We start from the raw sequence: 57671 nt of genomic DNA on the forward strand, positions 1-57671 counted from the left end.
AATCCGGCCATATTGCGTATCTAGATTTCGTTGATAGTAGCCGTTTCTCATATTTGATGTTCCGGCCTGTTCTATTTCGAGGAAATTCTTGATTTCTTCCCGCATGATCAGTTCTAATTTTTCCTTTACAAACTGACGAATGACACTTTCCAGTTGATTTGCCCAGTCGACATTCGGTATACTTTTAGACATAGGTAGGGTTCTCCTTTCTCTGGAATGTGTTGTGGTCCAAATCAGAGAATACCCTACCTTTTTTCTTTTGGTCTAGCAAAATGCTTTACACAAACTTTTATACATCATCGCCGATGATATAGTAAAATAAAAATAATAGAGGTTTTTCGCTGAGGATATTTTACCGGAAAGGAAAGGTTTTGCCATGGGGAAAAGAAAGTCCTTGTTTCAGCGGTTTCAAAAAGAGTGCGAAACAAGCGATGACCATTTTGATCCGGATTTGAAGAGCCATTATTATAAAGCGTCCTTCGACAAGGTTTACGATGCGGTCCTGGAAATGTTTGAAAAGGATGAAAATTTTAAGGTGGTTACCGCTTCCAAGGAGCGGGGAGAAATCGCGGTCAACATGACCCTGCGGCCGAAACCGTTTATTGTCGCGACCGTGGTCCAGGTCAGGCCCTTTGAAACGGCGGTCGATTTCATGGTTTCTTCCGAAAAATTTTCCTTGACGGGAATTTATCCCGCTTTAAAGAGGGTCGTCCTGCAGCTGTTTCGCCGGCTCGATCAAAAGCTTCCGTATATCGGTCCGAAAAAGGGGTAAGGCAATCGTTCACTTTGGGGGTTTTTGCAATGAAATGTCCTGCCTGTCATTATAACGGAACAAGGGTTATCGATTCCCGGCCCGTCGATGAAGGAAGGTCGATCCGCAGGAGAAGGGAATGCGAAGAATGCGGATACCGGTTTACCACCTTTGAAAAGGTGGAAGAAATCCCGCTCATCGTCGTGAAAAAGGACGGCTCGCGGCAGGAATTCAGCCGGGAAAAGCTTCTTCGCGGCATCCTGAAGGCCTGCGAAAAACGGCCGGTCCCGATCAAGCAGCTGGAAGACATGACCCTTGACATCGAACGGGAACTGAGGAATTTGGGTTTGCCGGAAGTCACCAGCGAGACCATCGGGGAAATGGTGATGGACAAACTGGTCGATATCGACGAAGTGGCTTACGTCCGATTTGCCTCCGTTTACCGCCAATTTAAAGACATCAATGTTTTCATGGAAGAACTGAAGGAAATGCTGAAAAAGGAACGGAAATGACCGAACGTTGGTGATGGACATGCACTGGAAAGAAGTTGTGCCGGCCGACCGGTATCTGGTGGAGGCGGACGGCTTGTTCAATGAAGGGGACGCGAAGGTGATGGCCCTCCTGTATCAGCCCCTGATCGGGCCCTTTTCCGTCAGCCTGTACATGACGATGAAGCATCAAATCGCCGATCAGAAGCTCCATTCCGAGCCTTGCACCCATTATTTTTTGATGAATGTGCTGGACGCCGATCTGGCGGAGATTTACCGGGCACGGCTGAAGCTGGAGGCCATCGGTTTGCTCGAAACCTATGTGAAGGAAACCGACGGGCCCCGCATGTTTATTTATTCCTTGAAGCCGCCCCTCTCGCCGGAGCAGTTTTTTTCCGACGGCGTGCTGAACGTCTATTTGTACCGGAAAGTCGGGAAAGAATATTTTGCCCGGTTAAAATCCTTCTTCAGCGACAAAGCCCTGTCCAAGGAAAGCTACAAGAATATCACGAAAGCCTTCCAGGAAGTCTTTCAATCTTCCTTTGCCCATCCTCCCTACCCCCCGAAAGAGGAGAAGGGGGAAAAACTTTTTGCCAATCCTTCCGCCGGTCCTCTCCGCATCCGTCCCGAGGAATTTGATTATGAGCTGCTGATGGAAGGATTGACCAACGCCTTGATCCCCGCCGACGCCTTCACGGAGGAAGTGAAGGAAGCCATCCTGAAATTGGCTTTCCTCTACGGGGTGGATCCGCTGGAAATGAAAAACCTCGTGTTGGTTGCCCTCGATGAGGAGAACCGGATCGACATCGAAGAATTGCGAAAACAGGCGCGGGATTGGTATTTCCTCAAATACGGCGGCGAGCTTCCGGATCTCGTGGAGCGCACGCAACCCGCCGTATGGCGCTCCGGGATCGAAGAACCGAAAACCCAGGAGGAACGGTTGATCCGCTATTTGGAAACGGTCAGCCCCCGGGAACTGCTGGAAGATTTGACGGAAGGGGCGACGGTGGCGGAGCCGGATTTAAAACTGATTGAAGACCTGATGATCCGCTACAAGCTTCCGCCGGGCGTGGTGAATGTCCTCATCCAATTTTGCCTGCTGAAAACGGATATGAAGCTGTCCAGGACCTATGTGGAAAAAATCGCGGCCCACTGGTCCCGCAAGAAGATTAAGACCGTCCGGGAGGCGCTGGACATCGCCAAAAAAGAGCACAAGCAATATTTGGACTGGCAGCAGAAGAAAAAAACGAAAAACGGGGAACAATGGAAACCGGTGAGGAAAGAACCGCTGCCGGAATGGTTTGAAAACTGGGAAATCCTGCAGGATGAAAAGGACACGATCGCCAATTTCGAAGAGGAGAAGCGGAAATTGGAGGAAGAATTAAGAAATCTGTAGGCCGTTTTGGGAGGTGCCCTTTTGAAAAGGATCGACGAAACGCTGCGAAACATTGCCGGAAACTTGCCGCCCCTGGAAAAAAGTTTGCGGGAGTTAAAGGAAGAGATCCTGCAGCATCCCGATATCCGTTCCTTTCTGGAGGAAAACAAGGCGCATATTAGCGACGGGATGGTCGAACGGAGCCTGGGAAAATTGTATGAATATACCCAGCAAGTCAAGGGCTGCAAAGGCTGCCCTTCCCTCGAAGGCTGCAAGAACCTCATCCCCGGATACGAGCCGGAACTGGTGTTTACCGCCAACGCCATCGACCTCCGCTACCTGCCGTGCCGGACGAAAAAGATGGAGGAGGAACGGCGGAGGATGGAAGGCATCATCGAATGCATCCACATGCCCGATGAAGTGTTGAAGGCGGCGATGAGCGACATGATCATCGACACGGAAAACCGGTTCAAGGCCGTAAAAAAGGCGAAGGATTTCATCAACCGCTACGACGGCAAAACATTCATCAAAGGCCTGTATTTGTACGGGGCCTTCGGCACGGGGAAAACTTACATTTTGGCGGCGATCGCCAACGGATTGAAGCAGAAAAAAATCCCTTCCGTCCTCGTCTATGTGCCGGAATTGATCCGGGAGATGAAACAGTCCTTGTCGGAACATACGACCGGCGAAAAGGTGGATAAGCTCAAGCGCGCGCCCGTCCTGATGTTCGACGATATCGGGGCGGAAACGATGTCCAGCTGGGTAAGGGACGAAATCTTGGGACCGATTCTCCAGCACCGCATGCAGGAAAAACTGCCGACGTTTTTTTCCTCCAATTTTGATCTGCGGGAATTGAAACTTCATTTCACCTACTCCCAAAAGGGCGAGGAAGAGCAGGTGAAGGCCGCCCGCATCATCGAACGGATCCAATTTTTGGCGGAGCCGGTCATGATCGACGGCGCGAACAAAAGATTGCATTCCGAATGACTCCCGTTTTCGTTCGGCCCTTCCGCAGCGGGCGGAACGAGCGGGAGTTTGTTTTCGGGGAAGCCAAAGCGCTTCTAAAAATGCCAAATCCTCCATATACATGAATCAGAAGTTCCTCACAGGGGGGATTTGGCATTGATCACATTATGCCTGCAAGACGCGGAAGAAGTCCGTTATTTGCTCGAACAGTTGAAAAATCACGGGCATTTTTACCAACAGGTGATATCGGAGCGGCTGAACGTCTCCGTTGCCGTAAAAGAAGGCCGGGAGCGGGAGGGCATCGAGTTTTTGAAGGGGCAGGTCAAAAAAATCATTCTGGAAAAAAACCGCATCGCCTATTGGACAAGGGTGCTGGCGAGGGATTTTTTCTTCCTTGACCCGTTGGAACGAAGGCAGATCATCGAAATGGCGGAAATGATCCTGAAGGGAAAACGGAAGGACGTCCCGGTGAAGGTGGCGCTTTCGGAAGAAGAGAAATTGATCGAGGAGACGCTGGACGAATGGCTCGCGAACCGGCAGCCCCTCTCCTTAAAGGCATTGGCCGCGTTCCGGCTCAAAGACTATTTTAAAAAGCTGGACCTGCTCATCGAAACGGCCATCGATGAATACAAGCTGGAGCAGGAGTATCAATCCTTTATTCAATGCCTGCGGGAATATTTGAACGGGCGCACTCCGAAAATGGAAAAAATCTATCTGTCCCATGACGAAGGGTTCCGATTGTTTGACGGGGAAGGAAGGGAATTGAAAAGAAGCGATCTGCAAAAGCTTCTGGACCGGAAGCTGCTGGTGAATTTTCCGGTCTACGTCGATTCCATGATCCTCGCCCCCTTGTTGTCCATCGCCCCGGAACGAATCCTTCTGTTCACTGCGGATCCGGAACAGGGCATCGTGCAAACCATCAAATCCATTTTCGAGGAAAAATTGACGGTCTACCCTTTATCGGCGTTTTTTTTGCTTAAAGGAAAGGATTCCACGTAAAAAGTTGATTTTTCCGAAAAAACCTTCTATAATACGTACATAACGAGGACGATCCGGGAAAATCGCATACGGAACAGGTGATGAGAAGGACACGGGCATTTGATCACGGTTCCCAGAGAGGAAAGCCTTGGCTGGAAGCTTTCCAACACGGATGAAATGCTCACCGCCTTCGAACTTCAGTTATGAACGGAACGATTCCCAGTAATAACTGACGGAAAAACCGTTATCGGAATCGAGTCATTTTGCCTGATGCGGGCAAAATGAGAATCAGGGTGGAACCACGGGTAATGGCCCGTCCCTTTTGGGACGGGTTTTTTTGTTGATCTTCCGGCCTTCCTGCCAGCGGAGGCGGAAATCTTTGCGCACAAGGAGGAGGATGAAATATGGCAGAAAGGATTCAATTAACCTTTCCGGACGGTTCGGTGAAGGAGTTCGCGAAGGGCGTAACAACGGAAGAGATTGCCGAATCGATCAGCCCAGGTTTGAAGAAAAGGGCCATCGCCGGCAAACTGAATGACCGCCTGGTCGATTTGCGATGGCCGCTGAACGAAAGCGGAACGATCCGGATTTTGACGGAAAAGGACGAGGAAAGCTTGGAAATCCTGCGCCACAGTACGGCCCACGTGATGGCGCAGGCGATCAAGCGGCTGTATAAAAACGTAAAGCTCGGCGTCGGTCCCGTCATTGAAGGCGGCTTTTACTACGACATCGATCTGGACCGCTCATTGAGCCCCGAGGATCTTCCCGCCATCGAAGAAGAGATGAAAAAGATCATTCAAGAAGACTTGGAAATCGTGCGGAAAGAGGTCAGCCGGGAAGAGGCGGTTCGCTTGTACCGGGAGATCGGGGACGAATATAAGCTGGAATTAATCGATGACATACCGGAAGGGGAAACGATCTCCATTTACGAACAAGGGGAATTTTTCGATTTATGCCGCGGGGTTCACCTGCCGTCGACGGGGAAGATCAAGGCCTTTAAGCTGTTGAACATCTCCGGCGCCTATTGGCGGGGGGACAGCAGCAACAAGATGTTGCAGCGGATTTACGGGACGGCCTTTTTCAGCAAAAAGGATTTGGAAGAGCATTTGCGGATGCTGGAAGAGGCGAAGGAGCGGGATCACCGCAGGCTGGGAAAGGAACTGCAATTGTTTGCCCATTCCCAATTGATCGGCCAAGGGTTGCCCCTCTGGCTGCCGAAGGGGGCGACAATCCGGCGGACCATCGAAAGATACATCGTCGACAAGGAACTCAGCCTCGGCTACCGGCATGTGTACACCCCCGTATTGGGAAGCGTCGAATTGTACAAGACGAGCGGGCACTGGGATCATTACCAGGAGAATATGTTCCCGGTCATGAAGATGGACAATGAAGAACTGGTCCTGCGCCCGATGAACTGCCCCCATCATATGATGATTTACAAGAACGGCATCCACAGCTACCGGGAGCTGCCGATCCGGATCGCGGAACTCGGCCTGATGCACCGCTATGAAATGAGCGGCGCCCTCTCCGGGCTGCAGCGGGTCCGGGGCATGACCCTGAATGACGCCCATATTTTCGTCCGCCCGGATCAGATCAAGGACGAATTTAAACGGGTCGTCCGGTTGATCCTCGACGTCTATGAAGACTTTCAAATTAAAGAATATTCCTTCCGCCTCTCTTACCGGGATCCAGCGGACAAGGAAAAATATTATGACGACGATGAGATGTGGGAAAAGGCCCAGGGCATGCTGAAGGAAGCGATGGACGACCTGGGGCTGGAATATTTCGAAGCGGAAGGGGAAGCGGCTTTCTACGGCCCGAAATTGGACGTTCAAGTCAAAACGGCGCTGGGCAAGGAAGAGACCTTGTCCACCGTGCAATTGGATTTCCTGCTTCCGGAAAAGTTCGATTTGACCTATATCGGGGAGGACGGTAAGCCCCACCGCCCGGTCGTCATTCACCGCGGGGTCGTTTCCACGATGGAACGGTTTGTCGCCTACCTGATTGAGGAATACAAGGGAGCTTTCCCGGTCTGGCTCGCTCCCGTCCAAGTCCAGATCATCCCCGTCTCGCCGGATGCCCACCTGGATTATGCGAAATCCGTCCAGGAAAAACTGCGGGAAAAGGGGGTTCGGGTGGAAATCGACTGGCGCGACGAAAAAATCGGCTACAAAATCCGGGAGGCGCAAATCCAAAAAATCCCGTACATGCTTGTAGTCGGGGACAAGGAAGTGCAAGAAGGAACGGTCAACGTGCGGAAATACGGAGAACAAAAATCGGAATCCGTTCCCCTGGCCGACTTCGTCGAGCATATTGCAAAAGAGGCGAAGAAATAGTTTCCGAAAAGGGCGGCTGTCGGGTACAGGAAAAAGCAGTGGCAAAATGAAAGCCACTGCTTTTTCATGAATGTTTTCGGCTTTTGCATGCGGGCGGCGCCAAACGCGGTTCTTGCGGGAAAAAGGGCCATCCGAGTCCATCAAGGTACGGACAGGACCCGGCGCCATGGGACCCAATGATGCCGGGAATGGAGCGAAAAAGAAAAAAGCCGGGTCCCTTGAAAAGGATCCCGGCTTTGCCGGCGGATTTTACGAAACAAGGGAGAGAAAGGCCCCTCCGGCGGCGGAAAATCCGACCACGATCCAAGGCGGGCGCTTCCAGACCGCCAGCAGGCCAAAGGCGGCCAGGGCGAGGCAAAAATCGGCCGGGCTGTTTATCGCCTTCGTCCATACGGGATCATAGAGTGCCGCCAGCAAAATTCCCACGACAGCCGCATGGATGCCGTTGAGCGCCGCCTGAAAGCGGGGATGCTGGCGCAGCCGATTCCAGAAGGGCAGGATTCCGATGATCAACAAAAAAGAAGGAAGAAAGATCGCGATCGTCGCCGTAACGGCTCCCTGCCAGCCGAAACTGGCCATCCCGATGAACGACGCGAAGGTAAACAAGGGCCCGGGCACCGCCTGGGCCGCTCCGTATCCGGCCAAAAACTGATCGGCGGTGAGCCAACCCGTCGGAACCACTTCCGCCTGCAATAAGGGAAGCACCACATGTCCTCCGCCGAATACCAAGGCGCCCGCCCGATAGAAGCTGTCAAAGAGTGCGATCCAATGGGAGCCGGTGTAATGTCGGACCGCAGGAAGCAGCCCGAACAAAAGGAAAAATAAAATGAGCAAGACAGCGGCTGCCCGTTTATGGAACGATGGGGAAACCGGAGCTGGTTTCGCATCCGGCGCCTTTCGGAACAGAAACCATCCTGCGATTCCGGCCCCCAGGATGATCCCCGCCTGGCTCAAGACCCCCGGAATCGTCAGCGCCAGGATGGCTGCCGTGATGGCAATCGTGGCGCGGGAGCGGCCGGTCGCAAAATTTTTGGCCATGCCCCACACCGCATGGGCCACCACGGCGACCGCCGCGACCAGCAAGCCATGGATCCAGCCCGTCCCGCGGAAGGAGAATTCTTTGAACAAGGAAGCGAACGCGGCGAGTGCAACGGCGGAGGGAAGAGTAAAGCCGGCCCAGGCGGCAATCGCGCCCCAAAAACCGGCCCGGATAAACCCGATCGCCATGCCGACCTGGCTGCTTGCCGGTCCGGGCAAAAATTGGCAAAGCGCCACCAGATCCGCATAGGTTTTTTCATCGATCCATTTTCGCCTGTTCACATATTCTTCGCGAAAATACCCTAAATGGGCAATAGGACCCCCAAAGGAGGTCAGTCCCAGCCGGGCGGCCGTTTTCCAAACTTCCCAAACGGAACCCTTTCGTTTCCGTTCCTTCCCGTTTTTTTGATTCAACCCGATCCCCCCTGTATGGGCTGAAACCCGGATTGGAGCGATTTTGTCATCTCTTTTTCAATATGATTTTCCGATACATGCCTTTCATCATGATATCGGTGTCTTCCACGATGTCGCATTCCTGTTTGACCGTTTGGTAAACCTTTTCGAATGAAACCCCGATGTCCGTGCCGAACCATTTGATGACGGGACGGATTATTTTTTTTCCGAAGGACAGCCCGCGATCCTTCGGCGCAAATTTATCGAAGATCAAAATACGTCCGTCTTTCTTCGTCACACGGACGATTTCTGCCAGCGCTCTTTCGGGAGAAGGGACAACGGTTATGATCAGGCTGGCCACGACCGCATCAAATGAACGGTTGGGGAAAGAGAGAGATTGGGCATCCATTCGAATGAATTTTATATTTTCACGCCGATATTTCCTTTTTGCCCTTGCCAGCATTTCTTTCGAATCGTCAATGGCTACGGCGTTTATTTTTTCCGTCGGACAAAAGGCCAAATCGGCGCCCGTTCCGACGCCGACAAACAGGACATCCTCGCCCTCCCGAAAGGGAAAATCTCGAAATACCCGTTTCCGGGCCGAATAAAAAACGCCTTGATTAAAAAATAAATCATAAAAAGGCGCCCAGCATTTATAAATCAACCGATTCCATTTCTGATTCATCTTCCACGCCCCTTGCGCGTGAGCTTTTCATCCATAGTTCGCAAAGGAAAAAAGAAAGGGTACTCCGCCAGGATTGAGGAGCACCCCGGATGAGCCGGCGCGGCCGGCTCCCGCCCCCTCGGCTTACAGATTGGGGGTAGGGGTCGGTTCGGCGTAGCCCTCTTTATAGGTTTCGTCAATTTTCTTCCGGATCTCTTTGATGGATTTTCCGGACTGATAGTCTTGAATGGATGTGGCCGCAATTTCCAGGCAGACGCCGCATTTCGTGCCATGTTCGTCCCAAACGACCGCGCCGTCTTTTTTATTTTCCGCAACGAAGCAGTCATAACTGTTTTGATGTCCGGCCGATTCGCCGCAGCCGCAATAACAGGGAATATGTTCCAGCAATTCCCGGTTTCTCGCCGCATTGAGGTAGATTTCTTTTATTTCTTCCGGTTTGTCGGCCAAAAAATTCGGCAGGACCTCGGCGCTTTCCGTTTCTTCCCGGATATCGCCGGAGGCCGTTTGTTCATGGTTTCCCGGTTCCTGCTGGGCGTTCGAGCAGCCGGCGATGAAAATCGCGCTTAATAATGCGATCGGGAAAAGTTTTTTTCCGCGTATCATATCATGTCCTCCTGAACGTTTATGAAAAAGATTCGCCTTTATTATACCTTTTGGATGGACGGAAGGCATCGTGCGGGGAAATTCCGGTCGCCCGACCGCCATTTCCCGGCCGGCGCCTGAAAGCCGGCACGGAAGGGGGAACCGCTTGCGCCATGCAGGCCGGGGATGATGCGGACCCCGGAAAATGGAGGCAAGCCTCCCATCCGTTTGGTCCGGTCCGGCAACACCGTCCCCGCCGGGGAAAATCCGGCAGGGAGAGTGGTCACACCACGTCATAACCTTGCTCTTCGATCGCTTCTTTGAGCTTTTCAACACTTACCTTAGTTTCATCATAGTCAACATCCACGGTGCCTTCTTGCAAATGCACTTCGACATTCCTTACCCCTTCCAAGTTTTTCAGGGCGTTTGTCACCGCCATTTTGCAGTGTCCGCAAGTCATTCCTTGGACTTGTAAAGTAATTGCCATTTTCCATTCCTCCTTGGATGAATTTGGTTTATAGTTTCACGCGTTTCAAACGAAGCGCGTTGGTCACAACCGATACGGAACTGAAAGCCATGGCCGCGCCGGCAATCCAGGGTTCCAGCAATCCGGCGGCGGCAACGGGGATGCCGATGCTGTTGTAAAACAGGGCCCAAAACAGGTTTTGCCGGATATTTTTCATCGTCTTGCGGCTCAGCTCGATCGCCTTCGGGATATGGGATAAATCCCCGCCGACCAAGGTGACGTCGGCCGTTTCGATGGCGACATCGGCGCCGGTGCCGATGGCCATGCCGATATCCGCCTGCGCCAGCGCCGGCGCGTCATTGATTCCGTCCCCGACCATCGCCACGCGTTTCCCTTGTTTCTGGAGCTCCGCAACGATTTTCGCCTTGTCTTCCGGAAGCACCTCCGCAAAGACATGATCGATGTGCACCTGCCTCGCGATCGCTTCCGCTGTCCGTTTGTTGTCTCCCGTGGCCATGTACACGTCGATGCCCGTTTGTTTTAATGTCCGGATCGCTTCTTTCGAACTTTCTTTTACCGTATCCGCGACGGCGATGATCCCGGCAAGCTCCCCGTCAACGGCGACAAGCATGGCCGTCTTTCCCTGATTTTCAAGGCCGGCCATTTCCTGTTCATGCCTGCCGATCGCTACCGAATGTTCCTGCATCAGCTTCCGCGTTCCGACCAGGACGGTTTTGCCGTCGATGGCCGCTTCGATTCCGTGCCCGGCGATGGCGGTGAAATGTTCCAACGGTTTTGCGGCAACCCCCTGTTTATTGCCGAATTCCACGATCGCACGGGCCAACGGATGCTCCGAGGCGCTCTCGGCGGAAACGGCATAATCGAGCATGTCTTCCCGGAATTTCAGCACATCGGTCACTTCCGGCTGTCCTTTCGTCACCGTTCCTGTTTTATCCAGCAATACGGCGTCGATCTTATGCGTTCCCTCCAGATACTCACCTCCTTTAAAGAGGATTCCCTTTTCCGCGCCTTTGCCGGTACCGACCATGACGGATGTCGGGGTGGCGAGGCCGAGGGCGCAAGGGCAGGCGATGACGAGCACCGCGATGGCCACTTCAAGGGCCTTCGGCAAGTCGCCCGGCGCAGCAAAGAAGTACCAGATGATGAACGCGATGGCGGCGATGCCGACGACAATGGGCACGAAAATGCCCGAGATGACATCGGCCATGCGCTGGATCGGGGCTTTCGATCCTTGCGCCTCCTCGACGATTTTAATGATGTTGGCAAGGGCCGTATCTTTCCCGATTTTTTCCGCCCGGATGGTGAGCATCCCGTTTTGGTTGATGGTCGCCCCGATGACGGCATCCCCTTCCTTCTTATCAACAGGAATGGATTCGCCGGTGATCATCGATTCGTCGACGGAGGAAACCCCGGCGATGACGGTGCCGTCCACCGGGATCTTTTCCCCCGGCTTGACGAGAATGATGTCTCCGATCGCCACTTCCTCAAGGGGAACTTTCATTTCTTCCCCGTTTCGGATGACGGTTGCTTCTTTAGCTTGCAGGCTCATCAGTTTCGAGATCGCTTCCGTTGTCCGGCCTTTCGCCAGGGTTTCAAAGTATTTTCCGAGAAGGACCAGGGTGATCAGGATGGCGCTCGTTTCAAAATACAACCTCGGCATATATTCGGGATTTCCTAGTGTTTTGAAAGCTTCGTACAGGCTGTAAAAGTAAGCCGCCGACGTGCCGAGGGCGACGAGCACATCCATGTTGGCGCTTTTGTTCCGCAATGCCCGGTATGCCCCCGTGTAGAAGGGACCGCCGACGTAGAACTGAACGGGCGTCGCCAAAAGAAGCTGGAACCAGGGGTTCATCAAAAGGCGCGGCATCGGCAAGCCCGTATGGAAAGGCATATGGGCGATCATCGTATACAGCAGGGGCAGCGATAAGAGGCTGGAAATGGCGAGCTGCCGCCGTTTTCGTTTCAGCGGCTCTTCCCGCCGGCCTGCGGGATCTTGTTTTTCGTCCCGGACCCGGCCCTTGTATCCCAGCTTTTTGATTTTTTCTAAAATGTCCTCGGTGGATACAACGCCTTCCTTGTATTCGACCACCGCGCTGTTCGTCGCCAAGTTCACGGCGGCGCCCGTCACGCCTTCCATGCGTTTCAGGCCCTTTTCGATCCGGGCGGCACAAGCCGCGCAGGTCATCCCTTCAATGTCCAGCAGCACCTTTTCCGATGCCACGCCGTACCCCAAATGCTCGATTTTCGCTTGGATATCGGCCACACTTTGCTTTGACGGATCGTATTTCACCGTCGCTTTTTCCATGGCCAGATTGACATTCGCCTCTACCCCGTCCATTTTGTTCAACGCTTTCTCGATCCGATTGGAACAAGCGGCGCAGGTCATGCCCGTTACCTTCAGCGTCACGGTTCTTTGTCCGCCCATCGATGTTCACCCCTTTACTTTGCGAAATGCTTCACGACATCCATCAATTCCCGGATGGATTCTTCCCCGTTTCCCTCGCGGATCGCCTTGGCGACGCAATGGTTGGCATGGCGCTCCAGCAAGTTCAGCCCGACTTTGTTTAACGCGGCCTGAATCGCGGAAATTTGCACCAGGATATCAATGCAGTACCGGTTGTCCTCGACCATCTTCTGCACCCCGCGCACCTGTCCTTCGATGCGCTTCAGGCGCTTGACGATGTTTTCGATCTCTTCCCCGGTCCGCGGAACCATCTTGGCCTTCCGCTTGCCGTCTTCATATTCGGTCATTGGGATCACCTCGTCTCTTTGGAACAGCCTCTCTATATACAGTATACCCGTATATGGTATTGTTTGCAATCTTTATATCCCCGCACGGACTCCTGGCGGTTTTTTATTCTTATTTTGCTTCACGGCAACGTCCTTCTATTCAACGATCCGAGCTTTTCCCGGACGGGGAAATCCGTTCCGAGAAGGGATACCCTCCGGACGTTTGCGGGTATTTTTCGCCGGATTGCCTGGAGGACTGCTTTGGGAGAAAAAGGGGGAAGAAGGGGGAAGGCGGTTCCGCTTGCGAAGTCCCGGGCCACGAACCGCGGAGGACCGGTTTGGCCCCGTGGATTGTCATGCCGCCGCGGACGGCGTCCGCGCAGAGACCAATTCCCGCTCCGCAGCGTTGGTTTTCTTTCCCCAAATGGGGCGAGCGGCACCGTCCGGGAAATGTTGTTACGTGGGGGAAAAACCTTTCCCCGTGTCCGCCTGCGCAAAACAGGGCCATTTTGGAAGAACGGGCGGTCATTTCAGGGACCGCGGCAAAAAACGGTCTTCGGGAAAGGACAAATTTTTCGCGGGCCCGGAAAACAAGGAGCGAGCGGGAAAGGCCATTAGCTCAAAAATACCTCTCTAATACTCTTTAGTTCAATAAGGTTAAACCAATCTAGCTTATGAATATTTTCTTTAACTCTCATACAGATTGGACACCAGCTATCATACGATACTAAGATTTTACTCCCCTTATGCTACTCCTTTTTTTAAAAATTTTCACATCTTATGTTTATAATAAGGGGTGATATCAAAATCATCAAATTCATTAATTTCGCAAGGATTTGAATATTTAAATGCACTTATCGCGCTTTACGTCTCGTTATTTTTAGCATTTTTTATACCTATAATGTTGTTGATTCACGAGAACGCGATTGTTCAATTATATTGGGTAATAACATACACTGTAGGAATACGCCAACAAAAGCAAGCACCACAAAAAACAACCAACAGAAGGAAATATTTCTTGTTAATAAATATCCTACAATGAAGGGACCGATCGCGTTACTGATTCCATAGAGGAGCTGATAACTCGAAATGCTTTTCCCTCTTTTCTCAGCCGGACCAATTTCCCCCACAATTGTTGCAGACGCTGGATAAAAAAGTTGTTCTCCACAACTAAAGAGAAGNATTCCGACGAAAAGAAGTGGAACAAAAAAGTTCAAGTGTGCAGATGCTAAAAATGTACTTCCTAAGAAAATGATATAAGATAAGCCTAAAACAACCGAACCGACGATTATTTTTTNCAAATCGTTCAAGCGATGTGTAAAAAACAACAGCGGAACCTGAAGGACAATAACGGAAAGGCTATTTACTGTAAATAACAAACCAGAAATCCAGCTAAGGTCTGGACTTATTTCCTTTATAAAAGCAGGCATTGCGAAAACTAAAACAACGTACATAAAGGTCATCGGAGCAACTGCGACCAAAAAACGCATTAAGTTTGAGTCGTATGAAAAACGAATAGCCCAAACCTTTTTGGAAATCGGCTCTTTTTTTATAATTGGTTGGCTGCGCAACGGAATTTTTGCAATCAACACGGCTGCAATAAGAAAACTGATTGCATCTATGAATATTAACGTCCCATAAGCCAATGGTGTATTAAATATTGCTACGATACCTGTACCTATGAGCATTCCTAAAGAATTCCCCAAATTCCGTAAACTTCGAGAACTTCCAAACCACATCGTTCTATTCTCGCTGGGGACAAGTTGTGAGATGATCGTTTGGTTCACAACTGGCCATGCCCGCTGTCCCCAGACAACAATGGTCGCTGCGATTGTCAATCCCCAAATATTATGGAATATCAAATATCCAAGAGTTCCGATTCCTCGTAACCAAAAACTTGCAAGAGCAGCAGGCTTTGCACCTAATCGATCCACGATCACACCGCAGACAGGTATGGCCAGTAATCCAGCCAATGCACTAATCGATAGCATTTGACCTACTTGCTCCAACGAAAGACCACTCGTCTTTAGAAAAAAAAGAACTAAAAATGGCATGGTTAACCCCGATCCGAACGAATCTAGAAACAATGCCCCCAGAAAGGGCGCACTCCAAGGTTGCGAATGAACTACTTTCTTTATTTTCGAATATTGAGAAACTAGGAACTTCATGCCATCTACACCTTACCCTAGTAACTTTTGCTCAGCTGTAGAAGAAAGAGCTTTTGGATTGTAGCAAAACTTTGAAGTCTCAAACATGACAACAACAAAATCGGAGGCGACTAAACCGTTAATCGTTTGATCCGATAAGGCAGGCGGTAAATCCGAAATAATAAAATCATAGTTTTCTTTTACTGGCTTCAAACAATTAATTGGTGCTAACGGAGCGTCTTCACGAAATCGTTGAAATAATACGCTGGGCATACGGGCAGTGAAATCATTAGAAGGCAATAAGTGCAGATTTTCTGTAAGTTTAGCTATGTATTCCGTAGCATCTTCATCTAGCATTGCCTCTAATACTGTTCGATCGTAATAGTCATCACCAGGATCTTCTACACCACTTAAAAATTGGGTTGGGTTCCCTTGTGAATCTAATCAACAGCAAGTACTTTATATCCCATTCTTGCTAATTAAAAGGATGTAATGCCGCCACTTGTTGACTTAACCACACCACCTTTTTGAATACCATAACTAATCGAAATAGCCAAAAATCATCACCCTTTGGAATAGTATATAAATATATATATCATTCATAATTCCATTTTCATATTGTTAATGTAAATAATTTGGTTGCATTTGTTGCTATATATAAATCTGAGATGACAAGGCGTGGTTTTGTTGATATAGAGAAGCAGTCATGAATGACATGAGAAGATTTACTCTAATGGGATATTTGTTGAAATGATAGTAAGATAGCACTACAATGTCAAGGCCGATTATTTTTTCCCCAAAATCGCCGGTTTAAAATTCCCCAGAAGGACCTTATTGATCCTTCTGTTTTTCTTGTTGGATCCTCTTTTCCCGTAATCGATAGCTTTCCCCCTTTAGGTTGAAAATGATGGAATGATGCAGTAATCGATCTAACATCGCGGTCGCCAATACCGAGTCTCCCACAACTTCTCCCCATTCCCCAAAGCTTTTGTTGGAGGTGAGGATAATCGGGGCATGTTCATACCGACGGGCGATGACCTGAAATAAGTAATGGGCGCTGTTTGGGTCCAGTTTTAAGTACCCCATTTCATCAATAATGAGAACGGTTGGCTTCACAAACATGCGAAGCTTTTTTTCCAGCTTTCCTTCCTGGTCGGCTTTTCTTAACTGAGTGACCAAATCATGGGCGGTAATAAAATACGTTTTATACCCTCTTGCGATCGCCTCCATTCCAATCGAAATCGCCAGATGTGTCTTTCCAATCCCCGGCGGACCGAGAAAAAGGATATTCTCCTTTCGATCAATAAACGATAAGGTAAGCAGCTCTCGAATCCGACGCTCATCCACGGAAGGCAGTGCGTTAAAATCAAACGTATCGATCGTCTTGCGATATGGCAGTTTGGACAGTTTGATGAGCGTTTGGATCGATCGTTCCTGTTTTTCGATGATTTCCGCCTCTAATAAGCGGAATAAAAACTCCGAATATGGTATATTATGAGTAGCTGCGTATTCTGCCATGGCGGACCATCGCTCCGCCATGACAGGCAAATGAAGACGGTGGCAATACTCGTGTATTTGTTCTTTCATGAGCTTTCCCCTCGCAGGAATGTGTCATAAACGGACAATGGACGAGTATCCACTTCCACCGAAACAGGCGAAATGGTGACGGCCATTTCCGTCTGTTTCTTTTTGATTTTTTCGGCGAATGAAATCACTTTTTTCTGTTGGTTCAAGTAAGAAATCTCCTCCCCTCGATAATACAATCGAATATCCCCATTTAATCGCTCCTTCACCAGAATTTCTTTGCCCGCATACTCCGCCGATAAGAGCCATTGTTCCCCTTTGTATGAGAAACTGCCATCCCAATGCACTTTCCGATAGGAAAGATAGCTCGTATCGTAATCGTTCAACGGGAGAGGTTTCAGCTGTTCCTCTGCCCAACGCTCTTGCGGAGGAATGCCGGTAGTGGCGTTTGGCTTCCGATTCGCCACTTGATCGAGCCAACGATGGAGAAGGAAATTTAATTCCTCGATGCTTTCAAACGCTGTCCCCACATAGAAGTGATCCATGATATACTGAATGGCTCGTTCGACTTTTCCCTTTGTCTGGGCCCGGTAAGGCCGGCACACTTTTGGAATAAATCCGTAGTAACTCGCAAATTCAGAAAATCGTTGATTCCATTTCACCACTCCTTGTTCCCGGCCGTCTGTAACGGTCTTCATATTATCAAATAACACCTTCTTCGGAACTCCGCCGAAGTATTGGAAACTCTGAATCAGGCATTCCATTAAGTGTTCCTGGTCCTGGCTGGTCGTAAATACCGCGTATTTCATCCGCGAATAGCCTAATGTGGCCACAAATAGCGATAACTTGACTTTTCTCCCTTCGATTATCACCTCCCCGACTTCTTTCCAATCGACTTGCATTTGTTCACCAGGAAGCGTTTCATAACGAACGGTGTATTTCTTTTTCGCCGTCTCTCGGAAAGGTTTTATATAGTCCTTTAAAATCGTCTTTCCTCCTGTATAGCCCTGTTGTCGAATTTCGAAAAATAACTTTTCGCTATTGAACACCCCATCCTCTAACATTCGTTTTTGAAGATACTCTTTAAATGGATCTAACTTGCTTTTTCTTTGTTTTCGCTTAGATTTGGAAGGGGGATTGGGGGAGTGAATATATTTTCGAACGGTTTTCCGATCAATCCCCAACTCCCTCGCAATATCGGAAATACTCATTCCCCTTTCATACATCTCTTTGATCATAAAAAATTCCCCTCTCGTAATCTAAAACCTAGCTCCTCTCATTGACACTATGGTTCTATTGTAAGTGGGGAATTTTATTCCGGCTATATTGGGGATTTTATCATCGGCTTTAACATACAATTCTAGTAAACTGGAGAATACCTCCATAGAGTAGTACATTAAAATCAAAAAAAGAGATGTATGAATTTCTCGCCATTGATTTCAACAACAAAGGAGCGTCCGAAAACAGCGGGAAGCCCGGGAAATCGTAAAGATGAGCGCAACATTGCATGAGAGAACCCGGCCATGAGTCTGGGTGCGGCACGGATCGATCGCGGTATACACGTCCAATTCAAGTGCCGTAGGAAGATTGCGGAAGGTCATCCATAATGGCCAACATTACTGATACTTCCGGAATTGATTTACAGGAACTGGCAAAAACATTAGTTGTGGTGTACAAAATGAGGGCGCTTGAATTATTGATCTGATAACCATCCCGAGAAAATTTTGACACATACAATCCGGCCGGCAGACTTGCACTTTTTTCCGTGTTTTGTTATAGTATTCCGTGTTGACCTTATCCGGCAGCCGGAATTTGACATTCCGCGTACTTGTATGATTTAATATTAGTAATTGAATACGTGTATGGAAAAAGAAGAGGCACCCGCTTCTCACCTGGATGACGCGTTTCAGCTGTTAACAGGTTCGCATGACGTTGGATGATTAGGGATCGAGTGTGTGGGTGTTCGTGCCTGCACTTTTTTTATGGGAAAAACATAAGGTGAGGCAAGGAACAAGTTGTGCTCTCTTCGCCAGCGATGTATTCAAATTTTTCCCGGAGGTGTATAAATATTAGCAAAGATCTTTTAGTGAACGAGAGCATTCGCGCTCGTGAAGTCCGTCTAATTGATGTGAACGGAGAGCAATTAGGCATTAAATCGAGGGCGGAAGCGCTCGAGATTGCCGGCAGGAAAAATCTCGACCTGGTTCTTGTCGCTCCGAATGCAAAGCCTCCCGTCGCGCGCATCATGGATTACGGGAAGTACCGTTTTGAACAGCAGAAGAAGGAAAGGGAAGCCCGGAAAAACCAAAAGGTCATCAACGTGAAGGAAATCCGGTTGAGCCCGACGATCGAGGAACATGATTTCAATACGAAGCTGCGCAATGCCCGGAAATTTTTAACGAAGGGCGATAAAGTGAAAGCGACGATCCGCTTCAAAGGCCGCGCCATTACCCATAAAGAAATCGGGCAGCGGGTCCTGGACCGCTTTGCCGAAGCCTGCTCGGATCTGGCCCAGGTGGAAACCTCCGCCCGGATGGACGGCCGGAACATGTTTTTGGTTTTAGCACCGAAAAACGATAAGTAATTCGAGGAGGAATTTTTATGCCGAAAATGAAAACCCACCGCGGCTCTGCCAAACGGTTCAAGAAAACGGGAACGGGGAAATTGGTCCGTTTTCATGCCTATACCAGCCATAATTTTTCCAGCAAGACGAAGAAGCAAAAACGCAAACTCCGCAAAGATACGCTCGTTTCTGCCGGAGACCTGAAACGGATTCGCCATATGATTTAACCGCAAAAGAAAGAGCAGAAAATATTTAGGAGGGAAATGACATGGCACGAGTAAAAGGCGGTACGGTTACGCGCAGACGCCGTAAAAAAGTGCTGAAATTGGCAAAAGGTTATTACGGTTCCAAACATCGTTTATATAGAGTCGCGAATCAGCAAGTGATGAAATCCTTAATGTACGCTTATCGCGACCGTCGCCAGCGGAAACGGGATTTCCGCCGGCTGTGGATCACCCGGATCAATGCGGCCGCGAGACAAAACGGCCTTTCCTACAGCCGCCTGATGCACGGACTCAAGTTGGCGGGCGTCGAGGTCAACCGCAAGATGCTTGCCGATTTGGCGGTGACGGACGCCGAAGCCTTCGCCCAATTGGCCAACACGGCAAAAGAACAATTGAAAAAATAAAAAAGTCATCCTTTAAGGATGGCTTTTTTCACGGAAAATGGAAAACTTTTATGAAGAAGTCCCCGTCGTCTTATGGATGGGCGGCCGAACCGGGCCGCCGGTTCCGGATGAAGATGCCTCCCTGGCGTGCATGGGAGGACGCTTGTTGAAAACGGCCGGGCGGCCTCCCGGCCCCCCGGGGAAACGGTGCGAAATGCCGCCGGCTTTCGACCGGAACGGCGGGGAAGGCTGCCGGCGATCCGCATCCTTCGGGAAGAAAAAACCGGGCAAAAAGCCCGGTTTTTCGTTTATTTTCGTGACAAAAAGATAGACGGCCAGGAGCAGGCTGAACAAAAGGAGCGAGTGGAAGGCGGCGTGGAGGATGTCGGCCGTGATGCCGTTTAATTCCGGTAAAAAACTGTGGGTGCCGCCGGACATCGCCTGATTACGCTGCAACCTTTTTTCATCGGCGCCGAAAAGATACGGCAACCGCCAGGCCTCTGCCGCTCCGGCCAAGATCAGGCCCGAATGGATGACGAACCAGGATCTGAGCCAAAGGGGATATTTTTTCCCGGCAAAAAGACCGGCGAGCAGGAGAAGGAAGCCGACGGATAAGCCGTTGACGACGGTAACGAGGAGCTGCTCTCCCGTCGTGTTTTCCCTGCGGACGGATGCCGGATCGTTGAAGGGGCCGAGGGGGACCCAGTCATGCAGGAGCAGGAACAGCAGCATGGCGTTGAGGCAGGCCATGAACATTTTTTCCGATAAACGAATGTTTCTTTCCATTTTCCGTCCCCCTTTGCGGATGCGATGCAAGACGGTTCGTTACAGTTTGACGGCAACCCGGCGGGTAAGGAGCCGGATCAGCCAGGCCATGATGAAGATCAGCGCCAGGCTGGCGAAGATGAACCCCGGCAAGGGGATGGAAAAGGTGTCAACAGGCAGCCATTGTTTAAGGGATTCCGCCGCTTCCTTCTTCCAGAGAAATGCCCGCAGATGGAAGAAAAAGAGCGCGAGGACGATAAAGCCCAAACCGGCCGGCCCGCCGTAACGATAGAATCCCGCCCCGATCAGCCATCCGCTGAGGTAGAAAAAGGCCAGATTCAGGGCGTGCAAAGCGATGGCCAAGAGCCCGTTTTCCTGCAGATCGGCGAGGGGAATGTCAAAGACGGGAACGATGATCATCCGGATGATGGTTCCCACCCAACTGGAAGGCGAATCGCCCCCGGAATCGATCATATCGGCGCTGTGGTACGAAACCGGGAGGTTCGCCAGCCGGACAAGGAATCTTTCCGCCAGCGCCATAACCCCCGCGATAAGGGGGAGCGCCAGGGCAAGACCGGCGGCCGCCGCGATTCCCCCTTTGAAAAATTCCTTCCGCGTCACCCCGTTCCGGATGAAGGCCGGCATGAAGGCGTAGACGGCCAGGATTCCAAGGACGAACATGAAAATGTTGGCGGACTGGCCGGTGGAAAGGAAAAAGTCTTCGATGCGGCTGCCGTTTTTTGCGGAAAAAATCAACCGGACGATTTGAATCATGGTCACGATTCCCAAATACCAAAGGGCCCATCCCGTTTGGACGGCAAACATGTCGATGGCGATCTTGGCGGATACGGATCTCTGTTTCAAGTTAATCTTCCTCCCCTGTCAGAAAAATGAATAAGTCTTGAAGGGAAACGGGGCCGACATCCAGCCCTTCGCTTCTTGCCCTTGCCATCTCTTCCTTGGTAAAGGCGCCGTACAGCGTGACGGATTTCGTCTTTCCCAGCCGCTGTTCATTCAATATTTTCTTGCCCTCGACGAAGGGATCGACGATCCTTTCGTCGCCGGTCACCGTCACCCCCCGCGAAACCAGCCGGTCGTATGCTTCCTGCACGACCACCTTTCCTTTATCGAGAATGATCACTTCATCAAACAAGTGGTCCATCTCCGAAACGAGATGGGTGGACAAGATGAACATCCGGGGGTGCCGGGTTTGATCTTCCAACAGCTCCCGGTAAAAGATCTCCCTTGTCGGGGCGTCCATTCCCAGGTAGACCTCGTCAAAAATCGTAATCGCCGTCCGGCTTGCCAGGCCTAAGGTCACATTCATGGCCGATTGCATCCCTTTGGACAATTTTTTCACCGGTTTTTCCAACGGAAGCTTGAAGCGCCTGACCAGGTATTCCGCATATTCCCGGTCGTAGGCGGGCCGGTATCTTTCCGCCATCTCGAGGACTTCCTTCACCGTTTCCGATTCTTCCTTATAGTCCCTTTCATAGAGAAAGGCGATGTCGGGCATGATTTTTTCGTTTTCAAAATGGATTTGCCCGTTTACCGTGATCGTCCCTTCCGTCGGCTCCCGGTAGGCGGCGAGCAAAGTAAGGAGTGAGGTTTTCCCGGCGCCGTTTCTTCCGAGAAGGCCGTAAATTTTTTCCCCTTCCAGCCGCAGCGTGATCTGTTTTAACGCCTCAAAGGTGTTGTATCTCAAAGAAACGCCGTTAAATTCCACGCGCATCGTCATTTTTCCCCCGTCCTTTCACCTGCTTGATGAATGCCATAATTTCTTTTTCGGAAATTCCCAGCAATTCCGCTTCCCTTACCAATCCATAAATGTAATTATCCAGGAATTCCTTCTTCCGCCTCCTGATCACTTTTTCCCGCGCGCCTTGGGCGACGAACATCCCGATTCCCCGCTTTTTGAAAAGGATGCCTTCCTCCACCAGCCGGTTCACCCCCTTGGATACGGTCAAATGGTTGATCTTGTAAAATTGGACAAGCTGGTTGGTCGAAGGGGCCTGATCCCCTTCCGCAAGCTGCCCGGTTAAAATCTGGTCTTCAATGATCCTCCGGATTTGCTGGTAGATGGGCTGATTGCTTTCAAACGGATGGTCCAAAGTTTCTCACCGCCTTTTGACAGTTCGGCTCATTTGCATATCTAGTTATATACTTACGTATATAACTATAGATAAAGAATACCCAATTGTCAACGGTTTTTCGAAAATCTCGGAAAAGGAGGGATTTGTGGAAAGGCGGCCGCTTATGAAAGGGAGGGTTTGATTTGCCGCGTGGGCGGGTGTGGGCACAAGGGATGAAGGGAAGGCGCCGCCCCAGGGCCGCAAAAAAGGCGGAATCAAATGGGCACAATGGAAAAGGGGGGAGGGAAAACCTGGATGTGCGGGGGAAGGCCCGTTTTGACCCCGACCGCCAAGGGAACCGGGCGATGGCGCAAATGCTGAAAGGGGGACAGAAAATCGGCGGTTTTCAGCCTCTTTCGGCTCTGTTATAATTTCTATAATGCGGAAACAAGCAAAGAGGGGATCGCAATGGAGCTGCAAAAAATGTTTGAACTGCAAAAAGTTCTCGACCGCCGCATCGAAACAAAGCACCGGCTGGAGCATGAGAACATCTTTGACAAAAAGGTGCTGGCCCTGCTTGTGGAAATCGGGGAATTGGCCAATGAAACGCGCTGCTTCAAATATTGGAGCGAAAAGGGACCGTCCGCCAGGGAGACGATTTTGGAAGAATATGTCGACGGCATGCATTTCATCTTGTCCCTTGGCCTCATGTTCGGATTTGACCGCCTGTCCGGGGAGGCCGTCCCCGGAAGGGGACGGGGGACAGGGGATTTAACGGTGAAGTTTTTGGAAGTCTATAATGCGGTTTACCGTTTCCAAAGGGAAAAAACGGCCGAATCCTACATGGCCTTGCTGGAAACCTTTTATGAATTGGGGGAGCTGCTCGGTTTTACCCGGGAGGAAATCTTCCGGGCCTATGTTTCCAAAAATGAAGTGAACCACCGTCGGCAGGAGGAAGGGTATTGACGGACGGAAATGGCGGCATCGCTTTTGCCCCTTTCCGGGACGGGGAAACCCGTTCCCTCATCCATCGCGTGCCGCACAAGCCGCGGGAAAAACGGAAGGACACCGGAAAACTGTTTCGGTGTCCTTTTTTACGGATTTTTAAAGCGGAAGATTCCCGGGCGTACCGGAAGCTTCGGTTTTCCTTCGCCCGCTTCTTTGCGGCGCGGAACCGGAAAGGCTTTTCAAGCTGTTCATGCCGTCCCTTTCATGATCTTTTCAACGGACGAAGGCACAGGCGGACAGGCCGCAAAGGTCTTTTTCAACCCGTTTCTTCCATTTCTTTTTCTCTGCCGGCAAACTGGCTGAAATAAAGATCGGCGTAAAATCCCTTCCGCGCCAGCAGCTCCTCGTGGGTTCCCTTTTCGATGACCCGGCCGTGGTTCATGACGAGGATCATGTCGGCGTTTCGGATGGTCGACAGACGGTGGGCGATGACAAAACTGGTCCTCCCTTTCATGAGCTCCCTCATCGCGTTTTGGATATGGATTTCCGTCCTCGTGTCCACGTTGCTTGTCGCTTCGTCCAAAATCAGGATGGGCCGGTTGGCCAATATGGCCCGGGCGATGGTCAACAGCTGTTTCTGTCCTTGGGAGATATTCGAGGCCTCCTCGTTCAAAACGGTATCGTAGCCGTCGGGCAAGGTCCGGATAAAGTGGTCCGCCCGAGCCGTTTTGGCCGCCTGGATGATCTCGAAATCGGAGGCGCCTTCCCGGCCGTAGGCGATATTTTCTTTGATCGTTCCGTGAAACAGCCATGTGTCTTGCAAAACGATGCCGAACAGTTGACGGAGATCGCTCCGCCTCAAATCCCGGATGTCGACCCCGTCGATGGTGATCCTTCCCCCGTCGATTTCGTAGAAGCGCAGGAGCAGGTTCATCAATGTGGTTTTGCCGGCGCCGGTTGGTCCGACGATCGCCACCGTCTGTCCGGGCTTGACGTCGATATTCAAATCCTCGATCAACGGTTCATCGCCCTTGTAGCGGAAAGAGACGTGCTCGAAACGGACATGTCCTTTCGGTTCGGGCAGGGTGACCGCTTGTTTCTGGTCGGGGACGTCTTCATTTTCGTCCAATACTTCAAAAATCCGTTCCGCCGAGGCGACGGTTGACTGGATGATATTCACGATATTGGCGGCCTGGGCGATCGGCTGGGAAAATTGCCGGGCGTATTGCATAAAAGCCTGCACGTCCCCGACGGTGATCGCCCTTTTCGTCACGAAGACGCCGCCGACGACGCAGATGAGGACATAGGCCAAGTTGTTGATAAAGTTCATCAGCGGCATGATCACACCCGAGATGAATTGGGCCTTCCAGCCGGCATGATACAGATTTTCATTGATCTGCTTAAACCGTTCGATGGCCGCTTTTTCCCTGCCGTAGGCCTGCACCACCTGGTGGCCGGTAAACACCTCTTCCACATGGCCGTTCAACTCGCCGATGGCGGCCTGCTGCCCTTTGAAATATTTTTGCGATTTCGAGGCGATGAACACCGTCGTCAGGAAGCTGAGCGGAAGGGTCAGCATGATGAACAGGGTCATCAGCGGGCTGATGGTCAGCATCATGACGAATACGCCGACGATCGTCACCAGCGAGGTGATGATTTGCGTCAAACTTTGCTGCAGGGTGTTGCTCACGTTGTCCACGTCGTTGACGATCCTGCTTAAAATCTCCCCGTTGGTGCGGGTATCGTAATATTTTAGCGGCACCCGCGACAATTTTTCGTCCAGCTCTTTCCGGAGCTGGTAAACGGTCTGTTGGGCGACGCCCGCCATCAGATATTGCTGGACATATTGGAATGCGGAGCTGAACAGGTACAGTCCCGCCAAGATCAGCAGGATTTGCCCGATGTAGGCAAAATCGATGGCGGCCCCGGGTATTCCTTGCCATTTGGCCATCAACCCTTCAAAAATTTTCGTGGTCGCCTTGCCCAAAATTTTCGGGCTGGCGATGGCAAAAACGGTGCTGAGGACCGCCGCTCCCAAAACGGCGGCGAGCCGCCACCGGTAAGGCTGCAAATAGCGGAGAAGCCGTTTCAGCGTCCCGCGGAAATTTTTCGGTTTTTCCACCGGCATGCCCAGGCCCATCGGGCCGCCCCGGGCATGGGGATGGTTGGTTCGGAACGGCCTTTTCTCGTTCTTCATGCGATTTCCTCCTCCGAAAGCTGCGACGCCACGATTTCCCGGTAGACTGGACAAGTTTTGAGGAGTTCCTGGTGTTTCCCGATTCCGGCGATTTTGCCCTCATTTAAGACGATGATCCGGTCGGCATCCATGACCGTTGCCACCCTTTGGGCGATGAGGATCACCGCGGCGTCCGCCGTTTCCTTCCGCAAGGCCTGCCGCAGCTTGGCGTCGGTTTTGAAGTCCAGGGCGGAAAAACTGTCGTCGAAAATGTATATATCCGGTTTCCGGACCAATGCCCGGGCAATGGCCAGCCTTTGTTTTTGGCCGCCGGAAAGGTTCGTTCCCCCCTGGGCGATGACCGTCTCGTATTTTTCCTTCATTTCTTCAATAAAATCCGCGGCCTGTGCCGCTTCCGCCGCGTGCCGGATTTCCTCGAAGCTGGCGTCTTCCTTCCCGAAGCGGATGTTTTCCGCCACGGTGCCGCTGAACAGAACGGTTTTTTGCGGAACGTAGCCGATCTTTTTCCGCAGTTCCTCCAAGGGCCAATCGCGGACATCGATGCCGTCCACCAGCACCCTTCCTTCCGTCGCGTCATAAAAGCGGGGGATCAGCTGGACCAGGGTGGATTTACCCGCCCCCGTTCCCCCGATGATGGCCGTCACTTCGCCGGGCCCCGCCTTAAAGGAAATGTTGGAAAGGGCGGGAGCCTCCGCACCGGGATAGGAGAAGGAGACGTTTTGAAATTCCACCCAGCCCTTTGCGTTTGCGGCCCGGCTTCCTTTCCCTCCCTCGATCGCCGGTTCGGTGTCCAGTATTTCATTGATCCGTTCAGCGGACACCTGCGCCCGCGGGATCATGATGAACAAAATGGAAACCATCAGGAGGGAAAACATGATTTGCATCGCATATTGAATGAAGGCCATCAAATCCCCGACTTCCATCCGGTTGTTGTCGATCCGCATGGCGCCGAACCAGACGATGGCGATCGTCGAGAGATTGACGATGAGCATCATGGCCGGTGCGATTAAGGACATGATTTTGATCGCGGCGGTGGTCGTCTCCGTCAAATCCCGGTTGGCGGCGTCGAACCTTTTCTCCTCGTATCCGGTCCGATTGAAGGCGCGGATCACGCGGACGCCCGTCAAATATTCCCGCAACACCCGGTTCAGGGCGTCCAGTTTCTTTTGGATCGCCTTAAACAGCCCGATCGCCTTCCGGGCGATGAAAAAGATCGTCAGGGCGAGCACCGGGAGAATTACGAGGAAAATCAAGGTTAAACGGGCATCCCGCCCCATGGCCATGATAATGCCGCCGACAGCCATAATGGGAGCGGTGATCATGATCCGCAAGGCAAACATGAGCACGTTTTGCACCTGCAGAATATCGTTGGTCGTTCTCGTAATTAAGGACGCCGTCCCCAGCCGGTCGAATTCTTCCTGGGAAAAATTTTCCACGTGGATGAATACTTCGTTCCGCAGATTCCGGCCGAAGCCGACGGCGGTCCGGGCGGAGAAAAAGCTGCTTAAAATGGCGCATATGAGCCCTCCGGCCGCGACCAAAAGCATGATTCCCCCGATTTTCCATATATAAGGGACGTCCCCTTTTACGACCCCGTGGTCAATGATGTCAGACATGAGCGTGGGCAGATATAAATCCGCCATCGACTGGAGAAAGACGAGGACGATGACGGCAATGACCTGCGCCTTAAAGGGTTCCAAGTACTTGATCAGCTGTTTCACTGCCCTTTCCCCTCCGTGTCAAATGGGTCGCCGTTTGCGATTTTTTCCAATAACTCGGTGAGCGTCCGGATCTCCTCTTCGGAAAGCCGGTTCAGATAGCTTTTCAGAATCCCGCGCCTCCTTTGCCGGAAATCGTGGATAATCTCCCTTCCGAGCGGCGTCAATTCCACGCGGACGGAACGGCGGTCGTCGGGATCGGTGATCCGTTTTACATAATTCAGCTTTTCCAGCCGGTCGATCAGGACGGTGATCGCGCTCGGCTGGACGTTCATTTCTTCCGCCAGCCGAGCCAGCTTGGGGCTTCCTTCCCGGGAGATCAATAACAAGAGGATAAACTGGGTTCTGGTGACCGGATAACTAGTCATGGTCTGCATGTCCTGGTCCAATTTTTTTCTTAAATGGTGAAAGGCGACGAGCAAACGCTGGATGAGCGTATCCAATGTATTCCTCCTTCAAGAACCGTAAATTTAATGTGTTTAAATATTAAATGGTTTAAATATTTTTGTCAAGAAAAAACCTTCGCCCCTTATGCCCCGCAAAATAAAACTTCATAGCTTATCCGATTTTATTTGAGGTATAATAAAGTTATTAAAATTTATAAAATAAAAAACGGGAGGGATTTTTTTGACAGTATTGGATGAACAGCTGCAAATGCTGAAGGAACTTACCGACGCCAAAGGGATTCCCGGCAATGAAAAGGAAGTCCGGGAAGTGATGAAAAAATACATAACGCCCTATGCCGACGAAGTGACCACCGACGGCCTGGGAAGCCTGATCGCCAGGAAAACGGGGGATCCGAACGGGCCGTCGGTCATGCTTGCCGGCCATTTGGATGAGATCGGGTTCATGGTAACCAGCATCGATGACAAAGGTTTCGTCCGGTTCCAAACGGTGGGCGGCTGGGTCAGTTCGGTCATGCTTGCCCAACGGGTGACGATCGTCACCGACAAGGGGAATGTGACCGGCGTCATCGGTTCCAAGCCCCCGCACATCCTGTCTCCGGAAGAGCGGAAGAAGCCGGTGGAAATCAAGGATATGTTTATCGATATCGGGGCCTCATCCAAAGAAGAGGCGCTGTCCTGGGGCGTGCGTCCCGGTGCGATGATCGTCCCCTATTTTGAATTTACCGTCATGAAAAACGAAAAATTTCTCCTTGCCAAAGCGTGGGATAACCGGATCGGCTGCGCCGTCGTCATCGAGGTGCTGAAAAATTTAAAAGGCACCGCCCATCCGAACACCGTTTTCGGGGTCGGCGCCGTTCAAGAAGAAGTCGGCTTGCGCGGGGCGAAGACCGCCGCTTTCAAGATTGAGCCGGATATCGGTTTTGCCCTCGACGTCGGCATCGGCGGCGATGTTCCGGGCGTTACGGAAAAAGAGGCGATGGGGAAATTGGGGAAAGGCCCGCAGATCGTTTTGTATGATGCCTCCATGGTTTCCCATAAAGGCTTGCGGGACTTTGTCGTCGGCGTAGCGGAAGAGTTGAACATTCCCTATCAATTCGAAAGCATCCCCGGCGGCGGCACGGACGCGGGGTCCATCCATGTGACGAAAAGGGGCGTTCCTTCATTGGCCGTCACGATCCCGACGAGGTACATCCATTCCCATGCCGGCATCCTTCACCGGGACGATTTCGAAAATACGGTAAAACTGATGACGGAAGTCGTGAAACGGCTCGACCGGGAGACGGTGAACAAAATCACCTATGACTGAAACGATGCCGTCCGCTGAAGCGGGAATCCCGGCATATCCGGAAAAACGAATGGGCGCCCGATGATGCCAAAAACGGCGATCACCGGGCGAATGCGGACATTGTGGAAAAAACCCTTTTCGGGAGGATGGCCGAAAGGTTTTCCCTCCCGGGAGGGTTTTTTTCTTCCCGGCCGGGTTACCCGTTCCGACGGGGGACCATGAAGGCGCCTGCGGATTCCTCCGCCCGCCTTTTGCGGACGGCTTTCCTTTCCGCCTGCGGGGCGGAAACCTGCAGGGGACCTTTTCCCGCGTCGTTTTTTCCGCACAAAAAATCGCTCCGGCTTTCCGCCGGAGCGATTGGAAAAAAGGGGGATCGGGATTGGTTTCCCGGTCTTCTCATTTTTCCCGAAATCTTCGCCCGTTAAACATACGCGTTCAATGGCGTTCAGGTTTTTTCAGGCCTTCTTCCAGCGTTTCCAGCATCATCTGCTGTTCATTGGCGTCCGCGTTTTTCCAAATCACTTCAAAAAGCACGCCCAGTCCGGGCAGCATCTTTTCTTCGCCTCCCTGGATGGCGTCCATGATCGTCGCCTTTAATTCTTCCCGGGTATTATCGGAAACGTTTTGAATGATCGCCTTCCGCAAATCGAAATCCATATTCAAGTTGATCATCCTCCAATTTTATTGTCATGGATATTTTGCTACACTTTTCTATGGATTATGTGCATCCGTCCGGGAACGGATGCCGGGGCAGGTGAAAAAAATGAAAAGGATACAATCGGCCAAAAATGAAAAGGTGAAACGTTGGAAAAAACTGTTGACGAAAAAGGAGCGGGACAAAGCCGGCCTTTTCCTCGTCGAGGGGGAACATCTTGTCGAGGAAGCGGGGAAAGCGGGACTTATCAGGGAATTGATCGTGACGGAACGGTTCCTGGGGCAGCTTCCCGCGGCGCGATACGGGGCGGATGAGCTGTATCTCGTTTCCGAAGAGGTCGGCAAGGCGATAGCGGATACGGAAACGCCCCAAGGGATTTTTGCTGTTTGCGGAAAACCGGAGGCCCGGGATCCGGAAGGGAAGCGGTTTTTATTGATTGACGCCGTCCAGGATCCGGGAAATCTGGGCACCCTGATCCGGACGGCGGATGCGGCGGGCTTGGACGGGGTCGTCGTCGGGGAGGGGAGCGCGGACATTTACAATCCGAAGGTCGTCCGCGCCACCCAGGGAAGCTTGTTCCATCTCCCCGTTTTGCCGGGTTCCTTGGAAGGCTGGGTGGAAACATTCCGCTCACGGGGGATTCCCGTTTACGGAACCGCATTAACGGGCGTCTCCATGTACGAAATCGGGCCGGCGCCCGCCTTTGCCCTGCTGGTCGGCAATGAGGCGCGGGGCGTGGATCCGAGGCTTCTGGAAAAGACCGACGCCAACCTGCACATCCCGATCTACGGGATGAGCGAGTCGTTGAACGTCTCCGTCGCCGCCGGGATTCTCCTCTATCATTTGCGGGGAAGAAATTCCGGATAAAAACCGCCATTTTTCCGGAATGGGAGCCGGCCTCTTTTTTTCGGCACAGCGAAGGAAAACGGCTCCGGTTTCCCCTTCGGCCATCCGGAAAGGAACGGGAAGATGCGGCCCGCCGATCCGCGGCGGGCGGGCAAAATATGGGCGCGGCCGCGGCAAAGGATTCCCGTTGAATTTGCGGGAAAAGCCCTTTATAATAATTGATAACCGTTCCGAATTTTTCGTTGAATGATAATCGGAAGTACCTCGGAACCGGTATATCAAGAATTTTTCGTTGAATGATAAACCTCTACGGACCTGAACAACGGCATATCGGAAGCGATGATCGGGGCAGAGTAGTCGGGGGACCTCCGCTTACAGGGAGAAAATGCCGCGACTGAGAGCATTTTCAGCCGGAGCCCGAACGAAGTTTCACCCCGGGAGCTCGCATCGGGACCACTCCGGGAATCCGGGGTGTAAAGATGTTGCGGAGGCGATCCGTTATCCAAAGGAGCGGGCATGGCGTTCCGTCATGCCAATAAGGGTGGTACCGCGAAACGATCCTCGTCCCTTAGCCGGGAGGAGGTTTTTTTGTTTTCCCCATTTCAAACCAAGGAGGTCAAAGGATGAAGGAGCGTTTAACCGAACTTCAAGCCGAAGCGCTGGAAAAAGTGAAAGCGGCAAAGGATTTACGGGCGCTGAACGACGTCCGCGTCGCCTTTCTGGGGAAAAAGGGCCGGATTACGGAAGTGCTGCGGAACATGGGAAAACTCCCCAAGGAAGAGCGGCCGGTGGTCGGCGCCTATGCCAATGAGGTGCGCGAAACCATCCAGCGGGCCATCGAAGAAAAGATGAATCAGCTGGAAAAAGAGCAGATGGAAAGGGAATTGGCCGAGGAGACGGTGGACGTCACGCTGCCGGGGAGACCGGTCCGCCAGGCCGGCCGCCATCCGCTCATCCAGATCATCGAAGAAATCGAGGACCTGTTTATCGGCATGGGCTACCGCATCGCCGAAGGCCCGGAGGTGGAAACGGACTACTATAATTTTGAAGCCCTCAACCTGCCGAAGGGCCATCCGGCGAGGGATATGCAGGATTCCTTTTACATCAGCGAAGAGATCCTGCTTCGCACCCACACGTCGCCGGTGCAGGCGAGGACGATGGAAAGCCATCAGGGAAGGGGTCCGGTGAAGATCATCTGCCCCGGGAAGGTCTACCGGCGCGACAACGACGACGCGACCCACTCCCACCAGTTTATGCAGGTCGAAGGGCTGGTCGTCGATGAAAACATCCGCATGAGCGACTTGAAGGGAACCCTCGAGGTCTTCGCCAAAAAAATCTTCGGCGATGACCGGGAAATCCGGCTGCGCCCGAGCTTTTTCCCCTTTACGGAGCCGTCGGTGGAAATGGATATTTCCTGCAAAATTTGCCGCGGCCAAGGCTGCTCGGTGTGCAAAGGCACGGGCTGGATCGAAATCTTGGGGGCGGGCATGGTCCACCCGAACGTGCTGAAAATGGGCGGCTTCGACCCGGACATTTACAGCGGCTTTGCTTTCGGGATCGGGGTCGAACGGATCGCCATGCTGAAATACGGAATCGATGACATCCGCCATTTTTACACGAACGACGTCCGGTTTTTGCAGCAGTTTTACCGGCAGGAATGACGGTGCCGGGAAGTTTTTCCCCTTTCGGGTTCCTGCGGCCTTTGCCGGAAGGGTGCGGAAGGCAAAGCGGCTTTTTCCCTTTGCGGATCTCTTGCGCCGTTATGCGGCATGATGGATAAAGGAGGTTGGAAATATGCTGGTTTCTTTCAAATGGCTGGAAGATTACGTCAGCCTTCCGGTGACCCCGGAGGAGCTTGCGGAAAAAATTACGAGAAGCGGGATCGAAGTGGACGGGATTCACCTCAAGGGCCAGGATTTCGATCATCTGGTCGCCGGACGGGTGTTAAAATGTGAAAGGCATCCGAATGCGGACAAACTGACCGTCTGCCTCGTCGATATCGGCGAAGGAGAACCGGTGCAAATCGTTTGCGGCGCAAAAAACGTCGCCCCGGGACAGGGGGTGATCGTCGCCAAGCCGGGGGCGAAATTGCCCAATCAGGTAAAAATCAAAAAAGCCAAATTCCGCGGCGTGGAATCGAACGGCATGATCTGCTCCTTGCAGGAGCTCGGATTCGAAGGCAAGGTCGTGCCGAAAGAATACGCTGAAGGCATTTTCGTTTTGCCCGAAGATGTGCCCCCGGGGACGGAGATCGCTTCCCTCCTGCATTTGGACGATCCGGTTTTGGAGCTGGAACTGACGGCGAACCGGGGCGACTGTTTGAGCATGATCGGCGTCGCCTATGAGACGGCGGCCATCCTCGGCGGAGAAGTCCGCTTGCCGGAAGCGGAATATGAACCTATCCGGGAAAAGGCGGAAGACCATATTCGCGTGAAGGTGGATTCGCCGGAAGATTGCCCGCTGTATACGGCCAAAATCATCCGGAACGTGAAGATCGGCCCCTCGCCTTTATGGATGCAGGCGCGGCTGATGGCGGCGGGAATCCGCCCCCACAACAACGTCGTCGATATCACCAACTACGTGATGCTGGAATACGGGCAGCCGCTCCACGCCTTCGATTACGACCGTTTCGGATCGAAGGAGGTGGTCGTCCGGCGGGCGAAAGACGGGGAAAAACTCGTCACCCTGGACGGCGTGACCCGGACATTGAATGAAAACCATCTCGTCATCACAAACGGCAAGGAACCGGTCGCCCTGGCGGGCGTCATGGGCGGCGCCGACAGCGAAGTGACCGCGGAAACGACGACCGTTCTCCTGGAATCCGCCTTGTTTGCCGGCCCCGTGGTCCGCAGGGCCTCGAAAGATTTGCAGTTGCGGAGCGAGTCCAGCAGCCGCTTCGAAAAGGGGGTCGACCCGGCGAGGGTGAAGGAGGCCGCGGAAAGGGCGGCGGCATTAATGGCCCGCTATGCGTCCGGGGAAGTGCTGGAAGGGACGGCGGAGGCCCGCGCTTTGCAGGCCGATCCCGTGAAAATCACCGTCGATTTGGAAAAGATGAACGCATTTTTGGGAACGGAATTGACGATGGCAGAGGTCGCCGGCATCTTGGAACGCCTCCGTTTCCCGTACGAACAAAAGGAACGGACATTGACCGTCACCGTCCCGACGCGCCGTCCGGACATCACGCGGGAAGTGGACGTGTACGAAGAAATCGCCCGGCTCTACGGCTACGATCTGCTGCCGGGCACCCTTCCCCGGGGACCGCAGACCCCCGGCGGATTGACCGACTATCAGAAAAAAAGAAGGATCGTCAAATATTTCCTGGAAGGCGCCGGATTGCAGGAGGCGATCACCTATACGCTGACAAGCCGGGAAAAATTCCGCCTGTTTTCCTTAACGGCGACGGAAGAAATCCCCTTGAGCCTCCCGATGAGCGAGGAACATTCCGTCTTGCGGCAAAGCCTGCTTCCCCATCTGCTTGATGCGGTCCGTTACAATCGGGCGAGGAAAAATGAAAACATCGCCCTGTACGAGATCGGTTCCGTCTTCCTGTCCCGGGGCACGGGCAAGCAGCCGGAGGAACGGGAACATTTGGCCTTCGTCCTGACCGGTTTATGGGTCGACCATCCCTGGCAGGGGGAAAGGGTGAAGGCGGACTTTTTCACGGCGAAAGGAATTTTGGAACAGCTGTTTGCGAAATTGGGGCTGAAAAACCGCATCCGCTTCGTCAAAGGAGAAGCGGAAGGCTTCCATCCCGGCCAAACGGCGGAAATTCTGTTCGACGGGGAAGCGATCGGCGTGATCGGAAAAATCCACCCCGCGATGGAGAAAAACTGGGACATCAAAGATGTGTTCGCCGCCGAAATCATCTTGGCGAAGCTGTTGCGCGCGGAAAACGAACCCCTTGTCTATTCCCAGGTGCCGAGATTTCCCTCCGTCTCCCGGGATATCGCCCTCGTGTGCGGAAAGGATCTTTCCGCCGGCGAGCTGAAGGAAACGATCGTGGCGGCGGGAGGAAAGCTTTTGACGGATGCGAAGGTGTTTGACGTATATGAAGGGGAAAAGATGGATGCGGATAAAAAATCCGTCGCCTTCTCCCTGACCTTCTCGGATCCGGAACGCACGCTGACCGACGAAGAAATCGACAGGGCGCTGGAAAGGATTTTGCGGGCGCTCGAGGAAAAAGGGGCCTATTTGCGGAAATAGGGCGGCATTTTGCGCCGGCCCCATTTCGGTCGGTCCGGAAAAGGGCGGCCGGCTTTCAGGAAATGGGCTTGCCCGGGTCCGCGAAAGAAGGAAACGGGTTTGCGGGAAAATTTTCATGGACGGGATATTCCGGGACATTTCCGGGATATCCAGATCTTTTTCGGTTCGGCGCAAGGGAAGGGGAACCGGCCGGCGCCGTTTCACGTTCGTCGTCCGCGGCAAGGCCTGATGCGGGCACTGTCCGGCGGGTACGGCCTTCCCCTCCCGAGGAGCGACGGGAAAACCGGACCTCCATCGTTTCCGCCGCCTTGGGGAAGGAGCGGCCAAATTTTCATGGTCAGATTGGTTTCGGGACCGGACCTTTCCGTTTTCGGGGGAGCCTTCCGGACCGCCGGGCGCAGGAGAGCGAAGGGGCGCTGCCGGATGGGTCCCTTCCGGAAAAATACGCAGGCCTCACCCGATCCTCTGCCGGCAAAAATATCCGCCTTTCCGGCGGATTCCGATTCGCGAAACTTCCCCGTCTCAAACCTACCCCGGGCCTTCCTCCCTCTTCCCTTTCCCGGAGCCGGTTCCCCGGGGCGTGCGCCCTTTGCGAAAACGCCTTTGATCTTCCAATTTCCAAGGGATTCATGTATGATATTGCTAGGATTCTCTCAAAATCGCAGCCATTTTTATTCGGTGAAACGGAGGCAGACCCATTGTCTGAAAGCCGAAAAAATAAAATCGCAGTGGAAATCTACGGCCGGCAATACGTGATTGTCGGCGATGAAAGCGAAAGCCATATCCGGAAAGTCGCCGCCATTGTCGATGAAAAAATGCGGGAGATGAAGAGCCGCAACCCGTCCCTGGATACGGCGAAGCTGGCCGTGTTGACGGCGGTAAACGCGGTCCACGAATATTTGAAGCTGCAGGAGGAAATGGAAAAATATAAATACAAAAAGGACTGACGGAGATGCTGAGTGCCATCATATGGATTCTCTTCATTATCGGTTTTTTGGTCGGATTGAAAAGGGGGCTGATCCTCCAGCTCATCCATCTGACGGGATTTCTGATCGCCTTCCTCGCCGCCGCCAAATACTACAAGGAATTTGCCGAAACGGTCAAATTATGGATCCCCTATCCGTCCATGGACGGCAATGAAGCGCTGCAGGTGATTTTGTCCGCATCGAATGCGGAGGCGGCCTATTATAACGCCATCGCTTTTTTTATCATCTTTTTTGCCGTGAAAATATTGCTCCAGATCGTCGGATCCATGCTTGATTTTCTGGCGCGCATCCCGGTGATCAGCCAGCTGAACCGGCTTGGCGGGGGAATCCTCGGATTTTTGGAGGTGTATTTGGTCACTTTCGTCCTCTTGTACGTGGCCTCCCTCGTTCCCGTCGAACAGCTGCAATCCGCCTTGGACCAATCGGGAGTGGCGAAGTTTATCATCGGACATACTCCGTTTTTGACCAAACAGGTTTCCGACTTTTTTCTCGGCGCCATTATCCGATGAAACTTCTCTGGCAAAGGGAAGTTTTTTGTCTGTTTTGGAAAAAATCTGCGGGGGAGCTCCGCTCGGGGAAGTACCGCCGCTTCGCCCGGAGGCCGGAAGAAAAATCCGGATTCGGGGAAAAATTTTAACCGGCACAGAAAAATTACGATCCAAAAGGGGGTTTCCCGGTGAACGAAAAAATTTTGCGCACGCTGGAATTCGACAAAATACGCGACGCATTGGCCAAGTACTGCTCCTCATCGCCGGGAAGGGAACTGGCTGAGCGATTGCAGCCGGAAACCGAATACGAAACGATCGTCCGCCTGCAAAACGAGACCGACGAAGCGGCTACGGTGCTCCGCATCAAGGGGTACGCCCCCCTTGAAGGGATCTATCCCGTCTCTTCATCCGTCCGCCGGGCGGCCATCGGGGGGATGCTGGATGCCGGGGAGCTGCTGGAAGTTGCTTCGACGATCCGGGCGGGGCGGGTGTTCAAGGCCTTCATGAAACCCCTTCTCGAAAAGGAATCCCTGCCCATCATGGGGGAATTGTGCGAACGGATGAATCCTCCCGCCGAGGTGGAAAAGAAGATTTTTTCCTGCATCGGCGAAGACGGGACGGTTTTGGACGAAGCGAGCGAAAAGCTTCGCGCCATCCGCAAACAGATCCGCCTGGTGGAAGAACGGATCCGGGAAAAACTGGAGGGGATGATCCGCTCCGGACCGGTGCAAAAGATGCTTTCCGACGCCATCGTTACGATCCGGAACGACCGCTTCGTACTTCCCGTCAAAGCGGAATACCGGTCCCATTTCGGCGGTTTTGTCCATGACCAGTCCGCTTCGGGGCAAACGTTATTCATCGAGCCGGAATCGGTCGTGGCGATGAACAATGAAGTGCGGGAGCTGAAGAAGAAAGAGGAAGCGGAAATCGAAAGGATCCTGCTTGAATTGTCCCAGGAAGCGGGAAGCCGCCGCGAGGAAATCGACGAGATCGTCCGGGTGATGCAGAGGGCCGATTTGATCTTCGCGAAGGCGAAATACGGCTCCGCGTACAAAGGATCGAAACCGGCCGTCAACCAAAAGGGGTACATCCGCCTGCTGAAGGCGCGCCATCCTTTGCTTCCGGCCGATCAGGCGGTGCCGAACGATATCGAGTTGGGGAAAGACTACACCGCCATTGTCATCACCGGCCCGAACACCGGCGGGAAAACGGTGACCCTGAAAACGGTCGGATTGCTTGTTTTAATGGCCCAGGCCGGCCTCATGATCCCCGCCCTGGACGGTTCGGAACTTTCCGTTTTCCGGGCGGTTCACGCCGACATCGGTGACGAGCAGTCCATCGAACAAAACTTGAGCACCTTTTCTTCCCATATGACGAACATCGTAAACATCCTGCGGGATGTGGACGAATCGAGCCTCGTTCTCTTCGACGAGCTCGGGGCGGGTACGGATCCCCAGGAAGGCGCCGCCCTGGCGATGGCCATCCTCGACGAAGTCCGCCGGAAAAGGGCGAGGGTCATCGCCACCACCCATTATCCGGAACTGAAGGCCTACAGCTATAACCGGGAGGGCGTCATCAACGCCCGGATGGAATTTGACCCGGAAACCTTGAGCCCTACCTACAAATTGTCCATCGGCGTCCCCGGCCGGAGCAACGCCTTTGAAATCTCCAAGCGGCTGGGCCTGTCCGAAAGTATCATCCGGCGGGCGAAATCGTATATCGGCGCCAATACCCGCCGGGTGGACAGCATGATCGCCTCCTTGGAAAAGAGCGAAAAGGAAGCCGAGGAGGCGAAAAAGGAAGCGGAAAATTATCTTCGGGACGCGGAAGAAATCTATAACGATCTGAAAAGCGCCTTTGAAGAATACGAAGCCAACAAGGAAGCCCTTATGAAAAAGGCGAGGGAGGAAGCCCGGGCCATCGTCGAAAAAGCGAAGCGGGAAGCGGAAGCAATCATAAGGGATTTGCGGGAGCTGCGGTTGAAAAAGGGCGCCGAAGTCAAAGAGCACGAACTCATCGAAGCGAAAAAAAGGCTGGAAGAAGCGGTCCCCGGCGGGGAGGAAAGACGTTCCGGGACCCCATCCCCCCCGAAAAATCAATCCTTTCATCCGGGGGATCCGGTCGAGGTTTTATCCCTCGGCCAAAAAGGTTATTTGGTGGAGAAGGCGGGCGGCCAGGAATGGCTCGTCCAGGTCGGCATTTTAAAGATGAACGTGGAAGAACGGGATTTGCGGCTGCTGGAAGAGAAGAAGGATCAGGAAGTCCGCCCCGTCGCCACCGTCAAAGGAAAGGAATACCATGTCCCGCTGGAGCTCGATTTGCGCGGCGAACGGTATGAAGATGCGCTGATCAAACTGGAAAAATATTTGGACGACGTCCTTTTGGCCGGCTATTCCCGGGTTTCGATCATCCACGGCAAAGGGACGGGGGCGCTGCGAGAAGGGGTGCAAAAGGTGCTGCGGCAGCATCCTTCGGTGAAATCTTTCCGTTACGGCACCCCGAATGAGGGCGGCATCGGCAAGACCATCGTGGAATTGAAGTAATCTGCCCGTCCGGACGGGAGCCGGCGGGATGAAAAAGGGACAGGTGAGCGGAATGAACGGTTTTTGGGAAAATGAACTGGTCGTCCATGCGGCGATTTACAGCGTGGCCATATTATGCACCATCGTCTTCCTCGCCGTCTTTGAGGCGGTGACCAAATACAACGACTGGGAAGAAATTCAAAAGGGAAACCTGTCCGTGGCTATGGCGACGGGCGGGAAAATTTTCGGGATCGCCAATATTTTCCGCCATTCGATCATGCATAACGATTCCCTCATCGTCATGGTCGGCTGGGGGACTTTCGGCTTCCTTCTCCTGTTGGGGGGCTATTTCCTCTTCGAATTTTTGACGCCGAAGTTCAACATTGACGAAGAGATCGAGAAGGATAACCGGGCCGTCGGCTTCCTGGCCATGGTCATCTCGATCGGCTTGTCTTATGTGATCGGCGCCGGCATCTCGTACTGAAGCCGGTTTCGCTGAATGGGAAGATCCGCGAATTCCGCGGCACCGGACGGCTCTTCCCTTTCGCCGCCGGCCGCCAAACCCGGAGGTGAAACCATTTCGAGGGGGCGTTTATTTTGGAGCGGTTGGGAAAAATTTTAATCTTCCTCTGTTTTCTCTTCTTCTTTGCGGGCGTAATCTATTTGCTGTTTTTTGCATGAATGGCGAGCGGATGGATGGGAAAGCGAACGGAAAGGAGCGGCACTCCGTTCGCCTTTTTTTGCATGGATGCCGGCCGGGGGACCCGGCCCTTTCAAGGACGATCCGTCGGAAACGGCATCTCCTTTTTGCGGCCGACGGTCCCTTCCGTCCGCTGCCACTTCAACGGAAAACTCCCGGCTGAAAACCGGGGGTTTGCTTTTTATCATGGCGAAGTTGCAAATTTAAACCGTACCGGCCGCATGCCGGTTAAACGATCGGCGGGACGGGTCGCGCAGTTTACCCGCCTTCGTCTTGCCTTCAGGAGGGGATGTTTTCCTTCGGTTTGCTTTCTTTATGGATGAGCAGGACATAGCCGTATAAGCCGGCCCAAAAGACCGCCTTCAGGATCCGGCGGATAATCCGGAGCAAATCGGGAATCCGGCCGCTGACATCGACGAAAATATCGACCAGTAAATAAAATCCGGTGATCATAATGATCAATCTCAATGCCGTTTTCATGGAGGGCTCCCTTCCTGTCATCGGGATGAAACGTGCCTGCATCCCCAGGAAGCGTTTTCTTTGGCGAACCGCAAAAGGCGCCCCTTCCTTGGGTTTCCCCGTTCCGGCATATGCCGTTTCATGGACGAAGGAAGAGGGAAATGACCGGCATTAGAATCATCTTTATAAATGATTTGCAAAATTATTAAAGGAAAATTTATCTGCAAAATCCGACAAGATCCGCCATCCTTCGGTCTACCGGCGAGAACCCTTGCCGGGATCTCCGAACGGATGGGGCTCTTGCCGCCTGCAGCGACGGCCTTTTCGATCGGGAAATCCAATCTTTCCGATTAAGACGGGCATGGTTTTCCGATTCCCCGGACCGGCATCGGCCGGCATCCTCCCCCGTGATCGGGCGGCCCGTCGAATAGAAACAGTGCCAGGCCCCTTCACTGAAAACCAATCCCTTCGGCGCCTTTTGAAAAAAACCGCTCTTGTAAACGCTATCATAATTGGATATATTATAATAAAAGAACAATTCGAATGTTCGAACTGTTTTTATAAGGGGAGGGAGAATATGGAAGAAAGACCTTGGCTGAAGTGGTATCCGAAGGAGATTCCGCATCATTTGCAGTACGAAGAGGTTTCCCTGCAGGAAACGCTGCGGCGGACGGCGAAAAAATTCCCGGATCGCCCGGCCGTTCATTTTATGGGAAAAGAGGTCCCGTACCGGAAACTGTTCGAGTCCTCGTTGAAACTCGCCAATTACTTGCGGAAGATCGGCCTGCAAAAAGGGGACCGGGTGGCGGTCATGCTGCCGAACACCCCGCAAACCTTCATCAGCTTTTACGGGATCTTGTTTGCCGGCGGCATCGTCGTGCAGGTAAACCCGCTGTTTACGGAAAGGGAGATCGCTTTCCAATTGAAGGATGCGGGGGCCAAGTTCATCATCGTCCTGGATATGCTGTTCAACCGGGTAAAAAACGTGGAAAAGGAGACGGATCTCCGGCACATCATCGTCACCGGAATCAAAGATTACCTGCCTTTTCCGAAAAACCTGCTCTATCCGATGGTGCAAAAGCGGCAGAAGACCGTGCCGCCGAAAGTGGAACATGAAGGCCGTCATCATCTTTTTGCCGAAATCATGAAGCGTGCCGAAGCGAAGGATATCCCCGATGAGGTCAATCCGAAGGAAGATGTCGCCATTTTGCAGTATACGGGAGGGACGACGGGGTTCCCGAAAGGGGTGATGCTGACCCATTTCAATTTGTACGCCAACGCCAAAATGTGCGACGCATGGATGTACAAATTTAAGGAAGGCGAAGGCGCCACCCTCGGCGTGCTCCCCCTGTTCCACGTATACGGCCTGACGACGGTCCTCGTTTTCCCGGTGATGAAGGGCGATATGGCCATTTTGCTGCCCCGGTTCGACGCCGGAGAAGTGCTGAAAACGATCGACAAATTGAAACCAAAAGTATTCCCCGGGGCGCCGACCATGTATATCGGTCTGCTGAACCATCCCGATTTGGAAAAATACGATTTGTCCTCCATCGAAATCTGCCTCAGCGGGTCCGCGCCGCTTCCGGTGGAAGTGCAGCAGCAGTTCGAGAAGCTCTCCGGGGGCAAGCTGGTGGAAGGATACGGCCTGACCGAATCCTCGCCCGTAACCCACGCCAATTTCTTGTGGGACAACGAACGGGTGAAGGGAAGCATCGGCGTGCCTTGGCCGGATACCGACGCAAAAATCGTATCCCTGTCGACGGGCGAAACATTGCCTCCCGGCGAGATCGGCGAATTGGCCGTCAAAGGTCCACAGGTCATGAAAGGGTATTGGAACCGTCCGGAGGAAACGGAGCAGGCGCTGAAGGACGGCTGGCTCATGACCGGCGATCTCGGTTATATGGATGAAAACGGGTATTTCTATATTGTCGACCGGAAAAAAGACATGATCATCGCCGGCGGGTACAATATTTATCCCCGGGAAGTGGAAGAGGTGCTGTACGAACATCCGGCCGTGAAAGAGGCGGTTGTCGCCGGCGTTCCCGATCCTTACCGCGGGGAGACGGTGAAAGCCTATATTGTCCTGAAAGAAGGCCAAAGGGTGACGGAGGAGGAACTGGACCGATTCGCGAGAAAGCAGCTCGCCGCCTACAAAGTCCCGAGGATCTACGAATTCCGGGACGAATTGCCGAAGACGGCCGTCGGCAAGATTTTGCGCCGCCAGCTGGTGGAAGAGGAAAAACGGAAACTTGCCGAAAAAGAGGAGAAAAAGGCGTAACGTCTTCTTGGAACCCGATATTCCGGAAGGGTTTGACAAGGGGGAAAATTTATTTTATCATGGGAATATGAATGATTATTCATTCATATTCTTTTTTTGTGATGAAAGGTGAGCAGCGTTGAAAGATCAGAGCCAAAAACCGAAATACAAACAGATCATTGATGCGGCGGTCATCACGATTGCGGAAAACGGATATCATCAGTCTCAGGTCTCGAAGATTGCCAAACAGGCGGGGGTCGCGGACGGGACGATCTATCTTTACTTCAAAAACAAAGAGGATCTCTTGATTTCCCTGTTTCAGGAGAAAATGGGGCAATTTGTCGAAAAGCTGAGGGAAGTGATCGACGGAAAGGCGAGCGCGACGGAAAAATTGTATTTGCTGATCGAAAACCATTTCCGCATCCTGTCCCGGGACCCGAAACTGGCCGTCGTCACCCAGCTGGAACTCAGGCAGACGAACCGGGAACTCCGGGCGAAGATCAACGGAATCCTGAAAAATTATCTGCGGCTGATGGACCAAATTTTGCAGGAAGGAATAGAAAAAGGGGAATTTTCTCAAGGGCTGGATATCCGCCTGGCCCGGCAGATGATTTTCGGAACGATCGACGAGACGGTGACCACATGGGTGATGAATGATCACAAATACGACCTCGTCGGCCTGGCTCCGAAAGTCCATCATATGCTGATCCACGGCTTGGGCGGCGGTGATGAAACCGTTTAATCATCAGACGAAGGGGTGTGGGAGAACATGGCTTTTTTAAACTACCGTACGGAAGGGAAGACGGGGGTGATCGCCATCTCCCGTCCTCCGGCCAATGCCTTGTCCACGGAAGTTCTGCAGGAATTGGCGGATCTTTTGACGGCGGCCGAGCGGGATCCCAACGTCCGCGTCCTCGTCATCCACGGGGAGGGCCGATTTTTTTCAGCCGGGGCCGATATTAAAGAATTTACATCGGTCCGGACCGGCTCCCAATTTTCCGAAATGTCGCGAAGGGGCCAGGAGCTGTTCGAACGGATGGAGCGGTTCCCGAAGCCGATCATCGCCGCCATCCACGGCGCCGCCCTGGGCGGCGGGCTCGAATTGGCGATGGCCTGCCATATCCGCGTCGTCAGCGAGACGGCCAAGCTCGGGCTTCCGGAACTGCAGCTCGGCATCATTCCCGGATTTGCCGGGACCCAGCGGCTGCCGAAATACGTCGGCGCGGAAAGGGCCCTCGTGATGATGCTGACCAGCGAGCCGATATCCGGAAAGGAAGCGGCGGAACGGGGATTGGCGGGATTTTGTTTTCCGGAAGAAAAGCTGCTTGAGGAAACGATGAAACTGGCAAAGAAAATCGAAAAGAAAAGCCCCCAATCCATTAAGGCGGTGATCGAACTCGCCAACTTCGCGAAAACCGGACAATTTTACGAAGGGATGAAGAAAGAGGCCGAATTATTCGGGCAAATCGCCGAAACCGGGGACGCCAAAGAAGGCATTCAAGCCTTTTTGGAAAAAAGGGAACCGAATTTTACCGGAGAATGAGGGAGGGGTATGGGATGAACATTTATGTGCTGTTGAAAAGAACCTTTGACACGGAAGAAAAAATTTCCGTTCAAGACGGCAAGATCAACGATGACGGCGTCGAATTCATCATCAATCCGTACGATGAATACGCGGTGGAGGAAGCGATCCGCGTCAAGGAAGCCCACGGGGGAGAAGTGACGGTCATCACCGTCGGCTCCGAAGAAAGCGAAAAGCAGCTGCGGACGGCCCTGGCCATGGGCGCGGATAAAGCGGTATTAATCAACACGGAAGAGGATTTGGATTCCGGCGATGAATATACGACGGCGAAGATCATTGCGGAATATTTGAAAGATAAGGAGATTGATATCATTTTCGCCGGCAACGTGGCCATTGACGGCGGCTCCGGCCAGGTCGGGCCGAGGGTGGCGGAACTGCTCGGCATTCCTTGCATCACGACGATCACCAAATTGGAGATTGACGGAAAAAATGTAAGCGTTATCCGCGACGTGGAAGGGGACGAGGAAAGGATCGAGGCGCCACTGCCAGTTCTCGTCACCGCCCAGCAGGGGCTGAATGAGCCGAGATACGCTTCCTTGCCGGGGATCATGAAGGCGAAGAAGAAGCCGCTGGAAGAATTGGAATTGGACGATCTCGGCCTGGATGAGGACGACGTGGCAGCCAAAACGGAGACGGTGGAAATTTTCTTGCCTCCGGAGAAAAAGGCCGGAAAGATCCTGCAGGGCGAGCTCGCCGATCAAGTCAAAGAATTGGTCTCGCTGCTTCGTAACGAAGCGAAAGTGATCTGAGGAGGGGTTGTACATGCCAAGAAAGGTCATCGTTTTAAGCGAAATAAAGGACGGTTCGATCCGCAATGTCTCCTTTGAAGCGATCGCCGCGGGGAAGACCATCGCCCAAGGCGGCGAAGTCGTCGCCCTCCTGTTGGGGGAATCGGTCGCCCATTTGGCGGATCCGCTTTTCCATTACGGCGCCGACCGGGTGATCGTCATCGAGCATGAAAATCTGCGCCATTATACGTCCGAAGGGTATTCGCAGGCGTTGATGGAAGTGATTCGCGAAGAACAGCCGGGCGGGATCGTTTTCGGGCACACGGCCCTCGGAAAGGATCTTTCGCCGAAGATCGCCACCAAACTGGATTCCGGCCTGGTGTCCGATGTGACGCAAATCGAAGCTTCGGGCGAGGATTTCCTATTTACGCGGCCGATTTACTCAGGAAAGGCCTTCGAGAAAAAGCGGATCAAGGAAGGGATCCTGTTCATCACCATCCGCCCGAACAACATCCCGCCCCTGGAAAAGGATGAGTCCCGCACCGGAGGCTTGGAAAAGAAAAACGTAGAGATCAAAGATTTGCGGACGGTTATCAAAGAGGTCGTCCGGAAGACGAGCGAAGGGGTGGACCTGACCGAGGCCAAAGTGGTCGTATCCGGGGGGCGCGGCGTAAAGAGCGCGGAAGGCTTTGAACCGTTGAAGGAATTGGCCGCTGTATTGGGCGGGGCCGTCGGGGCGAGCCGGGGGGCATGTGACGCCGGCTATTGCGATTATTCCCTGCAGATCGGGCAAACGGGGAAAGTCGTCACCCCCGATTTGTATATCGCCTGCGGCATCTCCGGCGCCATCCAGCATCTGGCCGGGATGTCCAATTCGAAGGTGATCGTGGCCATCAATAAGGATCCGGAAGCCAACATCTTTAAAGTGGCCGATTACGGCATCGTCGGGGATTTATTCGAAGTCGTGCCGATGCTTACGGAAGAAATCAAAAAATTGAAGGCGAACGCGTAAGTGGTTTCCGACGGCTGGCCTGCCGCACCGTTTCACGAGAAGATGCGTGAAACGGTTTTTCTTTTGAGCCGGGCGGTTTTGATTGCGGATGCCTGTCCTTTGGATGGCCGAAGCCAATATCATGCGCTCCGGCAGCCGGGCGGGTTTTGTTTGCGGGCTGACTTGCGGCCCGGTGTTTCCTTTCCGATCCGGAACCGTTGAAGAAAGAACGGTTTTGATTCCGCCCGGAGCGATACCGGCGAACTTGCGGGATTTTGCCCGAAAAGGGAAGGAGCCGGACGCCATCCGGGAAAGGCGGGACGCCGGCCCCGATGGATGGAATAGGACGGGGATCTATTGCCGATAATAACGGATGCCTGCCTGATCGGAACGGCCGGGAACGGACGGCCGGAGGAAAGCGGAATCCGCGGGTTGGAAGACCCGCCCTTCCATCCGCCCGGCTTTTCCCGGAGGCGCTGTCCGGCGAGCTTAATTGTTCGCATCCTTGAAAAAAGGATGTTATACTTGAAGATAACAGAATGAATTGGGAGGTTATAGAATGGCTATTGTTCACGCGACCGATCAAACTTTCCGCCAAGAAACGAGCCAAGGTCTGGTATTGACCGATTTCTGGGCGAACTGGTGCGGGCCGTGCCGGATGATTGCCCCGGTGCTGGAAGAGATCGATGCCGAAATGGGAGATAAAGTGAAAATCGTCAAACTGGACGTGGATCAAAATCAGGAAACCGCCGTCCAATACGGCGTCATGAGCATTCCCACGTTAATTCTCTTCAAAGACGGCGAAGTGGTCGACAAGGTCGTCGGTTACCGCCCGAAGGAAGAATTGGTGGAATTCATTAATAAGCATCTGTAAAATAGGCAGTCCCCGAAGGGACTGCTTTTTTCCTGCCGTCACCGCCAATCTTCGCATCCGGTTTGGTGGATTTGCACCGAAGGACCGTTTTTCCGGTTTTCCCTTGAGCCCGCGGCCGGTGAAAAGGAAAAAAGGATGCCCCATCCCTGCTTCCGCCAAGGCGATGGGGAGGGACGGCTTCCCTGGGATAGGCGTTTCTTCAGAAACGGCCATAAGGCGTGCCTTGGGCAATTGTGGGAAAAGTCCCTTCCCCGTATGGATACTTACCCTTTCGCCGCATCATGATATTCACTGCACTGCGGCAAACGTCTTCCGATTCAGCCCCCTTTTGCCTACGGCCCTCCTTATCTATTTTTTTTAGAAATTGTAAAGGCATTGATGTCAGACAAACGGCAGCGGATGTTGGACACAGGGAACGATGATGGACATTTTTTGTCCGATGATGGACATTTTTTCCCGGATGATGGACATTTTTTCGTTCATGTTGGACAAATTTTTTTCCATGTTGGACAATAATTTTCAAATGATGAACAAATCGTTGAAAATGTCGGACAGTCCCATGCGGTGTTGGACGTTTTTTTTCAGATGTTGAACGATCCGGTTGAAATGTTGGACGATCCGTCCCGAAAGGCGAAAGGAATGTTGAACGTTTTTCCCAAGATTTTGGACAAAAAGGATCTTTGCTTCAACGTTTGGCAAAAAATGTTGGACATTGTGTCTGGGATGTTGAACCATCCGGGGACGAAGAAAATGAAAATGTTGGACATTCCGGTAAGGGAATCCATAAATGTCGAATATTTCTTCTCTATGTTGAACAATAAACCTCCCATGTTGGACACATGACCATCCGAGTTGGACAATAAACCTTCCATGATGATCCATGACCATCCAACCGGAAATGCCGGGTCCCTGGCGCGCGCCTTGGCCCTCGTACATACCGGGAAAAGGGGGCTGGACCATAGACCATATTTTTTTATGCACAGGATTTTGTCTTTTCTGGCTCCTCCAACTGTGCATGTTAGCTTTTCCGGAAAATTTTTCTGCGAAACGGTAAAAATATTGGCTGGAATTAATGCGCGATATTTTGACCGATGAGAGCTCCCTAAAGGCATGCATCCGTTTGCATTGTCGGATGGGATTAAAAAATGCCCCCACTTACCTGACTCAAACTTGTATCCGTTTACATTTCCGGCACGGGGTTAAAAAAATGCCACATACGCTTGACCGAATCTCGCTTCTTTCCGGGATGACGATTCGGCAAGCCCGATGGTAAAATAATAGAAGTTCAAAGGGTGAAAAGCATAAAAGCTGCCATTTCGGAGTTGAAAAAAATGGATGAAAGAAAGAGATTGCAGGAAAAATTGGCCCTCCTTCCCGATCTGCCCGGCTGCTATCTGATGAAGGACGAGCATGACCAGGTCATCTATGTCGGCAAGGCGAAGGTGCTCAAGAACCGGGTGCGTTCCTATTTTGTCGGGAGCCATGACGGGAAGACCCAGGCCCTCGTCAACGAGATCCGCGATTTTGAATACATCATCACCTCATCCGATATAGAGGCGTTAATTTTGGAAATGAATTTGATCAAAAAATACAAACCGAAATATAACGCCATGCTGAAGGATGACAAAAGCTATCCCTTCATCAAATTGACGGCGGAGCGCCATCCCCGCCTGATCATTACGAGAAAAGTCAAGCGGGATAAAGGGAAGTATTTCGGGCCGTACCCGAACGTGCGCGCGGCGAAGGATACGAAACGGCTGCTCGACCGGCTGTATCCGCTGCGCAAATGCCAAACCCTTCCCGACCGGCCCTGCCTTTATTACCATATCGGCCAATGCCTGGCCCCCTGCATCCATGACGTCCCTGAAGAAACCTACAAGAAAATGACCGACGAAATCAGCAAATTTTTAAACGGCGGCCATGAAGAAGTAAAAAAACAACTGACGGAAAAAATGCACGAAGCGGCCGAGGCGCTGGATTTTGAAAGGGCGAAGGAATACCGGGACAAAATCCGCCATATCGAAGTGACGATGGAACAGCAAAAGGTGGCCTTGAACGATTATATCGACCGGGATGTGTTCGGATACGCCGTCGATAAGGGCTGGATGTGCGTGCAGGTGTTTTTCATCCGCCAAGGAAAGCTGATCGAGCGGGACGTTTCCATCTTCCCGGTCTATAATGAGCCGAAGGAAGAAATCTTAACCTTCCTCGGGCAATTTTATGAAAAGGAAAACCATTTTAAACCGAAGGAAATCCTTTTGCCTGCGGAAGTGGATGAACAATTGGCCGGGGCCCTGTTAAACGTCCCCGTCATCAAACCGAGGCGGGGGAAGAAGAAGGAACTGGTGCAATTGGCCGTGAAAAATGCCGGCCAGGCCCTGAAGGAAAAGCTGCTGCTGATGGAAAGGGACGAGGCGAGGACGACCCGCGCGGCGGAAAATCTGGGAAAAATCTTGGGGATCGGTTACCCGCGGCGCATCGAAGCCTTCGACAATTCGAACATTCAAGGGGTCCATCCCGTATCGGCCATGGTCGTCTTTACCGACGGCAAGCCCGACAAAAAGGAATATCGCAAGTACAGGGTGAAGACCGTCCAAGGACCGGACGATTTCGAGACGATGCGGGAAATTGCCCGCCGCCGGTACCTGCGGGTGTTAAGAGAAAACCTGCCGCTGCCCGATCTGATCATCGTCGACGGGGGGAAGGGACAAATCGAAGCGGTGAAGGACGTGTTGCAAAATGAATTCGACCTGGATATCCCCGTCGCCGGGCTGGCGAAGGATGACCGGCACCAGACCGCCCGTTTGCTGTTCGGCGATCCTTTGGCCGTCGTTCCGCTGGAAAAAAACAGCGAGGAATTTTATTTGCTGCAACGCATCCAGGAGGAAGTCCACCGTTTCGCCGTCGCCTTCCACCGGCAGGTCCGGTCGAAATCGATGATCCATTCCGTGCTGGATGAAGTCCCGGGGATCGGTGAAAAAAGAAAGAAGCTGCTGTTGAAGCATTTCGGATCGGTGAAAAAAATGAAGGAGGCCTCCCTGGAAGATTTCCTGCGCATCGGTCTGCCGAAAAATGTTTGCGAGGCGCTGGTCGAAAAATTGAAGGAGTAATCTTGCCGAAAAAAACCTGGCGCAAGCGGAGGAAAAGCGGCCTTATCCATCGGGTGGAGATCCGGGCAAAAGAGCGGATCTCCATTTTGACCGATCCGGAAGGAAACGCCAGGGAGTCTTCGATGCTTCTCCCCCCATCTTCTTCGCGGCGTTGCGAAAATGGAAAAGCAATGCTATAATGGGAGGTAATTTAAAAGGAAAATCAAATACGAGGGTGCAGATAGAGGTGCGGGTCTTCAAGAGTAGAGGCTGGAGGAGAACGGGCTCCGATGAAGGCTTTGAAAGGGGAGAACCGCCGAAGGACGTACGGGCCCTTTCCCGGCGTGCCTGGTCCTGTGGCCGAACAGGTGCAGGACTGTCAAGAGGAATTCTTGGAGCGCTATCTCACCTGTGTTGGCAAACTTTTATGCATTGGCGGCACAGGCAATGGGATAATGTCTCATTGCCTTTTTTGCTGACTATTATTCGGGGAAGAGGAGAAAAATGGGAAGGATTGTGCAGAAATACGGAGGATCTTCTGTCGCCACCATCGAAAAAATCATCCGCGTGGCGGAACGGATCAAACGGACGGCGAAGGAAGGGCATGAAATGGTGGTCGTCGTTTCCGCCATGGGAGACACGACCGATGAGCTCCTCGGCATGGCCAAAAGCATCAGCCTGAACCCGGACAAAAGGGAACTGGACATGCTTCTCACCACCGGGGAACAGGTCAGCAGCGCCCTTTTGGCCATGGCCCTGCGGGAAACCGGAGAAAAGGCCGTCTCCCTGACCGGCTGGCAGGCGGGCATACGGACGGAATCCGTCCACGGAAATGCCCGGATCCTGCAGATCGATACGAAACGGATCGAAGAGGAATTGGCGAAGGGAAAAATCGTCGTCGTCACCGGTTTTCAGGGGGTGACGGAAGCGGGGGAAATCACCGCTTTGGGTCGGGGCGGCTCCGATACGACGGCGGTCGCCCTCGCCGCCGCCCTCCATGCGGACCGGTGCGAGATCTATACCGACGTGACCGGGGTGTTCACTTCCGATCCCCGGCGGATCCAAAAAGCGCGAAAATTGCCTGCCGTCTCCTATGACGAAATGATCGAGATGGCCCATTTGGGGGCGCAGGTTCTGCATCCCCGGTCGGTGGAATTCGCGAAAAATTTCCGCGTTCCCCTCGTCGTGCGTTCCAGCATGTCCGATGAGGAAGGAACCTGGATTGTCGAGGAGGAAAAGATGGAAAAAAATTTGATTGTGCGCGGCGTGGCTTTTGAAAAAAACATAACCCGGATCACGGTCCACGGCCTTCCCGATGTGATGGAAAACCTGTCGGCCATCTTTACGGGCCTGGCGCGGGAAAACGTGGATGTGGACATCATCATTCAAAATGTTTCCGGAGAAACGGAAAATCAAGTTTCCTTTTCCGTTAAGGACGACCAGCTCAACGATGCCCTTGCCGTCCTGGAGAAATTGAGGGGCGAACTGGGATTTAAAAACGTGGAATGGGAATCGGGGCTGGCGAAGGTTTCCATCGTCGGATCGGGGATGGTTTCCAATCCCGGGGTGGCCGCCAAGATGTTTTCCACGCTGGCGGAAAACGGGATTTTCATCAAGATGATCAGCACCTCGGAGATCAAGATCAGCGTGGTCGTCGATGAGGAGCAAATGATCCGGGCGGCGGAAACCCTCCACCATGCCTTCGGGCTGGACCGGGCCGAACGGGAAGTCAAAACAAAATAATCAGCAGGGATCCTCCTGCTGATTTTTCCGTGTGCGCCCTTTTCGGGCGCCCTGCCCTCCTACCCGCGGCGGATCCCCGCCGCGGCCGTTTTAATCGAAGGGGGCCGTGTCCCATTGGACGAGGAAGCGGACTTTTCCCTCGTCCTTTTTTAAGGTTTCAAGGGCTTCGGCGAAAACTTTTTTCTGCTGCTGGATCTGCTCCGCAAGGAAACCGGCCTCCAATTGGAAGGTGAGGTTCGTCGTCCTTTGAATCCGGTTCCGGATCAGTTCGCCGGTCAATTCAAATTCGGCTTCGCGCTTGCCTTCTTTCACAAGCTGCAATTCTCCCCAGCCGGCGTTTAAAAAAAACTCTTTCATCTCATCCAAGGAAAACAACGGATAATTCCTTGCCAACCGCTTTCCGGCCCAATATAAAATCGCGGGGCGATCCTTTCCCAGGAGATCGCTGATCAGTTCTTCCCGGATCAATTCGTAGCCGAAAGCGGGGACGGTCAATGGACTGGCGACGGAAATCGATTTCGCTTGTTCACTTTTTTCCACGGATAGTCCCCCTTTTATCTATAAGACTATTATATACAATTTTTTCGGGAAAAATCATTTGTTGTGTCGGAAATTATATTAATATATTTTTTCGTCTGCCGGGACGTCCGCTGTTTTACGGAGAAAACCGAAGATCGGCGGACAAGGAAGGCAAAGAAAAAATTTTTGAAAATTATTAAATGTGTATCCGTTTTCTTGACGGAAAATTATATTAAGAGTAAAATAAACATGTCATAAAATTGTCATAAGATGTTCTAAATAGTTTCATAATTTATTTTCTGTCTGAGGGGGTATAGGCGATAAATGGCCAGTAACCGCGAATTTTTTTACCGGAGGTTGCACTCCCTGTTGGGAGTCGTCCCAGTAGGCATTTTCTTGGTCCAACATTTGATGGTCAACCATTTTGCAACCAGGGGTGAAGAGGCTTTCAACCGGGCGGCCCATTTTATGGAAAACCTGCCCTTTCGTCTTTTTTTGGAAATCTTTGTGATCTTTTTGCCTCTGCTGTTCCACGCCATTTACGGCGTCTACATCGCCTTTACGGCGAAATTTAACCTGAAGGAATTCGGGACTTTCCGGAACTGGATGTTCGTTTTGCAAAGGATCACCGGTATTTTTCTCGTTATCTTCATCTCCTGGCATGTGGGAGAGACCCGCATCGCTTCCGAATTCGGAACGCCCGTTGACTATCAAATGATGGCAAATATTTTGGACAATCCCTTCATGTTCGTTTTTTATCTTCTCGGCGTGCTGTCCGCTGTTTTCCATCTTTGCAACGGATTGTGGTCCTTCTGCGTCAGCTGGGGAATCACCGTGTCTCCGCGTTCGCAGCAAATTTTTACATACCTCAGCCTGATCTTGTTCGTCCTTTTGTCCATTGTGGGCATCCGCGCTTTATACGCGTTTGTATAAACGGCTGAAGGCAGAATACTATACACACGAAAAAGGAGTGGGCTATAACCATGAAGAAAGGGAAAGTCGCCGTCGTCGGCGGCGGACTGGCCGGATTGATGGCAACGATCAAAATAGCGGAAGCCGGAGTCCCGGTGGATTTGTTCTCCCTCGTTCCGGTCAAGCGTTCTCACTCTGTCTGCGCCCAAGGCGGTATCAACGGCGCTGTCAATACGAAGGGGGAAGGGGATTCTCCCTGGCAGCATTTTGACGATACGGTATACGGCGGGGACTTCTTGGCCAATCAGCCTCCGGTACTGGCCATGTGTGAAGCCGCGCCGAAGATCATCTATATGCTGGATCGCATGGGGGTCATGTTCAACCGGACGCCGGAAGGGCTCCTGGATTTCCGCCGCTTTGGAGGAACCCTCTACCACCGGACCGCATACGCCGGTGCGACGACCGGCCAGCAAATCTTGTACGCGCTGGATGAACAGGTCCGCCGGCACGAAGTGGAAGGGCTCGTGACCAAATATGAAGGCTGGGAATTTTTGCAGCTGGTGCTGGATGAAGACAATGTCTGCCGGGGGCTCATCGCCCAAAATATGACGACGATGGAAATCAAAGCGTTTCCCGCGGATGCGGTCATCCTGGCGACCGGCGGGCTAGGGATGATCTTCGGCAAGTCGACCAACTCGATGATCAACACGGGTTCCGCGGCTTCCATCGCCTATCAGCAAGGCGCCTACTATGCCAACGGGGAGTTTATCCAAATCCACCCGACCGCGATTCCCGGCGACGACAAACTCCGGCTGATGAGCGAATCGGCCCGGGGGGAAGGTGGAAGAATTTGGACGTACAAGGACGGAAAACCGTGGTATTTCCTGGAAGAGAAGTACCCGGCATACGGCAACTTGGTGCCCCGTGACATCGCCACCCGGGAAATCTTCCATGTTTGCGTGGACCTCAAGCTGGGCATCAACGGGGAAAACATGGTCTATCTGGATGTTTCCCATTTGGATCCGAAGGAACTGGACGTCAAGCTCGGCGGCATCATTGAAATTTACGAAAAATTCATGGGCGAAGATCCGCGGAAAGTCCCGATGAAGATATTCCCGGCTGTCCATTATTCCATGGGCGGCCTGTGGGTCGATTACGATCAGATGACCAATATCCCCGGTTTATTTGCGGCGGGCGAATGCGATTATTCCCAACACGGGGCGAACCGTTTGGGGGCCAATTCTCTACTTTCCGCCATCTACGGAGGAATGGTGGCGGGTCCGAAGGCGGTGGAATACATCAAAGGCCTGGAAAAGAGTTCGGATGCGCTGCCTTCCACCCTGTATGAACAATACCTGAAAAAAGAAGAGGAAAAATGGGAAGAAATTTTGTCCATGGACGGAAACGAAAACGCATATGTCCTCCACAAGGAACTGGGCCAATGGATGACGGATAATGTCACCGTTGTCCGCTACAACGACCGGCTGCTGAAGACCGACGAAAAGATTCAGGAGCTGCTGGAGCGCTACAAGAACATCAACGTGAACGACACGTCCCGTTGGAGCAACCAGGGGGCCATGTTCATCCGGCAATTGAAAAATATGCTCCTTCTCGCCCGGGTCATCACCCTCGGGGCTTACAACCGGAACGAATCCCGCGGCGCCCATTACAAGCCGGAATTCCCGGAAAGAAACGACAAGGATTGGTTGAAAACCACGATGGCCAAATTCGTCAGTGAAACGGAAGCGCCCCATTTCCATTACGAAGATGTGGACGTTTCCCTGATTAAGCCGAGAAAACGCGATTACACGAAGAAATCGAAAGGGGAGAGCTAATGATGGAAGAACAAAAGGAAGAACAAAAATATGTGGAATTTATCATCACCCGGCAAGACAGTCCGGACTCCCCTCCGTATGAAGAAAGGTTTAAAGTTCCTTACCGGAAAAATATGAACGTCATTTCAGCCCTGATGGAAATCCGCAAAAATCCCGTCAACGCGGAAGGGAAGAAAACGACGCCCGTCGCCTGGGAAATGAGCTGTTTGGAAGAAGTGTGCGGGGCCTGTTCGATGGTGATCAACGGAAAACCGAGACAGTCCTGCACGGCGCTCGTCGACCAGCTGGAACAGCCGATCCGTTTGGAACCGATGCGAACCTTCCCGGTCGTCCGGGATTTGATCGTCGACCGGAGCCGGATGTTTGACTCGCTGAAGAAAGTGAAGGCATGGATTCCGATCGACGGCACTTACGACCTCGGGCCGGGGCCCCGGATGCCGGAAAGGAAACGGCAATGGGCCTATGAGCTTTCCAAATGCATGACTTGCGGGGTTTGTTTGGAAGCCTGCCCGAACGTAAACAGCAAGTCGAATTTTATCGGCCCCGCGCCCCTCTCCCAAGTCCGCCTGTTTAACGCCCATCCCACCGGGGCGATGAACAAGGCGGAACGGTTGGCGGCGATCATGGGCGAAGGCGGACTGGCCAATTGCGGGAATTCGCAAAATTGCGTCCAGGCCTGCCCGAAGGGCATCCCGTTGACCACATCCATCGCCGCGTTAAACCGGGAAGCGACCGTTCAAATGTTCCGCAACTTCTTCGGCAGCGACTATTCATGATTCCGAAGGGATGCCGCGGGGGTTTCGCGCCAGGCATTGGCGCGGCCTTCGCAGTCCGCCGGATTTCTTCCGGAAACCAATTTTCCAAAAAGAGATTGATCCGCCGGACGGATCAACTCTTCTTTTTTTAAATTATGAATGAATAATCATTCAATAGGGGAGGGCGGTTATGAACAAGATTCCTTATATCGCTGATTTTGCGAAGTGGGAGGAAGAATTTTCCTTTTTTCATGAGGTGTCCGTCCGTTTCTGCGAAACGGATCTTTACGGACATATGAACAATACGGTCGCCTTCGTCTATTTCGAAAGCGCCCGGATCGAATATTTTAAATCCCTGGGGATCACCCATTGGAAAGAGGAAAGCCAGGACTTGATCCTCGTCACGGCCGATCTCCAATGCAATTATCTGGCGCAAATCTATTTTGACGAAAAGCTCAGGATCTATGTGAAGACGGCGAAAATCGGCAACTCCTCCGCCGATCTCCACTATTTGGGAAAAAAGGAAGACGGCACGGTCTGTTTGACGGGAAGGGGGACGATTGTCCTCTTCAGCCGGAAAACGGGAAGGCCGGTGCCATGGCCGGATGAAATGAAGAAGAAGATGGTGCCGGAGGCGGAAACGCGATCGGCTTGAACTTATTTCCCGCCGGATGCCGGACTTTTCGATCACGGAAACCCGGAACTTGCCGGGTTTTTTTATTGACGGACATCCGGGAGTGAACCTCCGGCGGCATCCCCTTTTCAAGGGACGGGACGCAGGAGGAAGGACGGCCGTCAGGGGAAACCGGAAGGGCGGAGGAAAAGTTTTCGAAAAAATTCAAGCCGGACCGCCCGGACGGCCTATTTTTCCTTCCGGTTTTCCGCCGATCTCCCTTCCCAAGGGATATTCCCGGCGGCGTTAGCAGGCCCGCGGCAATTGGAAGGTCTATTCCGGCCCCGGGAGACGGACGGAAACGGCGCAGGCGGGTTTCGGCGAACACGCCGGATCGGCTTGGTGCCGGAAGGAACGAAGGGCCGCCGCCCGCTTTTTGCTTTCCGGAAAGCTTATGAGCAAAATGGCTGCAGGAAAAAACGAAGAAGCTCTAGTAACGATGCTGTCTCCTAATGCTGGATGAGCAAATTGGTTGCAGGCAAAAAACCCCTTCATTAGGCGCGTGTCCGTCGCGGTATTCATATAATGAGGAGGTCCCCGGGCGAATCCGTGGGCGGGTTGGCCCGAATGAGAAAAATAGGTTAATATAGTATGAAAAGGAGGTGGGTGGATTCTTTCACAAAGAAGATTCCTAGAAAGACCGAAAATCTTCCGGAGTTTGTGAAATTTCCCGGATTCCCGGGACCGGGGGCGCTTTCCGGAGAAGTTTCCCCCTTGCGGCATTTCACTAAAGAAAAGAGGTGCGGGAATTGCTGAAATTCGACCATGTATCGAAGGTGTACAACGGGAAAACGGTCGTGGGCGACATTACCATGGAATTTGAAAAGGGTGAATTCATCGTTTTGATCGGCCCTTCCGGCTGCGGGAAAACGACGACGCTGAAAATGATCAACCGTCTTGTCGAACCGACTTCCGGGTCGATTTTCATCAACGGAAAAAACATCAAGGAAACGAACCCGGTGAAATTGCGGAGAAACATCGGTTATGTGATCCAGCAAATCGGTTTGTTCCCCCATATGACCATTCAGGAAAACATCACCATTGTCCCCAAGCTTTTGAAATGGCCCCTTGAAAAAAGAAAAGCGCGCGCGGAAGAACTATTGGAACTTGTTCATATGACCCCCGATTATTTGGAACGCTATCCCCATGAGCTCAGCGGCGGCCAGCAGCAGCGCATCGGCGTTTTGCGGGCGTTAGCCGCGGATCCTCCGCTCATTCTGATGGATGAGCCCTTCGGCGCATTGGATCCCATTACCCGTGAAACTTTGCAGGAAGAGATGAAAAATCTGCAAAAGACTTTGCAGAAGACGATCGTTTTTGTCACCCACGACATGGACGAAGCCCTGAAACTGGCCGATAAGATCGTCATCATGAAGGACGGACGGATCGTTCAGATCGGCTCCCCGGACGAGATTTTGAAAAATCCGGCCAACGAATTCGTCGAGCAGTTCATCGGGAAGGAAAGATTGTTCAATGCGCGGGAAGATCTCAGAACCGTCAAAGAGATCATGAACCCGAACCCGGTCTCTTCCAGGGAAGACGTCACCCTTTCGGAAGCCATCCAAATCATGAAAAAGAAGCGGGTGGATTCGTTGCTCATCGTCGATGAAGAAGGGCGGTTAAAAGGGTTTATCGACGTGGAAATGATCGAGGAACACCGGAAAAAGAATTTGACCGTCGGGGAGATCCTTCATCCGGAAGTGTTTTACCTGCAGGAAGACGCCCTGCTGCGCGATACCGTCCGGAAAATTTTGAAGCGGGGGTACAAATATGTCCCCGTCGTCGATGAGGACCATCGTTTGACCGGAATTG

At 52.6% G+C, this 57671-nt stretch carries 51 protein-coding genes, 1 pseudogene, 1 riboswitch and 2 other annotated features (1 of these 55 running past the window's edge); of the genes and pseudogenes, 31 read left to right on the forward strand and 21 right to left on the reverse strand.

Translation table 11 applies throughout. The annotated features are described in order from the left end of the window. The coding region (locus A3EQ_RS20500) for a transposase (protein ID WP_020153681.1) at nucleotides 1–192 on the reverse strand (192 nt) is incomplete at its 3' end. A gap of 184 nt (nucleotides 193–376) precedes the next feature. Between A3EQ_RS20500 and A3EQ_RS0102880 the strand changes: the two genes are divergently transcribed. From A3EQ_RS0102880 to thrS, 6 genes are all read left to right on the forward strand, one after another. Then, nucleotides 377–772: a hypothetical protein gene (locus tag A3EQ_RS0102880; protein ID WP_020153682.1), complete on the forward strand. Its 396-nt coding sequence runs from the start codon at nucleotides 377–379 to the stop codon at nucleotides 770–772. A 29-nt stretch (nucleotides 773–801) separates the two neighbouring features. Further along, nucleotides 802–1263 (forward strand): transcriptional regulator NrdR, encoded by a 462-nt coding sequence (gene nrdR, locus A3EQ_RS0102885; protein WP_020153683.1) that lies wholly within the window; start codon nucleotides 802–804, stop codon nucleotides 1261–1263. Between the two features lie 19 nt (nucleotides 1264–1282). After that, nucleotides 1283–2635, forward strand: coding sequence for a replication initiation and membrane attachment family protein (locus A3EQ_RS0102890; RefSeq protein WP_244874557.1), 1353 nt, complete (start codon nucleotides 1283–1285; stop codon nucleotides 2633–2635). Between the two features lie 21 nt (nucleotides 2636–2656). Continuing rightward, complete coding sequence (dnaI, locus tag A3EQ_RS0102895; RefSeq protein WP_020153685.1) at nucleotides 2657–3601, forward strand: primosomal protein DnaI; 945 nt, start codon at nucleotides 2657–2659, stop codon at nucleotides 3599–3601. 135 nt (nucleotides 3602–3736) lie between these two features. Next, complete coding sequence (locus tag A3EQ_RS20505; protein WP_020153686.1) at nucleotides 3737–4579, forward strand: putative sporulation protein YtxC; 843 nt, start codon at nucleotides 3737–3739, stop codon at nucleotides 4577–4579. A 71-nt stretch (nucleotides 4580–4650) separates the two neighbouring features. Beyond that, nucleotides 4651–4882 (forward strand) — a binding site (T-box leader). A gap of 80 nt (nucleotides 4883–4962) precedes the next feature. Further along, the gene (gene thrS, locus A3EQ_RS0102910) at nucleotides 4963–6894 is read left to right on the forward strand and encodes a threonine--tRNA ligase (RefSeq protein ID WP_020153687.1); all 1932 of its coding nucleotides are present in this window, start codon (nucleotides 4963–4965) and stop codon (nucleotides 6892–6894) included. Nucleotides 6895–7143: 249 nt separating this feature from the next. Here the strand turns inward: thrS and A3EQ_RS0102915 are convergent, their stop codons facing one another. The 10 genes and pseudogenes from A3EQ_RS0102915 to istA all read right to left on the reverse strand — a co-directional run bounded on the left by A3EQ_RS0102915 (nucleotide 7144) and on the right by istA (nucleotide 17718). Beyond that, a complete protein-coding gene (locus A3EQ_RS0102915; RefSeq protein ID WP_020153688.1) occupies nucleotides 7144–8346 on the reverse strand; it encodes a chromate transporter in 1203 nt (400 codons plus the stop codon). A gap of 46 nt (nucleotides 8347–8392) precedes the next feature. Further along, the gene (locus A3EQ_RS0102920) at nucleotides 8393–9010 is read right to left on the reverse strand and encodes a class I SAM-dependent methyltransferase (protein WP_020153689.1); all 618 of its coding nucleotides are present in this window, start codon (nucleotides 9008–9010) and stop codon (nucleotides 8393–8395) included. 123 nt (nucleotides 9011–9133) lie between these two features. Further along, nucleotides 9134–9613 (reverse strand): PCYCGC motif-containing (lipo)protein, encoded by a 480-nt coding sequence (locus tag A3EQ_RS0102925; RefSeq protein ID WP_020153690.1) that lies wholly within the window; start codon nucleotides 9611–9613, stop codon nucleotides 9134–9136. A gap of 262 nt (nucleotides 9614–9875) precedes the next feature. Next, nucleotides 9876–10079 carry a copper chaperone CopZ gene (copZ, locus tag A3EQ_RS0102935; protein WP_020153692.1) on the reverse strand — a complete coding sequence of 68 codons (204 nt, stop codon included), beginning with the start codon at nucleotides 10077–10079 and terminating at the stop codon, nucleotides 9876–9878. A 28-nt stretch (nucleotides 10080–10107) separates the two neighbouring features. Further along, nucleotides 10108–12504, reverse strand: a complete 2397-nt coding sequence (locus tag A3EQ_RS0102940; RefSeq protein ID WP_020153693.1) for a heavy metal translocating P-type ATPase — start codon at nucleotides 12502–12504, stop codon at nucleotides 10108–10110. A 14-nt stretch (nucleotides 12505–12518) separates the two neighbouring features. Then, nucleotides 12519–12830 carry a metal-sensing transcriptional repressor gene (locus tag A3EQ_RS0102945; RefSeq protein ID WP_020153694.1) on the reverse strand — a complete coding sequence of 104 codons (312 nt, stop codon included), beginning with the start codon at nucleotides 12828–12830 and terminating at the stop codon, nucleotides 12519–12521. Between the two features lie 875 nt (nucleotides 12831–13705). Continuing rightward, complete coding sequence (locus tag A3EQ_RS0102960; protein ID WP_020153697.1) at nucleotides 13706–14977, reverse strand: MFS transporter; 1272 nt, start codon at nucleotides 14975–14977, stop codon at nucleotides 13706–13708. 12 nt (nucleotides 14978–14989) lie between these two features. Then, nucleotides 14990–15388, reverse strand: a pseudogene (locus A3EQ_RS21620) (ParA family protein); the annotation flags it as partial. A 399-nt stretch (nucleotides 15389–15787) separates the two neighbouring features. Beyond that, the gene (gene istB, locus A3EQ_RS0102970; protein ID WP_020153699.1) at nucleotides 15788–16543 is read right to left on the reverse strand and encodes an IS21-like element IS5376 family helper ATPase IstB; all 756 of its coding nucleotides are present in this window, start codon (nucleotides 16541–16543) and stop codon (nucleotides 15788–15790) included. Next, nucleotides 16540–17718 carry an IS21 family transposase gene (gene istA / locus A3EQ_RS0102975; protein ID WP_020153700.1) on the reverse strand — a complete coding sequence of 393 codons (1179 nt, stop codon included), beginning with the start codon at nucleotides 17716–17718 and terminating at the stop codon, nucleotides 16540–16542. The genes istB and istA overlap by 4 nt, the downstream gene beginning before the upstream one ends. Nucleotides 17719–18343: 625 nt before the next feature. Next, nucleotides 18344–18467, forward strand: a sequence feature (ribosomal protein L20 leader region). A gap of 48 nt (nucleotides 18468–18515) precedes the next feature. Here istA and infC point away from each other — a divergent pair. Genes infC through rplT form a run of 3 tightly spaced genes read left to right on the forward strand, consistent with a single transcriptional unit; the run spans nucleotide 18516 to nucleotide 19671 of the window. Beyond that, a complete protein-coding gene (gene infC / locus A3EQ_RS0102985) occupies nucleotides 18516–19064 on the forward strand; it encodes a translation initiation factor IF-3 (RefSeq protein ID WP_051091392.1) in 549 nt (182 codons plus the stop codon). Nucleotides 19065–19081: 17 nt separating this feature from the next. Then, the gene (gene rpmI / locus A3EQ_RS0102990; protein ID WP_020153703.1) at nucleotides 19082–19270 is read left to right on the forward strand and encodes a 50S ribosomal protein L35; all 189 of its coding nucleotides are present in this window, start codon (nucleotides 19082–19084) and stop codon (nucleotides 19268–19270) included. 41 nt (nucleotides 19271–19311) lie between these two features. After that, nucleotides 19312–19671 carry a 50S ribosomal protein L20 gene (rplT, locus tag A3EQ_RS0102995; protein ID WP_026499699.1) on the forward strand — a complete coding sequence of 120 codons (360 nt, stop codon included), beginning with the start codon at nucleotides 19312–19314 and terminating at the stop codon, nucleotides 19669–19671. A gap of 48 nt (nucleotides 19672–19719) precedes the next feature. Here rplT and A3EQ_RS20515 read toward each other — a convergent pair whose 3' ends face one another. From A3EQ_RS20515 to A3EQ_RS0103015, 4 genes are read right to left on the reverse strand one after another with little or no spacing between them, the layout of a single operon-like run. Further along, the gene (locus A3EQ_RS20515; protein ID WP_020153705.1) at nucleotides 19720–20436 is read right to left on the reverse strand and encodes a hypothetical protein; all 717 of its coding nucleotides are present in this window, start codon (nucleotides 20434–20436) and stop codon (nucleotides 19720–19722) included. A gap of 39 nt (nucleotides 20437–20475) precedes the next feature. Next, entirely contained in the window at nucleotides 20476–21279 is an 804-nt protein-coding gene (locus tag A3EQ_RS0103005; RefSeq protein ID WP_020153706.1) for a hypothetical protein, read from the reverse strand. Between the two features lies 1 nt (nucleotide 21280). Then, the gene (locus tag A3EQ_RS0103010) at nucleotides 21281–22153 is read right to left on the reverse strand and encodes an ATP-binding cassette domain-containing protein (protein ID WP_020153707.1); all 873 of its coding nucleotides are present in this window, start codon (nucleotides 22151–22153) and stop codon (nucleotides 21281–21283) included. Next, nucleotides 22131–22526: a GntR family transcriptional regulator gene (locus A3EQ_RS0103015; protein ID WP_020153708.1), complete on the reverse strand. Its 396-nt coding sequence runs from the start codon at nucleotides 22524–22526 to the stop codon at nucleotides 22131–22133. The genes A3EQ_RS0103010 and A3EQ_RS0103015 overlap by 23 nt, the downstream gene beginning before the upstream one ends. A gap of 429 nt (nucleotides 22527–22955) precedes the next feature. Here A3EQ_RS0103015 and A3EQ_RS0103025 point away from each other — a divergent pair, with 429 nt between their 5' ends. Continuing rightward, the gene (locus tag A3EQ_RS0103025; RefSeq protein ID WP_020153710.1) at nucleotides 22956–23453 is read left to right on the forward strand and encodes a dUTP diphosphatase; all 498 of its coding nucleotides are present in this window, start codon (nucleotides 22956–22958) and stop codon (nucleotides 23451–23453) included. Between the two features lie 298 nt (nucleotides 23454–23751). Here the strand turns inward: A3EQ_RS0103025 and A3EQ_RS0103035 are convergent, their stop codons facing one another. Genes A3EQ_RS0103035 through A3EQ_RS20520 form a run of 3 tightly spaced genes read right to left on the reverse strand, consistent with a single transcriptional unit; the run spans nucleotide 23752 to nucleotide 27793 of the window. Continuing rightward, nucleotides 23752–25632: an ABC transporter ATP-binding protein gene (locus tag A3EQ_RS0103035; protein ID WP_020153712.1), complete on the reverse strand. Its 1881-nt coding sequence runs from the start codon at nucleotides 25630–25632 to the stop codon at nucleotides 23752–23754. Further along, a complete protein-coding gene (locus tag A3EQ_RS0103040) occupies nucleotides 25629–27353 on the reverse strand; it encodes an ABC transporter ATP-binding protein (protein ID WP_020153713.1) in 1725 nt (574 codons plus the stop codon). Before A3EQ_RS0103040 ends, A3EQ_RS0103035 begins: the two co-directional genes overlap by 4 nt. Next, entirely contained in the window at nucleotides 27350–27793 is a 444-nt protein-coding gene (locus A3EQ_RS20520; RefSeq protein ID WP_020153714.1) for a MarR family winged helix-turn-helix transcriptional regulator, read from the reverse strand. The genes A3EQ_RS0103040 and A3EQ_RS20520 overlap by 4 nt, the downstream gene beginning before the upstream one ends. Nucleotides 27794–27977: 184 nt before the next feature. Between A3EQ_RS20520 and A3EQ_RS0103050 the strand changes: the two genes are divergently transcribed. Continuing rightward, nucleotides 27978–29063: a M42 family metallopeptidase gene (locus tag A3EQ_RS0103050; protein ID WP_020153715.1), complete on the forward strand. Its 1086-nt coding sequence runs from the start codon at nucleotides 27978–27980 to the stop codon at nucleotides 29061–29063. A 414-nt stretch (nucleotides 29064–29477) separates the two neighbouring features. Here A3EQ_RS0103050 and sspI read toward each other — a convergent pair whose 3' ends face one another. Beyond that, on the reverse strand, nucleotides 29478–29699 hold the full coding sequence (sspI, locus tag A3EQ_RS0103060) for a small acid-soluble spore protein SspI (protein WP_026499701.1): 222 nt from the start codon (nucleotides 29697–29699) through the stop codon (nucleotides 29478–29480). A 106-nt stretch (nucleotides 29700–29805) separates the two neighbouring features. Here sspI and A3EQ_RS0103065 point away from each other — a divergent pair, with 106 nt between their 5' ends. The 7 genes from A3EQ_RS0103065 to A3EQ_RS0103115 all read left to right on the forward strand — a co-directional run bounded on the left by A3EQ_RS0103065 (nucleotide 29806) and on the right by A3EQ_RS0103115 (nucleotide 39226). Further along, the gene (locus A3EQ_RS0103065) at nucleotides 29806–30564 is read left to right on the forward strand and encodes a TrmH family RNA methyltransferase (protein WP_026499702.1); all 759 of its coding nucleotides are present in this window, start codon (nucleotides 29806–29808) and stop codon (nucleotides 30562–30564) included. Nucleotides 30565–31166: 602 nt separating this feature from the next. After that, nucleotides 31167–32204 (forward strand): phenylalanine--tRNA ligase subunit alpha, encoded by a 1038-nt coding sequence (pheS, locus tag A3EQ_RS0103080; RefSeq protein ID WP_020153720.1) that lies wholly within the window; start codon nucleotides 31167–31169, stop codon nucleotides 32202–32204. 133 nt (nucleotides 32205–32337) lie between these two features. Next, nucleotides 32338–34746 carry a phenylalanine--tRNA ligase subunit beta gene (gene pheT / locus A3EQ_RS0103090; protein ID WP_020153722.1) on the forward strand — a complete coding sequence of 803 codons (2409 nt, stop codon included), beginning with the start codon at nucleotides 32338–32340 and terminating at the stop codon, nucleotides 34744–34746. A 629-nt stretch (nucleotides 34747–35375) separates the two neighbouring features. Continuing rightward, nucleotides 35376–35693 carry a cell division protein ZapA gene (gene zapA / locus A3EQ_RS0103095; RefSeq protein WP_407637023.1) on the forward strand — a complete coding sequence of 106 codons (318 nt, stop codon included), beginning with the start codon at nucleotides 35376–35378 and terminating at the stop codon, nucleotides 35691–35693. 5 nt (nucleotides 35694–35698) lie between these two features. Further along, entirely contained in the window at nucleotides 35699–36241 is a 543-nt protein-coding gene (locus A3EQ_RS0103100) for a CvpA family protein (protein ID WP_020153724.1), read from the forward strand. Nucleotides 36242–36408: 167 nt separating this feature from the next. Next, complete coding sequence (locus A3EQ_RS0103110; RefSeq protein ID WP_020153726.1) at nucleotides 36409–38763, forward strand: endonuclease MutS2; 2355 nt, start codon at nucleotides 36409–36411, stop codon at nucleotides 38761–38763. Between the two features lie 52 nt (nucleotides 38764–38815). Then, nucleotides 38816–39226, forward strand: coding sequence for a DUF350 domain-containing protein (locus tag A3EQ_RS0103115; RefSeq protein WP_026499704.1), 411 nt, complete (start codon nucleotides 38816–38818; stop codon nucleotides 39224–39226). 495 nt (nucleotides 39227–39721) lie between these two features. Here A3EQ_RS0103115 and A3EQ_RS0103135 read toward each other — a convergent pair whose 3' ends face one another. Then, nucleotides 39722–39922, reverse strand: coding sequence for a hypothetical protein (locus tag A3EQ_RS0103135; RefSeq protein ID WP_020153730.1), 201 nt, complete (start codon nucleotides 39920–39922; stop codon nucleotides 39722–39724). 556 nt (nucleotides 39923–40478) lie between these two features. On the opposite strand from A3EQ_RS0103135, the gene A3EQ_RS0103150 reads away from it, so the two are divergent. From A3EQ_RS0103150 to A3EQ_RS0103215, 8 genes are all read left to right on the forward strand, one after another. Continuing rightward, nucleotides 40479–42179 carry a long-chain-fatty-acid--CoA ligase gene (locus tag A3EQ_RS0103150; protein WP_020153733.1) on the forward strand — a complete coding sequence of 567 codons (1701 nt, stop codon included), beginning with the start codon at nucleotides 40479–40481 and terminating at the stop codon, nucleotides 42177–42179. Between the two features lie 118 nt (nucleotides 42180–42297). Continuing rightward, nucleotides 42298–42900: a TetR/AcrR family transcriptional regulator gene (locus A3EQ_RS0103160; RefSeq protein ID WP_020153735.1), complete on the forward strand. Its 603-nt coding sequence runs from the start codon at nucleotides 42298–42300 to the stop codon at nucleotides 42898–42900. Between the two features lie 27 nt (nucleotides 42901–42927). After that, nucleotides 42928–43701, forward strand: a complete 774-nt coding sequence (locus A3EQ_RS0103165) for an enoyl-CoA hydratase (protein ID WP_020153736.1) — start codon at nucleotides 42928–42930, stop codon at nucleotides 43699–43701. Between the two features lie 14 nt (nucleotides 43702–43715). Beyond that, nucleotides 43716–44489, forward strand: coding sequence for an electron transfer flavoprotein subunit beta/FixA family protein (locus tag A3EQ_RS0103170; RefSeq protein ID WP_020153737.1), 774 nt, complete (start codon nucleotides 43716–43718; stop codon nucleotides 44487–44489). 13 nt (nucleotides 44490–44502) lie between these two features. Next, the gene (locus A3EQ_RS0103175; RefSeq protein ID WP_020153738.1) at nucleotides 44503–45480 is read left to right on the forward strand and encodes an electron transfer flavoprotein subunit alpha/FixB family protein; all 978 of its coding nucleotides are present in this window, start codon (nucleotides 44503–44505) and stop codon (nucleotides 45478–45480) included. 538 nt (nucleotides 45481–46018) lie between these two features. Further along, nucleotides 46019–46333 carry a thioredoxin gene (gene trxA, locus A3EQ_RS0103190; RefSeq protein WP_020153741.1) on the forward strand — a complete coding sequence of 105 codons (315 nt, stop codon included), beginning with the start codon at nucleotides 46019–46021 and terminating at the stop codon, nucleotides 46331–46333. A 1331-nt stretch (nucleotides 46334–47664) separates the two neighbouring features. Beyond that, nucleotides 47665–49443, forward strand: coding sequence for an excinuclease ABC subunit UvrC (uvrC, locus tag A3EQ_RS0103205; protein WP_040369090.1), 1779 nt, complete (start codon nucleotides 47665–47667; stop codon nucleotides 49441–49443). Nucleotides 49444–49656: 213 nt separating this feature from the next. Beyond that, nucleotides 49657–49833: riboswitch (Lysine riboswitch) on the forward strand. Nucleotides 49834–49926: 93 nt separating this feature from the next. Then, nucleotides 49927–51165, forward strand: coding sequence for an aspartate kinase (locus A3EQ_RS0103215; protein WP_020153746.1), 1239 nt, complete (start codon nucleotides 49927–49929; stop codon nucleotides 51163–51165). 90 nt (nucleotides 51166–51255) lie between these two features. On the opposite strand, the gene A3EQ_RS0103220 is transcribed toward A3EQ_RS0103215, so the two are convergent. Continuing rightward, nucleotides 51256–51705, reverse strand: coding sequence for a YslB family protein (locus A3EQ_RS0103220; protein ID WP_020153747.1), 450 nt, complete (start codon nucleotides 51703–51705; stop codon nucleotides 51256–51258). 303 nt (nucleotides 51706–52008) lie between these two features. On the opposite strand from A3EQ_RS0103220, the gene A3EQ_RS0103225 reads away from it, so the two are divergent. The 5 genes from A3EQ_RS0103225 to A3EQ_RS0103260 form a co-directional block, all read left to right on the forward strand. Then, nucleotides 52009–52617 carry a succinate dehydrogenase cytochrome b558 subunit gene (locus A3EQ_RS0103225; RefSeq protein WP_020153748.1) on the forward strand — a complete coding sequence of 203 codons (609 nt, stop codon included), beginning with the start codon at nucleotides 52009–52011 and terminating at the stop codon, nucleotides 52615–52617. A 50-nt stretch (nucleotides 52618–52667) separates the two neighbouring features. Further along, nucleotides 52668–54431 (forward strand): succinate dehydrogenase flavoprotein subunit, encoded by a 1764-nt coding sequence (sdhA, locus tag A3EQ_RS0103230; protein WP_020153749.1) that lies wholly within the window; start codon nucleotides 52668–52670, stop codon nucleotides 54429–54431. Further along, the gene (gene sdhB / locus A3EQ_RS0103235) at nucleotides 54431–55207 is read left to right on the forward strand and encodes a succinate dehydrogenase iron-sulfur subunit (RefSeq protein ID WP_020153750.1); all 777 of its coding nucleotides are present in this window, start codon (nucleotides 54431–54433) and stop codon (nucleotides 55205–55207) included. The genes sdhA and sdhB overlap by 1 nt, the downstream gene beginning before the upstream one ends. A gap of 169 nt (nucleotides 55208–55376) precedes the next feature. Further along, entirely contained in the window at nucleotides 55377–55841 is a 465-nt protein-coding gene (locus A3EQ_RS0103245; protein ID WP_020153752.1) for an acyl-CoA thioesterase, read from the forward strand. 767 nt (nucleotides 55842–56608) lie between these two features. After that, on the forward strand, nucleotides 56609–57671 hold the 5' portion of the coding sequence (locus A3EQ_RS0103260) for a betaine/proline/choline family ABC transporter ATP-binding protein (protein WP_020153755.1). The gene runs 86 nt beyond the window's last position; only the first 1063 of its 1149 coding nucleotides appear in the window; the start codon lies at nucleotides 56609–56611; its stop codon lies off the right edge, out of view.

This window comes from Caldibacillus debilis DSM 16016, assembly GCF_000383875.1.
Taxonomy (GTDB): Bacteria; Bacillota; Bacilli; order Bacillales; family Caldibacillaceae; genus Caldibacillus; species Caldibacillus debilis.

What these genes read in the sequence shown, in the direction of transcription:
- A3EQ_RS0103175 (WP_020153738.1), top strand. Translation starts at nt 44,503, where the DNA reads ATGCCAAGAAAGGTCATCGTTTTAAGCGAAATAAAGGACGGTTCGATC.
- A3EQ_RS0103165 (WP_020153736.1), top strand. Translation starts at nt 42,928, where the DNA reads ATGGCTTTTTTAAACTACCGTACGGAAGGGAAGACGGGGGTGATCGCC.
- A3EQ_RS0102890 (WP_244874557.1), top strand. Translation starts at nt 1,283, where the DNA reads ATGCACTGGAAAGAAGTTGTGCCGGCCGACCGGTATCTGGTGGAGGCG.
- A3EQ_RS0103035 (WP_020153712.1), bottom strand. Translation starts at nt 25,632, where the DNA reads ATGAAGAACGAGAAAAGGCCGTTCCGAACCAACCATCCCCATGCCCGG.
- rplT (WP_026499699.1), top strand. Translation starts at nt 19,312, where the DNA reads ATGGCACGAGTAAAAGGCGGTACGGTTACGCGCAGACGCCGTAAAAAA.
- pheS (WP_020153720.1), top strand. Translation starts at nt 31,167, where the DNA reads ATGAAGGAGCGTTTAACCGAACTTCAAGCCGAAGCGCTGGAAAAAGTG.
- zapA (WP_407637023.1), top strand. Translation starts at nt 35,376, where the DNA reads ATGTATGATATTGCTAGGATTCTCTCAAAATCGCAGCCATTTTTATTC.
- rpmI (WP_020153703.1), top strand. Translation starts at nt 19,082, where the DNA reads ATGCCGAAAATGAAAACCCACCGCGGCTCTGCCAAACGGTTCAAGAAA.
- A3EQ_RS0102945 (WP_020153694.1), bottom strand. Translation starts at nt 12,830, where the DNA reads ATGACCGAATATGAAGACGGCAAGCGGAAGGCCAAGATGGTTCCGCGG.
- A3EQ_RS0103100 (WP_020153724.1), top strand. Translation starts at nt 35,699, where the DNA reads ATGCTGAGTGCCATCATATGGATTCTCTTCATTATCGGTTTTTTGGTC.
- infC (WP_051091392.1), top strand. Translation starts at nt 18,516, where the DNA reads ATGTATTCAAATTTTTCCCGGAGGTGTATAAATATTAGCAAAGATCTT.
- A3EQ_RS0102920 (WP_020153689.1), bottom strand. Translation starts at nt 9,010, where the DNA reads ATGAATCAGAAATGGAATCGGTTGATTTATAAATGCTGGGCGCCTTTT.
- A3EQ_RS0103025 (WP_020153710.1), top strand. Translation starts at nt 22,956, where the DNA reads ATGGAGCTGCAAAAAATGTTTGAACTGCAAAAAGTTCTCGACCGCCGC.
- thrS (WP_020153687.1), top strand. Translation starts at nt 4,963, where the DNA reads ATGGCAGAAAGGATTCAATTAACCTTTCCGGACGGTTCGGTGAAGGAG.
- A3EQ_RS0103115 (WP_026499704.1), top strand. Translation starts at nt 38,816, where the DNA reads ATGAACGGTTTTTGGGAAAATGAACTGGTCGTCCATGCGGCGATTTAC.
- istA (WP_020153700.1), bottom strand. Translation starts at nt 17,718, where the DNA reads ATGATCAAAGAGATGTATGAAAGGGGAATGAGTATTTCCGATATTGCG.
- sdhB (WP_020153750.1), top strand. Translation starts at nt 54,431, where the DNA reads ATGATGGAAGAACAAAAGGAAGAACAAAAATATGTGGAATTTATCATC.
- nrdR (WP_020153683.1), top strand. Translation starts at nt 802, where the DNA reads ATGAAATGTCCTGCCTGTCATTATAACGGAACAAGGGTTATCGATTCC.
- A3EQ_RS0103225 (WP_020153748.1), top strand. Translation starts at nt 52,009, where the DNA reads ATGGCCAGTAACCGCGAATTTTTTTACCGGAGGTTGCACTCCCTGTTG.
- trxA (WP_020153741.1), top strand. Translation starts at nt 46,019, where the DNA reads ATGGCTATTGTTCACGCGACCGATCAAACTTTCCGCCAAGAAACGAGC.
- A3EQ_RS0103215 (WP_020153746.1), top strand. Translation starts at nt 49,927, where the DNA reads ATGGGAAGGATTGTGCAGAAATACGGAGGATCTTCTGTCGCCACCATC.
- A3EQ_RS0103135 (WP_020153730.1), bottom strand. Translation starts at nt 39,922, where the DNA reads ATGAAAACGGCATTGAGATTGATCATTATGATCACCGGATTTTATTTA.
- A3EQ_RS0102940 (WP_020153693.1), bottom strand. Translation starts at nt 12,504, where the DNA reads ATGGGCGGACAAAGAACCGTGACGCTGAAGGTAACGGGCATGACCTGC.
- A3EQ_RS0103010 (WP_020153707.1), bottom strand. Translation starts at nt 22,153, where the DNA reads ATGACGATGCGCGTGGAATTTAACGGCGTTTCTTTGAGATACAACACC.
- A3EQ_RS20515 (WP_020153705.1), bottom strand. Translation starts at nt 20,436, where the DNA reads ATGGAAAGAAACATTCGTTTATCGGAAAAAATGTTCATGGCCTGCCTC.
- A3EQ_RS0103065 (WP_026499702.1), top strand. Translation starts at nt 29,806, where the DNA reads ATGAAAAGGATACAATCGGCCAAAAATGAAAAGGTGAAACGTTGGAAA.
- A3EQ_RS0103170 (WP_020153737.1), top strand. Translation starts at nt 43,716, where the DNA reads ATGAACATTTATGTGCTGTTGAAAAGAACCTTTGACACGGAAGAAAAA.
- uvrC (WP_040369090.1), top strand. Translation starts at nt 47,665, where the DNA reads ATGGATGAAAGAAAGAGATTGCAGGAAAAATTGGCCCTCCTTCCCGAT.
- istB (WP_020153699.1), bottom strand. Translation starts at nt 16,543, where the DNA reads ATGAAAGAACAAATACACGAGTATTGCCACCGTCTTCATTTGCCTGTC.
- A3EQ_RS0103245 (WP_020153752.1), top strand. Translation starts at nt 55,377, where the DNA reads ATGAACAAGATTCCTTATATCGCTGATTTTGCGAAGTGGGAGGAAGAA.
- copZ (WP_020153692.1), bottom strand. Translation starts at nt 10,079, where the DNA reads ATGGCAATTACTTTACAAGTCCAAGGAATGACTTGCGGACACTGCAAA.
- A3EQ_RS0103150 (WP_020153733.1), top strand. Translation starts at nt 40,479, where the DNA reads ATGGAAGAAAGACCTTGGCTGAAGTGGTATCCGAAGGAGATTCCGCAT.
- pheT (WP_020153722.1), top strand. Translation starts at nt 32,338, where the DNA reads ATGCTGGTTTCTTTCAAATGGCTGGAAGATTACGTCAGCCTTCCGGTG.
- sspI (WP_026499701.1), bottom strand. Translation starts at nt 29,699, where the DNA reads ATGGATTTCGATTTGCGGAAGGCGATCATTCAAAACGTTTCCGATAAT.
- sdhA (WP_020153749.1), top strand. Translation starts at nt 52,668, where the DNA reads ATGAAGAAAGGGAAAGTCGCCGTCGTCGGCGGCGGACTGGCCGGATTG.
- A3EQ_RS0102880 (WP_020153682.1), top strand. Translation starts at nt 377, where the DNA reads ATGGGGAAAAGAAAGTCCTTGTTTCAGCGGTTTCAAAAAGAGTGCGAA.
- A3EQ_RS0102925 (WP_020153690.1), bottom strand. Translation starts at nt 9,613, where the DNA reads ATGATACGCGGAAAAAAACTTTTCCCGATCGCATTATTAAGCGCGATT.